The organism is Tardiphaga sp. GW821-FHT12E02 (assembly GCF_058807155.1).
The window spans coordinates 5,073,159-5,130,829 of the sequence record NZ_JBXAQK010000001.1; the positions used below are offsets into that span (position 1 = coordinate 5,073,159).

A 57,671-nucleotide genomic window follows, 5' to 3' on the forward strand; every position below is an offset into this window, starting at 1 on the left:
TCCCCTCGCTCTGGTCGAGCAGACGGCAGATCATGCGCGATGTCGTGCTCTTTCCGGATCCGGATTCACCGACCAGCCCGACGCTCTCGCCAGGCGTGATGGCCATCGAGAAATCTGCGACCCCGACGGTACCGTCATCGAAGCGCTTCACCAGCTTGACGACCTCGAGCAATGGCGGCGTGCCAGCGGGTGATCTGATCTGCGGCGGGACTTGAACCGTCGGCGTCGCGAGCCGGTCATCGTCGGCGACGAGGTCCTCGACCCGTGAACTCGCGGTCGGCGATGCGGCCACCAGACGCTTCGTATAGGGATGCTGCGGCGCATGAAACAGAGCGAGCGCATCGGCCTGCTCGACAAGCTTGCCCTTCTCCATCACCACCACGCGGCGGCAGTAACGCGCAGCGAGGCCCAGATCATGCGTGATCAGGATGATCGCCATGCCCCGCTCTGCAGCAATGCTGGCGAGCAGGTCCATCACCACTTTCTGCGTGGTGACATCGAGGCCGGTCGTCGGCTCGTCGGCGATCAGCAGCGCCGGGTTGCTCGAGATTGCCATCGCGATCATCACGCGCTGGCACATGCCGCCCGAGAGTTCGTGCGGATAAGCGGTCATCCGCTTTTCGGGATCCCTGATCTTGACAGCTTTGAGGAGTTCGAGTGCCTGCGCGCGTGCCTCGCTCGCCGAGATCCTGCGCTGCGCGAGAATGGCATCGGCGATCTGCTGGCCGATGGCACGGATCGGATTCAGCGCCCCGCGCGGGTTCTGGAAGATCATGGCCATCGCGGCGCCATGCATCTCGCGCAGGCCAGAGGCGGTCAGCCGGGTAATGTCGCGATCCCGGAACGTGATCCGCCCCTGCGCAATCCGGCCGGACCGTTCCAGCAGACGCGTGATCGCAAAGCCTGTCACAGACTTGCCGGATCCGCTTTCGCCGACGATGCCCAGCGTCTCACCTTCGGCGAGCGACAGCGAAATGCCCCGCACCGCCTCGACCGGTCCATGACGGGTGGAAAAGGTCACACTGAGATTGTCGATATCCAGCAGCGGCTTGTTCGTCATCATCAGGTACGCTGTCTCGGATCGAGGATATCCCGCAACCCGTCACCGAGCAGGTTGAAGCAGAGCACAGCCAGCATCAGCGCCAGGCCGGGATAAGCGACGAGCCACCATTTGCCGGTGGAAATGAAACGGGCGCCTTCGGCAACCATGATCCCCCATTCCGGGGTCGGCGGTTTAACGCCGAGGCCGATGAACGACAGGCCGGCAGCGTTGATGATCGCCCAGCCGAGATTGAGCGACATCTGCACCACCATGGCTGGCAGCACATTGGGCAGAAGGAAGCGCAGGACAACGGAGACGTGACTGTCACCACAAGCACGCGCGGCTTCCACCCAGCCAAGGTTACGTCGAACATTCACCTCCGCCCGCGCGAAGCGAACATAGAACGGCAGGTTGATGATCGCGGTCGCGATCACGATATTCTCGACCCTGTTACCGAGTGCAGCGACCATGGCCATGGCCAGGACGAAGAGCGGGAATGCCATCAGCACGTCGACGAAGCGTCCGACGAAGCGGTCGAGCCGGCCGCCGATATAGCCACAGAGCGCACCGACAACGGCGCCAATCGCGAAGGAGATGCCGACGGCAGAAACTGCGATCGCAAGATCGAGCTGCGCAGCCACGATGATCCGGCTGAAGACGTCACGCCCAAGCTGGTCCGTGCCGGCCCAATGCGCGGCACTGGGTGGCATCAAGGCGTTCTGGACGTTTGACGCGATGGGATCATAGGGCACGATCCACGGCCCGAAGATGCCGACGAAGATCAGCACCGCCGCGCCGAAGGCCGCGAGGCCGGTGACCGGGTTGCCGCGCAGGATGAAGGCGGCGTGCTGGAGGGTGGCACTGCTCATCCGATGGAAATCCTGGGGTCTGCGATGCCGTAGAGCACGTCAACGACGAGATTGACGATGACAAAAACCGAGGCCATCAGCAGCACGAAGCCCTGCACCGGCGCATAGTCCGACGACAGCAGCGCATCGAGGGCGTAGGACGCGACGCCCGGCCACGAAAACACTTTCTCCACCAGCACATTGGCACCGAGCATGGTCGAGAACACGATGCCGGCGATGGTGATGACGGGCAGGATGGCATTGCGCAGCGCATAGGTGACGATGATGCGCCACCACGACAGGCCGACCGAGCGCGCCGTGCGTACGAAATCGCTGCCCAGCGAGGCCAGCATCGAGGCGCGCGTGATCCGCGCCAACGGGGCGATGACGAAGAGTGCCATGGTGCAGGCTGGCAGGATCAACTGCTTGAATGCTGCCCACCAGCCGCTCCAGTCTCCAGCGATTGCGAAATCGATCAGCAGGAAACTCGAATGCGCGGGCGGCAGGCTCGTGAAGATATCGACGCGCCCGGTGGGGTCCGGAGATACACCGAGAAGGTAGTAGAAAATGTAGATCAGCAGCAGGCCGGAGACAAAGGTTGGCACGCAAACCCCGAGCGCACAGAACAGCCGGACACCATGATCAATCAACGATCCCGGTCGCAACGCCGCGATCACGCCAAGCGGGATGGCAAAGATCAACGCAAGGAGTAGCGCGGAGAATGTGAGTTCGAGCGAGGCCGGCAGGCGCTCGCGCAGGTCCTTGGTGACAGCCTGCCCCGTCATCAGCGAACGGCCGAGATTGCCGCGGCCGACATCATACAGATAGAGCACGAGCTGGGTCGGTACCGGTTTATCGAGCCCCATCTGCTTGCGGATGGTCTCGATCTCCTCCTTGCCCGAATTGGGGCCGGACGCGAAGAAGACTGCGGGATCGCCCGGCAACACCCGCATCAGCAGGAAGGTCAGAACAAGCACGCCAAACAGCGCGGGCAGCGACGACGCAAAGCGCATGATCGCGCGTCTTGCTGTCGAGACCAGCAGCATCATGTCAGGCACCCGCGATCGCCAGGACTGCATCGATGGTTGTCACCACGGCCGCTGTTTGCCGGAATGCGGGCCGCCGTCAGACGGCGGCTCGCGGTGTGCCGAAGCCGGATCACGTTCATTTCCGGCTGAGGTCGCGATAATCGACCTGGCGATGGAATTGATAGGTGTAGCCTGTGATGTTCGACGCCATCACCGCATCCTGGCTGGGCTGCCACAGCGGGATCTGCGGCATGAGATCGAAGTTCATCGCATTGAGCTTCTTGCCATCGTCCTCATATTTCGCCTTGTCGGCTTCAAAACGGGCCTTCTGCGCCAGCGCAGTCAGGTCCGGATTGTCGATGGAGGAGTAATTCCAGCGCTGATTGCCGGTGTAGAAATTCCGGTAAAAATAGTCGGTGGACGGTAGCCACGCGACGATGCCCTCCGCGAAGAACGGCACCTTCTTTTCGGTGATCTGCGTCGACATCTGCGCATCCGGCAGCTTCTGGATATCGACCTTGATGCCGATCTTGCCGAGCGACTCCTTGAGCAGCGCAGCCATCGGCTCGGCCGTCGCCGACTGGCCGACATTGAAGCTGAAGGTCGTCGAGAACCCGTCCGGATAGCCGGCCGCCTTGAGGTAAGCCTTCGCCTTGTCGAGATCGAGCTTGATCGGCTGCGGGATCGGGAATGCGCCGCTCGGCGGCTTGCCGTCGGCCCAGGTCGCGCCGGCCAGCAGCAGGCCGCGTCCGAACAGCGCCGCCTTGAACATATCGTCATACGGCAATGCATAGGCGATCGCACGGCGCACATCCGGCTTGTCGAATGGCGGCATCTGATTGTTCATCGAGATGAAGGTGATCGCATTGTATTGCGGCGTCGAGATCACCTGCAGCTTGCCTTTGGCCTCGAGCGCCTGTGCATCGCTGGCCTGGAGATCGATGACGATATCGGCATCCCCCTTCTCCACCAGGCTTGCGCGGGTCGCAGGCTCCGGCACCGACTGCACGATCAGCCGCTTGAAGAAGGCCTGCTTGCCATCCGGCCCGCGGTTCCAGGCATCGTTACGCTTCAGGATGACCTGCTCGCCCGGCTTGAACTGCTCGATCACATAGGCACCGCTGCCCGCGGTGTTTTCCTTCAGCCACTTTTCTGCCCACGGATCATCCTCCGTGACATGGGCCTTGGCGAGCTTCGAGTTGATGATGATCGGATACACGGTGGCCAGGTTCGGCAATGCCAGCTTGTCCGGCTGCGGCAGCGTGACTTCGATGGTCAGCGGATCGATCACCTTGAACTGGCTCGCATCGGTCATCGACCCCGTCAGCAACTGCGCCTTTCCGAGAACCTTGGCAGTGACCACCCGATCCAGCGACCATTTGACATCCTCCGCAGTCACCGGAGAGCCGTCCTGGAATTTGGCGTCCTTGCGCAGCTTGAACGTGATCTTCAGACCGTCCGGACTGACATCAAAGGATTCCGCGAGTTCGCCGCGAATGGTGTCGAGATCGAACACCCATTTGCCGTTCATCTGCTTGCGACCGAATGACACGAGACGATCGTAGGTCGACAGGCTAACCGCGAACGCTTCGCGGGTCGAGCCTGGAATGTTAGGATCGAGCGTATTGACTGCGGCGCCGGTCAAATACCGCAGCGTTTCAGCACGGGTCTGCGCATGCGCGGATGGGGCGCTACTTGCGACCGCAAAGGCCAGGCACGTTGCCGCGATCCACACACGCTTCGAATGCACAATGCTCATCAACGATGTCCCCGTTTGTTTATATCTCGGCAGCAGCTGCAGTCTCAAATATCGAAGCAATAGACATGCCAACATCCCGACGCATGTCGCAGAAATGCCGTGTATCGCATGCGGCAATCATGCGGATCTCACGCATCGGTCGCACCCGCTTGCCGCACGACCGCCTGAGGAACATCGTAGGCGCTGAACGAGGCCCAGTGCCTGTCGATATCGGCGCGAAACAGGCCGCGTGTCAAACCGTGCACCAGCTTTGGTACCGCTGTGGTCATGGCATTGATCGACGATCCCGACGGCCCGAAGCTCATCGTGGACGCAATCGCGAAGAGGTGGATGTCGCGTATCCACGGCGTCTGGCCCGCCACGCGCTCGCAGAATGCATAGTCGTCGGCGAGATAGGGAAATTGCGCCAACCGTGCGCTCTGCTCATCTCCGGGCGGCTGGTATCGATCTGCCCAGCGCGCAATATTGTGGGCGCAGTGCTGAAGTTCCGCCCGCCCGCGAAAATCCATTTCGATACCGGTGCCACAGACAACGAGATCCGCAACACACTCACCACGCGACGTCTGCAGCACAACGCCGTCCGGCGTCTCGCGTGCGCCCTCGATCTGCACACCCTCCTGCAGATCAAAGGCAGCGTGACGCGCGCAGCGGTCATAGGTCGGCTGCGGAAAAGCCTCGCGCATTTCCAGAATGGCGCGCATGAAGCGCCAGCGCCATGCATCATCGAGATCCGAGAAGTGGCGCAGGAATCCGCGGAATGTCAGCCAGCGATAGGGCTGGACCAGCTGGATGGCGGTGCGGCGACAAAGCAGGTGAACGGCGGCGGCGCCATGTTCGAGCGCAGTCGCGGCATTGTCGAATGCCGAAGCGCCAGCACCGATCACCGCGACGCGCCGGCCGCGCAGGCTTGCGAAGTCGATGGATGCCGCGGAGTGCACGCAGCGCTCGGCCGACAGATGACGCAGCGGCGCCGGAATGCTCCAGTCACCCATGCCTTCCTGACCGGTGGCGAGCACCACCTTGCGTGCATGAATGCGTTCCTCGCCGTGTCCGGTGCGCAACGTCACGGCGAGCAGGCCATGATCGGCCGGCGCGATGTCGATCACCTCGCATCCGTTGCGCACCGGCAGATCGAGCACGCGGCGATACCACAGCAGGTAATCCGCCCAGTGTTCGCGTGGGATCAGATTGAGATCACGCCAGCTGTCGGTGCCGTATTTGGCCTCATGCCATGACTGATAGGTCAGCGAAGGAATATCCAGGTCGGGGCCGGTATAATCCTTCGGGCTGCGCAGCGTCGGCATCCGCGCGTAAGTGAGCCACGGACCTTCACGACCTTCCTCGGCCTTGTCGATGACGCGAATGTTCGTCACCTGCGAACGCCTGAGAGCAAATGCGATGGCAAGCCCCGACTGTCCGGCACCGACGATCAAAACGTCGAGCGCCGTTGTACCGTCCGGCGCGGATACCGGCGTCAGCCACGGCATTGACGGATGAGCCGTCTTGGCGAGGTCGGATCGAACAAGCTCAGAATGTGCAGCGAGACCATCCATCACACACAATCCTCACAGCGAGGACTCCGCACACAGCAAGCGGCGGCTGAGGATTTGTCTTGATGCAGCAGATACCACTGCGCCCGACGGAAACAATCGCTCACGCTTTCTCCACTTCGCTCAAACCGACACGTCGAAGACTAGCAAAGCAAGATCAGAACCAAGTATGCTAATTTGTCCTGCGGCCATAATCAGTCGTTATGGGGGCTGGCAGCAGGTCAGACGCGGGATCTCGCCTCCTTTTCGCACCGGTAAATGCACATGCGCCTAAACTTGCGGCAGATTGAAGTATTTCGCGCCATCATGATGACGGGCTCGATCAGCGGTGCGGCGCGATTGCTGTCCGTATCCCAGCCGGCCATCAGCCGCCTGCTCGCTTACACCGAGGATGGACTGAAACTGCAGTTGTTCGAGCGGGTCCGCGGCCGCATTCAGCCAACGCCGGAGGCGCGACGACTATTCGTCGAAGTGGACGAGGTGCATCGCGGCGTTCTGCGTATCAACGATCTCGCCGATGAATTGCGCGCCCATGGCATCGGCTCGGTCCGGGTCGTGGCAAGCCCGAGCGCCGGCCACAGCATGGTGCCCGATGCGATCGCCAGACTGCGCCGACGCTTCCCCGATCTCAAGGTGGAGTTTGAAACACTGACCCTGCTGGAGATTATCAGTCGGGTCGCCACTGCGCGTGCAGATCTGGGCATCTCGGTGCTCCCGGTCGACGAGCCGACCGTCGATGTCGAGGTCATCGCCGAAGGATCGTTGAATGTGGTCATGCCGTCGGATCATCCGCTCGCCAAACAACGGAGCATTCGCGCCCGCGAGCTTGCGCCCTATCCACTGATCGGCTTCGGTGGCCAGACGCCTTACGGCCACATCGTCACCGAAGCACTGGCGACAAGCACCGAGCCCGTCCGCATCGCGACGGTGGTGCGCTTTACACCCGATGCCTGTGCCATGGTCCGATCCGGTGCAGGCATCGCCGTTGTGGATGAATTCGTGCTGCGTGGCCATGCCTGGCCCGATCTGGTCTCACGGCCTCTCACCCCGCGAACTGCTATGAAGGCCTATCTTCTTACGCCCCGCTTCGAGCCGCTCTCACACAATGCCGCGGCGCTTGCGCAGATCCTGCGCGGAAAAAACGGGCCGGCGCGCGAGCGCAAGCCTGCGCTGTCCTGATCACGCAGCGAGCCAGCCGCCATCGACCGGCAATACAATGCCGGTCACAAAGGACGATCCGTCACCGGCCAGATAGAGCGCCGCCTCGGCCACTTCCTCGGCTTGACCGAAGCGTTTCATGGCATGGCGCAGACGCGAGGTTTCTCGCACAGGTTCGGGATCTGCATGGCGCGCAAAGCTGCGGCGGAGCATTGGCGTATCGATCGCGCCTGGCGCAATCGCATTGACACGGATGCCATCGGGCGCGAAGTCCACTGCCATGGTGCGGGTCAGGCTGACGATGGCGCCCTTTGCGGCGATATAGGCGGTATTGCCCCGGCCCCCCGCGACGGCGAGTTGCGAGGCCAGCGTGATGATTGCCCCCTTCCCCTGACGCTGCATCACCGGCACCGCCCCACGGGCCCAAAGCCAGGTGCCGCCGACATTGGCGCGGAACACCGCGTCCCAATCCGCGGGATCGGTGGTGACTACCGTGCCGCCGCAAGAGAAACCCGCCGCCGTCATCAGGACATCGATGCGCCCATGACCCGCGACGATGGCATCGACAGTCGCCGTCGCAAACCCCGCGTCGCCGACATCGCCGACATAAATCTTGCCACCACCTCCCGCCGCCCGCAATGTCGCGAGCGTCTCCTCGGCGCCGACCGCATCACGATCGACAATGGCGACATAGGCGCCTTCGCCCGCAAACAGCAGCGCACTGGCCCGACCGATACCCGATCCGGCACCGGTGACGATCGCAACCTGCCCAGCCAGTTTCATTTCATGCCACTCCACCATGTTCGCGCAGCCAACGGCTCAGATGATCGGCCGATGCAGCGCAGTCGAAGCTCGCGTGCCAATTAAATTCGTCTTCGAGACGCCGCACCGAGAGCGGCGCACGTATCGGCCCATGCACCATGACCGTTGGTGCTTCGCCCGTCCCCGCGAGCCTGCATGTAAAGCCGGGATTCAGAGTGGCGAATGCCTCACCCCAGGCCTCCGCGGTGTAGGTCATTCCGCTTGAAATATTGTAGAGATCATGACGCGGCCGCTCCGCCTCCAGCAGGAGCTGCACGGCGGCCGCCACATCGAGCGCATAGACCCAGTCTTTTTCGCCCGCATCGCTCAGCAGGGCCGCACGCTGCTCGGCACAGCAAGCCATGATCAGGGCTTGCGGCGATGGCGTGTCGCGCACACCGCCGGCCCGTTCCCACGGCCCGAACACACCGGACAGGCGCACGCTGATGATGTCCATCTGCCAGAGATCGGCAAGCCGGGCCGCAACGCGCTCGGACGCAAATTTGGTGATGGGATAGAGTGCGACCGGATCGCATGGCGTCTCTTCATCCAGCACGGCAAAGCGCTGGCCACTGGCGCCATAGGCCGCCGCGGAAGACAGGTTGATGATCCGCTTCACCCCGGCATCCCGCGCCAGTTCCAGGATCGGCACCTGCGCGGCCAGATTGACCTGCAGGATGCTGCCCGGATCGGAAGCATCACGCGCGGTGCCTGCGGTGATCGCTGCGCCGAGCAACAGCGCATCGACCTGGCTGCTGATCACAGCGGCCACGGCTGCACGATCGGTGACATCCGCTTCGACGACGTGCAATCGTTCCCGATGCGCAGCAAAGGCACGTTGTGCCGCTGCCGGCAACGGAGCGCGGTCGAACAAGGTCACGCTGTGCCCGCCGTCGAGCAATCTGTCCGCAATATTCAGGCCTACGAAGCCCGTGCCGCCAAAGATCAGGACATGCATGGATTTACATCTCCGCAACCAGCGCCGTGCATGAGCATCGACCGTTTCCTTCTTTGATATGCGATGCGGTCACAGCAGTTTGGCGCCGAAATTCAGCTCAGGATTCATATCCGCGACCAGCCGTCCCGTCGGCCTGGCAGCCTCGCCACCACTCCGCGGCAGGAAACGGCCGCAACCCGGCTCTGCCGATCGCTTGCCATCATCAACAATGACGCGGCCACGCGACAGCACGGTCACCGGCCAGCCTTGCAAAGTGCGTCCGGCAAATGGCGTGTAGCCTGTGAGGTCGTGCATCATGTCATCGCTCACGGTGACGCGGCGCTCCGGATCCCAGATTGCAATATCGGCGTCGGCGCCGACCGCAATCGATCCCTTGCGCGGATGCAGGTTGTAGATCTTGGCCGGCGCCGTCGCCGTAAGCTCGACGAACTTCTCCAGTCCGAGCTTACCCTTCGACACCATCGCATCGAACAGCAATGGCAGGCGCAGCTCGAGCCCCGGCAGACCATTCGCGATCTGCTTGAAATTAGGATTGGGCCCGGCGCGCAGCTTGCCTGTGTCATCGAAACGATAGGGCGCATGGTCGGACGAGATCGTCTGCAGATCGCCTAGCGACAAGGCCTGCCACAGTGCTTCCTGATCGGCGGATGTACGCTGTGGCGGGCTGCACATCCATTTCGCGCCCTCGATGCCGGGCTTGTCGAGATCCTCGGCCGTCATGAACAGATATTGCGGGCAGGTTTCAGCGAAGACCTTGAGCCCCTCGCCCCGCGCTTGCCGTATCACCTTTGCGCCCTCGGCAGTCGAGACGTGGAAGATCATGATCGGCTGATCCACCAGTGCCGCGAGGCCGATGAGCCGGTTGATCGCCTCCGCTTCGGAGAACCGGGCATGGCTGGTGGCGTGAAACTTTGGATCGGTGTAGCCGCGTGCCAGCAACCGTTTCACCATCCAGGAGATGATGCCGTGATTCTCCGCATGGGCGCAGAACATCGCACCACCCTCGCGGGCCGCCATCAAAATATCGAGGAGCTGCTCGTCGTCGATCTTCAGCCGGTCATAGGTCATGAAGATCTTGATCGAACCATGCCCCTGCTTGATCAAGGCCGGCAGATCGCGCTCCAGCGTCTCCTTGGTCGGATCCGCAATGATCATGTGAAAGGCATAGTCGATCACTGCACCCTTGCGGGCCAGTGCATGATAGTCCTCGAGCACCTGAGGCAAATGCATGCCAATATGCTGGGCAGCGAAGGAGATCACGGACGTCGTGCCGCCGAAAGCCGCCGAGGTGGTCGCACTTTCGAACGTATCGGCATTGACAATGCCGGCAGCCGAGAGCTGCTCGATATGGCAGTGGGTATCCACGCCGCCCGGCAGCACGAATTTGCCGCGCGCATCGATCTCGCGCTTGGCGCCAGTCAGCCCGCGCCCGATCGCAGCGATTGTTTCGCCTGAAATACCGATATCCGCTTCGAAGACGTCGGTGGTGGTGGCGACACGTCCGCCGCGAATGATGAGGTCAAATACGGGGGCGGTCATGGCTGTCTCCGTGACTATCGATGCTGAGCACATATGGACGACATTTCTCTTGCCGCGTGTCTGTGCGCCGGATGCGTGACATCATCGTCTTCACCCACGGCATAATTTTTGCTCCTTTCTGGGATCCGTCAATACAGGACGCATTGAAATGCCTCGACCGCGCATCCTCGTCATCAACCCGAACTCCAACCGTATCGTGACCGCAGGATTCGCCGATGCGCTGAAACCGCTCGACTTCCCGACCGGGCCCGAGATTATTTGCGAGACCCTGGAAGAAGGACCATTCGGCGTGGAGAGCCAGGCCGATGTCGAGCGCGTCGCGATGCCGCTGCAACAGCTGATCGCGCGCGATACGACTTCCGCCGCCTTCGTGATCGCCTGCTACAGCGATCCCGGGCTGCATGTCTGCCGCGAGGCGACGACGCGCCCGGTATTCGGTATCGCCGAATGCGGCGTGCTCACCGCGCTGACCCGCGCCGATCGTTTTGGTGTCATTGCCATCGCGCAGCGCTCGATCAACCGTCACTTGCGGTACCTGCGGCAGATGGGATTGATGGATCGCCTTGCCGCCGAACGCCCGCTCAACATGACCGTTGCGGAGACCGCATCGGGGGACGGCACGCTGCTCAAGATGATCGCCGTCGGGCGTGCGCTGAAGGACGAGGACGGCGCCGGTGCCATTGTGATGGGTTGCGCCGGCATGGCGCGACATCGCAAGCCGCTGGAAGACGCGCTCGGCATCCCCGTGATCGATCCAACCCAGGCAGCCGTCACCATGGCGGTCGGCGCGGTGCAATTCGCGGCGAGTTGATCGCCGGCCGACGCGATCCCCGGCCGATGTCGTGCATGCCGGAAGCCATTCACATCACGTTTCCGGCGGCAGGATCACGCCGGTCTGGCTGGTGATGCGACCATAGTGCTCGATACGCCGATGACGGGCGAAATCGAAGATCGTCTTTTTCCCGAACACGGTGTCGTCGAGGTCGCATGGATGAACGAGCAACTCATCACCGTCGGTCTTTGCCTCGATGACGACCTCGCCATCCGGATTGACGATCAGGCTGCCGCCGATCAGCGGAAAGCCATCCTCATCGCCGGCCTTGGCCACCGACACCACCCAGCATGAATTCTGATAGGCGCCGGCCTGCACGGCCAGGCGGTTGTGGAACAGCCGCTTCTCCGGCCCCTCGCTGCCCTTCTGCGAGTTGAAAGACGGCGTGTTATAGCCGATCAGCACCATCTCGACGCCCTGCAGGGCCATGACACGATAGGTCTCCGGCCAGCGTCGGTCGTTACAGACCGCCATGCCGAAAATCCCATCCAGCGTGCGCCAGACCGGAAAGCCGAGATCGCCGGGCTCGAAATAGCGCTTTTCCAGATGCTGGAAATCGCGCTCGGGATCGAATTCGGAATGGCCGGGCAGATGGATCTTGCGATATTTGCCGACAATCTTCCCGGTGCGATCGGTGAGAATGCTGGTGTTGAAGTGATGACCATCCGGCGTCAGTTCCGCATAGCCGAAATTCATCGCCATCTGATATTCGGCGGCACGCGCAAACAGTGGCTGAACCGCTTCATTCGGCATGTCGCGTTCGAACCAGAGATCAACCTCCGCCTGATCCTCGACATACCAGCGCGGAAAGAAGGTTGTGAGAGCCAGTTCGGGATAGACGATGAGGTCGGCGCCTTTGCTCTTCGCCTCGTCCATCAGCGCAAGCATGCGCTTCACGACAACCTCGCGCCCCTCGGCACGCTGGATCGGCCCGAGTTGGGCGGCTGCGACATTGATCACGCGCATCGCGCTGCTTCTCCGTGATGATCTTCAAGATGATCGTGACGCATCGGGCACTTTCTACCCACGCACACTCTGCCATGCCTCCAGGCTCGGCACATTCAGTTCGAACCGGTCGCCCATCCGCACATAGACGTTGCCGCCAATGCGACCGATCGGCCAATAGGCCTCATAGTTTGTCCGCAACGTTTCAGGGTCAACCACGCCATCGCGAACATGCAGGCCGAGAATTTCACCAACCAGCAGATCCCGCTCCGCGCCAAAATTCATCATCGTGACCTGGCGACATTCGAGCGCCACGGGCGCTCCGGCAAGATACGGCACCGGTCCGTGAACACCATCGGCCAATGCAAGATTCAACGCGTCCGGTTCGCCGATCTCAGCCGGAAAACCGATCGAACAGTGGGCCATGTCAGCGGAAAATGCTTCATCGACCATGTGGACAACGAAGTGTCCGGTCGCCCGCACATTGCGCGTCGTGTCTTTCACGGCGCCATCGGGCTTCGCCTGCAGCCCGACGACCACCAGCGGCGGATTTTCGGAGAACACGTTGAAGAACGAAAACGGTGCGGCATTGACGACGCCCTCCGGCGACATCGTCGTGATCAATGCGATCGGGCGCGGCACCACCAGACCCGTCAGCAACTTGTAACGTTGCGGCCCGCTGCAGGCCGCGAAGTCAAAACTCAACGTCATGTGATCTTCCCGAAGCACTGTGCATTTGGAAGGCACGTGGGAACGAGGTCAATGCGCTTTAACAGGCAATCACTGCCTCGATTTAAGCCTCGACGCACAAATCCGGTCAGTTTGCATTGGTCATACGGTCTCGGTTCTCCCAGGCACCGTCGCGAATTCGTGCGAGACGGATCGTCTGTCAACGTCAGCTCCATTCGGCGTCCTGCAGAAGCCGCCAACTGATCTTGTTGCTTTCGGAGCGTGGCAGGCTCTCGACGAACGTGATCGCACGTGGCGCCTTGTAGCTCGCCATCGTCTGGCGGCCCCAGGCCACGATATCCTCGGGCGTGACCGAACCTTTTGCACCGTCGTGCAATGCGATCACCGCTTTCACGGTTTCCCCGCGATAGCCGTCCGGCGCGGAGATGACGCAGCATTCCCGGATTGCTGGATGGCCGTACATGGTGGCCTCCACTTCAGCCGGCCAGACCTTGAACCCGCTGACATTGATCATGCGCTTGAGCCGATCGACGGCGAAGAAATAGCCGTCGGCATCGCGATAGCCGAGGTCGCCCGTGCGGAGGAAGCGCCGATGCCCGATCGTGATGAAGGTGGACGCATCGGCCTCCGGCCTGTCCCAGTAGCCGCGCAGCACCTGCGGACCGCTGACGATGATCTCGCCGGTCTCGCCCACACCGAGCTCCACGCATGTATCCGGATCGATCACCCGCGCGTCCGTTTCATGCACGGCGATGCCGAGACACTGCCGTTTTGGCGCGGCCATTGGATTGATATGGGTCGGCGACATGGTTTCGGTCATGCCATAGCCCTCGACGAAATCGAGACCGAAACGCGATTTGAGCCGTTCGGCGACAGCGACGGGCATCGCCGCTCCGCCGCCGGTGATGACCTTCAACCGTGCGAAGCAGTCATCGCGGAAATTCGGGCTCGCCAACACGTCCACGATCATGGTCGGCGCCGCGTTCCAGAACGTGACCCCGTATCGCGCGAACAGCGGCGGGATCATTTCCTTGTCCCATCTCGCCGTGATCACCAGCGAGGCCCCCGCAACGATGGCTGAATTCATCGATCCCTGCATGCCGGCCACATGAAACAGCGGCATGAACGCGGTCATGACATCGTCCTTCCCCATGCCATACCAGCGCGCTTGCAATACGGCCGTGAACAGCACGCTGCGATGCGTGTGCATGCAGGCTTTCGGCTTGCCTGTGGTACCGGACGTATAGGGAAAGAGGCACATATCATCAGGACCTGCCGTCATCGGCGCAGGTTGCTCTCCTGCTGCAATGACATGCGTCCACTCGTGCCAGCCCGGCGCGTTCGGGATGGCAATATCCTGCGTCACGCAGGCCGGCAGCGCATACGGCGTCTGATCCGGCAGGTAGTCACGATAGCGCGCAGCAATCACCACATCGAGATCAACCGCAAGAAGCGGCGTGAAAACCTCGGCAAGTTCGCTGCCGGCGATCGCCACCCTGGCGCCGCTATCGGTCGCCATGTAGCTGACCTCTGCAGCCTTGTTCATCGGATTGATGGGCACGACGATGGCGTCGGCGCGCATCACCGCGTGATAGGCAATCACATATTGCGGCGAGTTCTGCAGCGCGACCAGAACGCGGTCGCCGGCTCGCACGCCGCATCTGTGCTGCAGGTAGCCTGCCAGCGCATCGACCTGCCGCAGCAGTTCCGCATAACCCAGCACGCCGTCATAGAAGACCGTTGCCGGATGATCAGGACGATCCCGCGCCGCGCGCGACAGCGCGTCATACAGGATGCCGTCCGGCATCGGCAATTCACGAGGCTCACCGGAAGGCCAAAACGGCGATGCGTCAGTCATGGCATCCTTTCCAGCAATCTCGTCAATGATGCAGCCTCGATCGTTCATGCTCCCGATCCGCAAGATCGAGGCCATGATCGAGCGCAGCCAAAAGCCGCTCGGCGTCCTGTTCGCTGATGATCAGGGGCGGGGCGAGGAATAGTGAGGTCTGCTCCCCGCTGGTGCCGATCACCGCGCCGGCCTCCATGGCCAATGCAGCGACACGCGAGGCGATCGGAGTTTCCGTGGTATCCCCGGCCCAGTTGCGCCAGTCCGGCCCGTGCAGCTCGACGGTCCAGTGCAGGCCCTGCCCGGCGACGCGGCTGACGCTCGGATGGCTGCGCGCAATCTCGAGCAGGCGCTTGCGGAAGACCCCCTCCATCGTGCGGACACGCGCCAGGATGTCTTCTTCGGTCACCACTTTCAGATAGGCGCTGACGGCCGCCATGCTGATGGGATGACCGCGCAGCGTGCCGTAATTCTGCCAGCTCGATCCCTTGAGCATCTCCACGATCCGTTTCGAGACGACCACCGCGGCCACCGCCGCAGCGCCGCCACCAAGCGACTTGCCGAGGGTCACGATATCCGGCCGGCTCGCCGCTCCCTGAAACGCGAACCAGCGACCGGCACGGCCGGCGCCGGTGACGACCTCGTCAGCGATCCAGATCGACTCCGCCGCCGCCGCATGGCGTGCGACTTCGTCCTGATAGGTGCCGTCGTAATAATTGCCACCCTGGGTGTAGTCGATGATGGTGGCGGCGGTGCCGCTGAGTGTGTCCGTCGCTTCGGCAAGACGCGCCGCGACCGGCCGATTGTCCGGCAACGAGCCATAGATCGCACCATCCGGTGCCGGAAGAATCTTCACCGGCGCCATCGGTGCCGGGAGGCGCGAGCCACCGGCCTGCACCGCAAGGCCGCCATGCCAGTGCGGCTGCACGGTCATGCTGCGCGACAGGCCGACGATGCCGTGATAGGCGCGCTCACGCGTCGCCAGCGCGGACTTTTGCGTCAGCGCCTGGCACAGTGACAGCGCCATGTCATTGGCTTCGCTGCCGGAGATGCAGAAGCGCACGCCGCCGACCCAGTCCTCGCCTGCAAAGGCGGTATCCATCAGATCGTCGGCGGCCTGTTCGCGGCCGATCCATGTCCAGCCTTCGTTGACGACCGGCGTATCGGCGGCATTGCGGATCGCTTCCACCATGCGGGGATGGCGATGGCCGAGGCCGCCGCCGGTATTGCTGCCGTCGATGAGCTTGCGACCATCCTTGAGATGGAAATACACGCCCTCGCCGCCGACCACGGTGAGCGGGGCGCTGTCGCCGGCATTGAGTCCGGTGCGTAGCAGTCTGCTCATGGTTCTCTCCTCAGACCGCCGTACCGAAACCGCCGCCACCGCACATCTCGACGGTGATGACATCGTCCCGTTGCAGGACAAGATTGAGCTTGCCGTCGAGATCGGTGGTGACGCCATCGCGCAGCAGCGTCAGACGACCGCCCTTGCCGGGCTCGCCGCCGCTCAGCCCGAATGGCGGGATCAGCTTGCGCTCGACGCAGCTTGTCAGATGCATGCTCGGCGCCAGCACGCGATAGCTGCGCACGACGCCGTCGCCGCCGTGATATTTGCCGCCGCCGCCGGAACCCCAGCGGATGGCCTGTTTCTCGACGCGGATGTTGTAGTTAGCCTCGATGACCTCGGCCGGGGTGTTCGACGTATTGGTCAGATGCACGCGCGTCGCCGAGCAGCCATGGCGATCATGGCGCGCGCCCTCACCGCCGGCATGGACCTCATAAAGCATCTTCCACGATCCATCGGCGCGCGGCTCGGAGAATGACAGCATCCCCGAGGTGGTTGCGCCGCCCGCAGACAGACGCTCCGGGATGACGTCCTTCATCGCGAGGAAGATCGCATCGACGATGCGCAGCGACGTCTCGTGATTGCCGGCGGCCACGGGTGCAGTGAGGCCAGGATCGAAGATCGAGCCAGGCCGGGTGATGATGGTGAGCGGGCGCAGTGCGCCGCCATTCTGCTGCATGTCACGCCCGCTCATGATGCGGGCCGAATAGGCGACTGCGGAGCGCGCAATGAAGGATGTGGTGTTGCAGAAGTTCGAGACGCGGTCGCAACTGCCCGAGAGATCGAAGGTCGCTTCGTCGCCCTTGATGACGATCTTCACATGGACGCGGGCCGGCTCGTCATGGGGGCCACCGTCATCAAGAAAGTCCTCGCCTTCATAAGTGCCATCGGGCAGCGCGAGGATCGCCTCACGCATCTCGGCTTCGGAGAGATCGTGCAGCCGCGACAGCGTGGCGACGAACATATCCTTGCCGTGCTTGCTGCAGAGCTCGACGATGCGCTTCTCGCCCGCCAGCGTGCAGGCGATCTGGCCGAGCAGGTCGCCTTCGCAGGATTCGGGGTCGCGGACATTGACCTTCAGGAACTGGACGATGTCATCGCTGACGCCCGCCGCCGTGGCAACGCGGATCGGCGGAATGCGCAGCGCTTCCTGGAACGTATCGATCGCCTTGGCGAGATAGCTGCCGGGCCAGGTGCCGCCGATATCGGGCCAATGCGCGAGGCTGACCGCGAAGGCGACGATGTCGCCATCGACGAACACCGGACGCACCACCTTGACGTCATTGAGGTGATTGCCGCCGAGCGCGCCAAGATTGTAGATGAGCACATCGCCCTGCTTCAGCGTCGATGCCGGCACGACCTTGAGCAATTCGCGCACCGTATAGGCCATGGCGCCGAGATGGACCGGAATGTCGCGCCCCTGCCCGACCAGTTCGCCCTGCGCATCGGTGATGGCCGAGGACAGATCGCCGGCCTCGCGCAGCAGCGGCGAGCGCGCCGAACGCGTCATCACCAGACTCATCTCCTCCGCCGCAGCCGAGAGGCCATGACGGATCACTTCGACGGCAAACGGATCCAGCGTCATGATGCCACCTTCGTGAGATAGAGATTGCCGCTGGCATCCGGCGCCGCCTGCCAGCCGGGCGGCACGACGACGGTGGACCAGGCATCCTCGATGATCGCAGGACCGCTGATGGTTGACGCCATGGTGCTGCGGTCGATGATATCGGTCATCACATCGAGCGCACCGTCGAACGAACATGTGCGCGCGACGGGCGTGACGGCCTTGGCGACCGTGCCGGGACGACCGACCGTGGTGGTCGACGGCTGGCGCGCCTGCACGCGGATGGATTCGATGACGCAGCTTTCCTCGGTGGCGTAGCCGTAGAGTTCTCGGTGCTTCTTGAGAAACGCATTGCGCAAATAGGCTGGATCGAGCGGCCGCGTGAACGGCACCGGGATCGCATCGGCCTGCGCGGCGTAACGCATCAGGGCGACGAGATCGACCTCGATAGTGTCGCGCGCGATGCCATTGGCGAGCAGCGGGTCCAGCGCCTGTTCGACCATGCCGTCGATGCGCTCGCCGACTTTCGCGAGATCGATACCATCGAGTGCGACGCGCAGCGTCTGCTGCTGCAGGAAGCTGAAATCCGCAGTGAGGCAGCCGAGCGCCGAGAACGCGCTGGAGGCGGCGGGCACCACGATTTCCGTAATCCCGTAGAGATCGGCGAGCCCCGCGGCATGCATCGGGCCACCGCCGCCGAAGGCGAGCAGCGTGCAGTCGCGGCCATCGATGCCGCGCTCCACAGTGACGCGGCGCAGCGCCCGCGCCATGGTGGCATTGGCGACGCGGATGATGCCGAGGGCGGTTTCCTTCAGGCCGAGACCAAGACCATCCGCGATCGGCATGATGACACGCGCGGCGGCATCGAGGTCGATGCCGATACGGTCGCCGAGTTTGGTCTCGGGATTGAGGTAGCCGAGCAGCGCATTGGCATCCGTGATGGTCGGGCGGGTGCCGCCACGGCCGTAGCAGGCCGGGCCAGGTTCGGAGCCGGCGCTTTCCGGACCGACGCTGAGGCCGCCGGAGCCGAACTTGACGATGGAGCCGCCGCCTGCGCCGATGGAATGCACCGCCAGCATCGGCTGGCGCAACGGACGATCACCGAGCAGCTTGCCGTCCGTCATTTCGGCCTGACCGTCGACGATCAGGCAGACATCGGTGGTGGTGCCGCCCATGTCGAAAGTCAGGACGCGCGGCTTGTCCAACTGGCGCGCGATACTGACCGATGCGGCGACGCCGGCAGCGGGACCGGACATCGCCATCACCAGCGGACGGCGCTTGACCGCGGCGATGGGGATCATCGCGCCGGCGGAGTGAAACACCTGCAGGCCGGAGCCGATCGGGAGGCGCTCCTCGAGCTCGGTCAGATATTCGACGGCAATCGGCATCGCCGCGGCGTTGAATACCGTGGACGACGTCCGCTCATATTCGCGGGCTTCGGGATTGATCTCGTGTGACAGCGAGACGTGCGGCACAAATCGCCGGATGCGCTCGCCGAGCATCTGCTCGTGAACGGGATTGGCATAGGCATGCAGCAGCGAGACGGCGACGCTCTGGACGTCGGCGGCCTTCAGCCACGCGATCAACCGCTCGATCTCGGCGTGGCCCAGCGGTGCCAGAACGTTGCCTTCGTGGTCGAGGCGCTCGTCCAGCGCGAAGCACAGCTCGCGCGGCACGATCGCCTTCGGCTTCGGCACGACATCCAGGCGATAGAGATCGCGGCGGCGATAGCGCGAAATATCCAGCACATCCTCGAAGCCGCGCGTGGCCACCAGCGCCACTTTCGGCAACCGCTCCTCGACGATGGCATTGGTGATGCGCGTGGTGCCGTGAATAAAGCGCTTCACCTCGCTCTTCTGCAGACCCACGGCTTCGATGGCTTCAAGCATGGCCTGCACCGGCGCCTGCGGCCGCGACGGCACTTTGGCAATACGCACTTCCGCCGTATCGCGGCGGATGGCGATGATATCGGTGAACGTGCCGCCGATATCAGTTCCGATTTCCCAGATGTTGGTCAAAAGCCCAGATCTCTCGCTATCTCAACGCCGGCAGCGCATGGCCGCTGGCTGTCGCTTACTTGCGGCGCAGGTCGCGGAAATCGACCTGACGATGGAACCAGTAGGTATAGCCGTCGAGTTGCGGGATCATCACCGCGTCCTGATTGGCCTGCCAGAGCAGTGCCATCGGCGCCTCCTTGACATATTCGGCGATCATCTCCTTGCCCATGGACACGTATTTCGCCTGATCCTGCTCGAAGCGTGCCGCATTGGCCAGTTTGACGATCAGTTCGTCGTTCCAGGAGCTGTAGTTCCAGCGCTGATTGCCGGTGAAGAAGTTGCGGAAGAAGTAGTCGGTGGTCGGCAGCCAGGCTGTCGATCCTTCGGTGAAGAAGGGCAGCTTCTTCTCGGTGATCTGCGTGGACATCTGCGAGTCCGGCAACTTCTGCACCTCGACATCGATATTCAGCTTGGCCAGCGACTCTTTCAGCAGCGCGGCCATCGGCTCGGTGATTGCGGCCGAGCCGACATTGATGCTGAACGTGGTCTTGAAGCCATTGGCGAAGCCGGCTTCGGCGAGCAGCGCCTTGGCCTTTGCCAGATCGGTCTTCACCGGCATCGCCTGCGGAAATTCACCGGTCGGTGGCGCGGTCCAGGATGCGCCGAACAGCGGGAAGCCGCGCTTGAAGATCGCCGCCTTGAACATGTCCTCGTAAGGGAGCGCGGCGACGATGGCCTGGCGAACCTTCAGATTGTCGAATGGCGCCATCTGCGTGTTGAAGGCGATCATGGTAAAGCCGTTGGTCTGCGGCGTCGAATCCACCTTCACCTTGCCACGCTGCTGCAGCGTCGGCACATCGCTGGCCTGCAGGTCGATGGCGATATCGGCATCGCCCTTCTCGATCAGATTGGCGCGGGTGGCGGGGTCGGCGATGGTCTGCTCGATCACGCGCTTGAAATAGGGCAACTGACCGCCCGGACCATTCTTCCAGTTGTCGTTACGGCGCAGGACGATCTGCTCGCCGGGTTTAAACGCTTCGACGGTGTAGGCACCGCCCGCGGCGGTGTTGGTCTTCAGCCATTCCTGCGCCCACGGATCTTCCGCAGTTGCGTGCTGCCTGGCGAGCTTGCTGTTGAAAATCGGCGCCAGCGGCGTCGCGAGATTGGCGAGCGCGAGCCGGTCCGCCTTCGGCAGCGTCACGGTGACGGTCTTGTCGTCCACCACCGCAAACTGGTCAGCCTTGGTCAACGAGCCCGTGCCCATCTGGCCGGCAGCGATGGATTTGGCGGTGACCGCACGGTCGAGCGACCACTTGACGTCCTCCGCGGTGACGGGCGTGCCGTCATGCCACTTGGCATCGCGCAGCTTGAAAGTGATCTTCAGGCCGTCAGGGCTGATCTCATAGCTCTCCGCGAGCTCGCCGCGGATCTTGCTGCGGTCGAATACCCAGACGCCGTTGTCGTCGCGCTTGCGGTCGAAGGCGACGAGGCGATCATAGATGCTCGTGGAGACGCCGAAGGCCTCGCGGGTCGCGCCCGGTGTGGTGGGATCCAGCGTCGGGATATTGTTGCCCGTCACCTGACGCAGCGTGTCCGCCCGCGTCTGCGCCTGTGCCGATACCGGCGCCATCGCCAGCAGCAATGCGCCGCCCATCAGTCCCAACAAACGCCCGCGATCAGCCATCATCTGCCACCGTCCCCTGTCGAACAACGTTCCTGCAAAATCTCGACGCATCAGGCGCATCCGGATAGAGCCAGACTTGTCGGAAAGGACTGGGCCAGATCGCCGGGCGACACGATAGAGCGTCGGCGGAATGTCCGCGTGCCGGGTTGTCGTGCAGGCGCTGCACGCGAATGCAGCAAAGCCCGATGTCAGGCGCTGATCCGAAATATGCTGCAACTGATGTGCGATTGAGGCAGCGACGGCATCGCTGACGAGGCCATGGGACGGCGTAAATGGCCGGACATGATCAATTCGCAGGCGCGCCCGCGATTTCCGTGAATGCGTGAACTGGCGCGATTATTTTTTTGCTGCGCCGAGAATCTTCGCCATTTTCGCGATCAGACGCGGCGCGTCGTCGGCTTTGAGACGGCCATAACCCAGCACCAGACCGGTATAGATCGGCGTCTCGAGATGGTTCTGCGACAGCGGCTGCACGTGCAGGCCTGCGGCTTTCAGCAGGCGCGCCGCTTCGGTGTCGCTCATCCGCGCCTTGAGCCGATCGGTGAACAGTGCGACGAGATGCAGACCCGTGGCACAGGGCGCCACTATGAGGTCCTCCGGCAGATAGGTCGTGATGGCGGTCATCAAGGCCTGCTGCCGCTCGGCATAGATCTTCCGCATCCGGCGAAGATGGCGCAGCAAGTGCCCGTCCCGCATGAATTCGGCCAATGCCCTCTGACCGACGCCCGAACTGTGAACATCGATGCGGGCACGGCCCCTGGTGAAGATATCAACGAAGCGCTCCGGCGCGACGATGTAGCCGAGACGCAAGCTCGGCATCATGATCTTGGAGAAGGTGCCGAGATAGATCACCCGCTGCTCGCGATCGAGCGATTTCAGCGAGGCAGTCATGCTGTCCTGATGCCTGAACTCGGAATTATAGTCGTCCTCGATGATCCAGACATCGTTGCGATTGGCCCAGTCGAGCAGTTCGAGCCGCCGTTCCAGCCCCATGCTGATCCCGAGCGGATATTGGTGCGACGGTGTCACCACGATCAGCTTTGCATGCGGCGCACGCCGGATGCCTTCGGCGACACACAAGCCCCTGCCGTCCACCGGCACCGGCACGAGCTTGGCGCCCGCCGCCGTGAGCGACCACTGGGCCTCGACGAAGCCGGGCTCCTCCACCCACACCGCATCGCCGTGATCGAGGATCATGCGGCTGCACAGATCGAGCGCGCTTGACGTGCCCGACGTGACGACAACCTGCTCGGGCGTGCAGACCAGGCCACGCACCGCGCCGAGAAAATCCGCGATCTGGCGCCGCAATTCCGGCAGCCCGGCTGCCGACAGATCGAGGCACTCCTGCCTGTCGGGCTGCTGCGACGTCTGGCGCAACAGGCGCGCCCATTCCCCGAACGGAAAGGTCGAAATATCGGGCGCACCGGGGCTGAAATCGGACTCCCAGTTGGTGTCGTAGGTGAAACCGATCAGCGACTGCCAGCGCTGCGAAATCGGACCGGCAATCCGCGAGGCATCGGTTGGCGCTGCGGGCGGCAATTCCGCAGCCCGGTGCACGGCACCCACCGATACGCCGCCGCGCGGCATGGAGATCAGATAGCCTTCAGCGTACAGGATATCCCACGCGCTCAACACCACCATACGCGAGCAACCGAGCTCACGCGCGATCTCGCGCGACCCCAGAAATTGCGTGCCGGCCGGCAGCGTCCCGCGGAGAATCCCGTCGCGCATCTGCGCGGCAATCTGTTGCGGCAATGCCACCGGCGACGCACGGTCGAGACGGATGCCGATCAACGAGATCCGTCGTCGTGGTTTGATGGAGTTTCGCATAAACGAGCCCAGGATGCGGTCGGGGTGGACGCCTCCTGACACCTAACAGCCCGGCAAGATGGGCGTCCACATCGCTCTGCAGGGCCGGCCCGCTCTAGACAACGCCCTTCTTCCTAAGCGTGTCGATCCGCTCTACGTCATAGCCGATAGTAGACAGGATCTCGTCCGTATTAGAGCCAAGAAGCGGCGGGGCGCGATATTCGGTGACGGGCGTGCCCAGTAACGTCAGCGGATTACGAACCAGCGAAAGTGCCGGCTCGAAGGGATGCTCCGAGGTCACGCGCATGCCGCGGGCCTGAACATGAGGATCCGCAAAAACCTGATCGAAATCGTTGATCGGACCCGACGGCACGCCGACGGCCTCCAGACGTTCGAGCCAGTACGCAACAGGCTGCTTCAGGAAGAGACCAGCGAAGATCGCCATGATCTCCTTGCCATGCACAACGCGATCATTGTTCTTCACGAAGCGCGGATCTTTCGCCAGGTCCGGATCTCCGAGCACGGCGCATGTCCGCTGGAACTGGCCGTCATTGCCATTGACGATCATAATCTCGCCGTCGGTGCACCGGAAGACACCCGCGGGCATGCCGCCATTGCCCCAGGTGCCGCGACGTGGCGGGACCTTGCCGCTCATGAGATAGGGTTGCAGCCAGTGCGACAGCGAGGCGATCACGGTGTCGAAGAGACAGGCATCGACATGCTGTCCCTCGCCATCGTTGGCATCGCGGTGATAGAGCGCCGACAAAACGCCGATGGTGGAGTTCAGGCCGGTCATGTAGTCCACGATCGACGGGCCGACCTTCATGGGGCCCTCGCCCGGCTCGCCATCGAGATGGCCGGTGACGCTCATGAGGCCGCCCATCGCCTGCAGGATCGCATCGTAGCCGGCACGCGTGGCATAGGGACCTGTCTGTCCGAAGCCCGTCACTGAGCAGTAGACGATGCGCGGATTGATGGCCTTGATTGCATCGTAGTCGAGACCATACCGCTTGAGGTCGCCGACCTTGTAGTTTTCCAGAAACACGTCGGCCGTCCTGGCGAGTTCGCGAATGATCTCCTGGCCTTCAGCCGTCGCCACATTGACCGTCACCGACTTCTTGTTGCGGTTGGCGCAGAGATAGAAGGAATTATCCCGCCGGCTGCCATCCGGACCAGTCAGATAAGGAGGGCCGAAAGCGCGGGAATCGTCGCCGGTTCCAGGGCGTTCGATCTTGATCACTTCGGCGCCGAAATCACCGAGCATCTGCCCGCATATCGGGCCGGCGAGCACCCGCGTCATGTCGATAACCTTGATGCCCGAGAGCGGGAGAGCCGGCATGCATTCCTCCTGTTATGTTGTTCGTCCCGTCGGCCACGGCGAACATGTAAAGCGAGCGCTTACAGGAAAATCACCCCGAGTGCACTGCTTTCTGAGCATGAGGGCTATCCCATTCAAGCAGGCACGGGATCGCGCTCCCGGTTGATGATGCCGAGAATGTCGCAGGACGTCAGCGTCTCTCGGCGATGGTTGCCGCAACGCTCGTGCGGCAGTGAACGCATAGAGGATAGAACGACAGCTCTACGCCATAAGCGGCCATTCTCGAGAACGGCAATCAGTTTCGTGCGAAACGTGACATGCGTTTAGGACGCGCGATTGAGGAAGCCGGATCATATAGGCAGCCAGGCCGGGCGGATGAAAATCATGCGCGGCCAAGATAGGCAGCTATGACGCGGGGATCGCTGGCCAGACCCCCGGCTCGCCCCCTCGATGACGATTTCGCCGCGCTCGAGAACATAGCCATAGTCCGCCAACGCCATACGCAGGTTCTGTTCGACAATGAGCAGGGTGATGCCGCCCTCGCGCAGCTTGCGGATGGCGGCGAAGATCTCGCCGACGACGCCTGGCGCAAGGCCAAGAGAGGGCTCGTCGAGCATCAGCAGCGCCGGCTCGCTCATCAGCGCCCGGCCGCGCGTTCCCACAGATCGAGCTTGTTGCGATAGCCGGCATCGAGACTCGGCACGCCTTTCAGTCTGCGATCATTGGACCAGCGCCCGACCAAACGGGACATGGCTCCTGTGCCGATCGGCCTCAACCTCGATCTCGCCCGACAGTGAAAAGTGAACCAGCGAGAAATCATCATAGAGATCGGGGAAGATGCCGACTTCGGCCCCGTAGCGCAGCGAATAGAGCGACAGGCTCGCGGTGCTGATCTTGCACATGCGCGTGTCGATGCGGTCTCCATGCCATTGCAGGCGATGATCAGCCAGTTCATTGGCGACCAGCACATGCGTCTCCAGGCGTTGATCCGACCGGAATATACATCGTCGGGAAAGTGCGGCAAAATTCTCCACTGTCCGCTCCTGTGGTCAATGCACCGAGCGGACATAACTTTCGCGAAGGAACCGCGCGCGTCAAGCCTGTTACGCGTTTCGCCCGAAAGCGTTGCAAATTTCCAGCCCTGGTTTCGTGAGGGAGCATCGACGCTTGGATTGCTCGGCATGAAAAGCTATTCTGCCGATTACCCACCGCTGCGAGATTTCCGATTTATCGCCGCCCGCCGAAATATGACGAGGAGGCAGCGACAACAAAGCCGCTGCCTCCTACGAACTCTTGCAATTGCCTGAAATGCTGGAAATATTCTTAGGTGACTTTACCCATCTCCTTCAGCACTTCGTTCGCGCCCTTGAAGGCGTCCAGGCCAGCCGGAATTCCGCAATAAACTGTGGCATGCAGCAGAACTTCTTTGATTTCCTCAACAGTCACGCCGTTGTTGATTGCGCCACGCGTATGCAGCTTGATCTCCGGCGATCGGTTCAGTGCCGTTAACATGGCAAGGTTCAGCATGCTGCGGGTTTTCTTGTCGAGGCCTGAGCGGTTCCAGGCATAGCCCCAGCACCATTCAGTGGTGATGTGCTGGAACGCCATCATGAAGTCATTGGCGGCTTCGACCGACTTATCGACATAAGCCGCGCCGAGAACTTCACGGCGGGTCTTCAGGCCTTCGTCGAACAGGCCGCGGAGGGTGATAGTCTGATTGTAGCTCATGGTGTGGATCCTTATTGTTGGAGTGGGTTGCCCTCGCCTGCCCCGCCGGTCAAATACCGAGATAGGCTGCACGAACGGCCGGGTTTTCGTTCAACTCTGCGGAAGTGCCGCGGAGCGTGACACACCCGCTTTCCAGGACGTATCCGCGTGCGGCAACATCTAGAGCGAGGTTGACATTCTGCTCCACGAGCAGGATGGAAGTCCCGCTTTCATGGATTTTCACGAATGCATCATGCATCTCCTCGACCACTTTTGGTGCAAGTCCGTGGCTGGGTTCATCTAGCAGCAACAGCTTTGGCTGCAGCATCAGCGCACGGCCGACTGCCACCATCTGTTGCTCACCACCCGATAGCGTGCCAGCGAGTTGGGAACGTCGCTCACGCGTACGTGGGAATAGCTCGAAGATGCGTTCCATCCGCTGCTGCAAGTCAGTCGCTTGGCGCGCAGTAAATGCACCGAGCATCAGGTTTTCCTCGACGCTCATATCCGGGAAGACGTGACGTCCTTCCGGAACATGCGCGATACCGAGCGATGGGATGTCGTGCGCGGTACGCATGGCCAGATCTGTGCCGCTAAAGCGCAAGGTACCACGGACATTGGGAACAAGGCGGGAGATCGTGCGCAGGATCGTGCTTTTGCCTGCGGTGTTTGCACCGATGATGCAGACAAATTCTCCTTCGTGCATTTCAATATCGATATCGTGCAGAACATCAATGCCGCCGTAACCGGCATTAAGTCCCTTGATCTCGAGAAGTGGCCGAGAAGTGCTCATGCGTGCCCCTCCGCCGAGCGGCCGAGATAGGCTTCGACCACCACCGGATCGTTGGCGACGTCACGCGGCGAGCCATCGGCGAGCAAGCGGCCGAAGTTGAGTACGAGAATGCGGTCGCAGATCGCCATGATAGCCCGCATGTGATGCTCGACGACGAGCAGCGTAATGCCGTCATTGCGTAACTGTCTGATCAAATCCATGATCTCCTGCATCTCGACGTGATTGAGCGCCGCCATAACCTCGTCGAGCAGCAGAACCTTGGGATCGGTGCACAGCGCGCGCGCAAGTTCGACACGCGCACGTTCCGGAAACGAGAGGTTGCCGGCCATCTTGTCCGCGACGGATTTCAGGCCGACGCGATCGAGACAGACCAGCGCCCGCTCTCGTGCAGTTTCGACATCATGGCGCAGCAAGCCCGCCGTCAGCACATTGTCGAGCACCGAGCTTTCGGCAAACAGCGCCACGTTCTGGAACGTCTTCGTCATGCCAAGGCTCGCTACCTTGTGCGGCTTCTGGCCGACGATGCTGGTGCCATCGAGCGTGATGGCGCCGGAATCTGGCTTGATCAGTCCGCATAGCGTGCTGAAGAACGTCGTCTTGCCGGCACCATTCGGCCCGATCAGGCCGACGATCTGCCCTTTCGGAACCGAGAAGGTCACGTCGGACAGCGCCTGTAATCCGCCGAAGCGTCGCGAGATGCCGCGCACATCAAGGATCGTCATGATTGCGCTCCCTTGCCCTGAAGACGAGCGCGCAGCGCCTCGAAGATGGTCACAAGTCCGCGGGGTCGCCAGAGAATTACCACGATAAGAATGACGCCAAAGATCAGTTGCGACAGACCTGCTGCGCCGGACGAGAACAGATCGTTCATGAGTTCTTCGATCGGCACGATAAAGAACGCGCCGAGGATCGGACCAACGGCGGTGCCGACACCGCCGATGATGGCGATCAAGGCAACGCGGATCGAAATCGACGCTGCACTGAACGCAGTATCGGGATCGAAGAACACGGCGACCTGGGCAAACAGTGTGCCTAACATCGCCGTCAGCACACCGGAGAGCACGGCGGTCTGCAGCTTGACCTTGGTGGTGTCGATGCCGACGACTTCCGCCGCCGCCGCATTCTCGCGGATGGCACGCAGTCGATAGCCCATCGCGCCGCGCCGGATGACCTCGAAGATCACGGTGACGATGATGAGCGCGACCAGCGCGATGTAAGCATGCGGAAGCAGTTGCTTGAACGAATAGGCCGCCAAGCTCGGCGGGACGAACGGCACCGAGAGTCCGCCCGGACCACCCGTCAGCGAGGTCCAGACATTGGCAATCACACGCGCCACCTCACCGAAGGCCAGTGTCGCCAGCGCGAAATAATGCCCCTGCAGCCGCATTGTCGGGATCGCGATGATGAGCGCGGCAAGACCGCCGAGCGCACCGGCCGCGAACATGCCGATCCACGGACTGATGCCGAATTTTAGCAGCAAGATTGTCGAGGTATAGGCACCGATGCCGAAGAAGGCCGCGTGTCCGAGCGATAGCTGATTGGCGAGACCGCCGATCAGATTCCACGCCTGCGCCATGGCGGCGAACAACAGCGTGAAGGTGAAGACCCGCATCCAGTAGCCGGTGGGATTCAGGAGTTGCGGCACGGCAGCCAAAACAAGAACAACGAGTGCAATCGCAATCCAGCGTTTCATCGGCTTGCTCCCACGAGACCCTGCGGCCGAATGGCGAGCACGAGAATGAAGACGAGGAAAAGAACGAGGTTTTGCAACTGGATCGGGAAGAACAGCGCCGACAGCGCCTGAATGACGCCAACGGCCAGACCACCGACCACAGCGCCGGCAACACTACCAAGACCCCCCAGGACGACGACCGTGAACATCAACACGACGAACTGACCGCCGACCTGAGGGAACACGGTGACATAGGGAAGAATGACAGCGCCACCAAAGGCGGTGAGACCGACGCCGAGGGCGAAGGCGATCTTGTACATCAGCGCTGTGTCAATCCCCATCAGCTGAGCTGCCATGGGGTTTTGGGCAGTCGCGCGCATTGCACGGCCGAACCAGCTTGTTTTCATAAACCACCACAAAGCCAGGCCGCAAGCCAGCGACATGGTGAAGGCAATCAGATAGGGCACGCTAATGAACAACGAGCCCAGAGACAGCGACATGGTCTGATAGGACGTCGTTACCGAGCGGAATTGCGAGCCGAACGCGAGGAGCGCTCCGTTTTCCATCACGATCAGCAGTCCGACGGTCAGAAAGATCTGAGCAACGGACGGTGCTTTCAGCACGCGCGAGATCAATTGCCCCTGCACTAGCCACCCCAGTGCGAACGCCACTGCGAATGACAGCGGTGCCGCAAGCACTGGATCGAGCCCGAGATAGGCCCAGGCAAACCATGATACAAACATGCCGATCATCAGGAATTCGGCTTGCGCAAAATTCACGATGCCCATCACGCCGTAGACGAGTGTCAGGCCGATCGAGATGACGGCGTAAACGCCGCCAACCAGAAGGCCGTCCAATATCGCTTGAATGAACGACACGATTTTCTTTCGCTAACTGATCAGGACTTCCACTCGGCAGCGCCCTTGGCCACGTCTTTCGGCCAGACGGTCACGAGCTCTTTCTTGCGCCACTGCACCATGACGGGGATCGATGCGGTGTTGAGGCCGGTGCTGTCGAACTGCACGGCGCCGCCGGTCATCGCATTGGTCCAGCCGCCGGTGAATTTTCCACCGCGCAAGGCCATGGTGACATCTTCTGCCTTGGCTGACTTCGCCTTCTCGATGGCCTGCACCAGCACATCCAGCGCGACCGCATGCTCGAGCGCTTCATGCACCATGAAATAACCGAAGCGCTTGCGGAAGCGATCGGTAAGGCCGGTGTCGAGATCGTAATTCGCCGGAGCGATCGAGAGCACGCCTTCAGCGAATTCGCCGAGCCCCTTTTCGAAATCCGGGATCACGTAACCGGCGGCGCCACCAATGGCGGGAATGGTGATGCGCTGCTGGCGCATGGTGCGGATGAGTAGCAAACTGTCATTGAGGTAAGAGACCGGGAAGACGGCCTGGGCGCCGGAGGCGCGGAGCTTGTTGATCAGCGGGGTCGTGTCGGTGATCCCTAGCGGATAGGCATCATCCATCACCAGTTCGATATTGGCCGCCTTGGCAGCCGCACGAAGGCCGCCAGCCTGGGCGGTGCCGTAGGCGGTGTCCTCGTACATGATTGCAATTTTGTCGATCTTGGTGCCGGCGGCCTGCGCGATTGCGACGGTGTAATCAAGCTGCGCCTTGCCGAGCGCCGACGCCTTGGCGACGACCTGGAAGATGTTCTTGTAGCCGCGCCCGGTGATCTGGTCGGCGAACGACATCGTCAACAGCGGGATATCGCGACGCTCGGTGACTTCGGAGATCGCGATGGTCAGCGACGACGCGAAAGCGCCGAGAATCGCGGTGACGTCGTTCTGGCTGATCATGCGCTGAGCGACGGTGCCAGCCGTTGTCGGGGTCGAGGTGGCGTCGGCCACGATCAGATTGATCTTGGCACCGCCGAGCGCCTTGATGCCGCCGGCTGCGTTGATTTCGTCCGCAACCAGCTCGATGCCATTGCGGGAATTGATGCCGAACTGCGCGTTGGCGCCCGATAGCGGCATGATCACGCCGATATTCACCTGCTTGGCCTGAGCCTGCGCCGTTGAAGAAATCCATGGCGCGGCGATCAGCGAAGCAGTTCCGGCCAGAACCGTGCGGCGACTGATGACCCCGCGCGTAGATGACGTCTTCGACATGTCAGTTTCCTCCGATGGGTGCCTTAAGGCTTGCCTCATGGGGAACACAAATCAGACAGGCGGTCAAGCTGCTTGACAGATTGTCTGATAGGCGGTCAATTGACGCATGGCAGAAACTGACTCGGATCTAAACGTCACGCGCGAAACGACAAGCTTGCGCCAGCTGGTGGAAAATCGGCTGCGGTCGGCGATCGGCAGCGGTCGCTTCAAGCCGGGGCAGCGGCTGATCGAGCGCGAACTCTGCGAACAAACCGGAGTCGGCCGCACGTCGATTCGCGAAGCGCTGCGGCAGCTGGAAGCCGAAGGCCTGGTCACGACGATCCCGCACCGGGGCCCTGTCGTCAGCACGATCACCGCCGAGGAAGCCGCTCAGCTCTATGATCTTCGTGGACTGCTCGAAGGCTATGCCGGCCGCGAATGCGCACGACGTCGCGATCCCGCAATCATCGCGCGGCTGCGAGAGCAGTTCGTGCGGATGGGCGAAGTCGCAGGTCAGGAAGATCGCAGCGACCTGCTCGCGGCCAAGACCGAATTCTACGCCGCCCTGCTCGAAGGCTGCGGCAATGGTTTCGTCGAGCGCTTCCTGAAAATGTTGCTCAACCGTGTCACCGTCCTGCGCATGACGTCCATGACCCAGGCCAACCGGATCGGCACCAGCCTGAGCGAGATCGAGACGATCCTGACCGCCATTGAAAATGGCGACGAGGAAGGCGCCGAGCGCGCCTGCGTTCTTCATATTCAGAACGCAGCCAAGGTCGCGCTCGATGCCTTGCGCCGCAGCGACTGACGATCAAACAAAACACGACACAAACAAAAGCAGAGGAACGCCCGTGACGACTTCAGCCGCAATCAATCCGCCCGCCAAGGTGACCGTGATCGGACTTGGCAATATGGGCCGTCCGATGGCCGCCTGTATCGCCCGTGCGGGCTTCCAAGTGGTGGGCTTCGACCTGTCGGCAGATGCGCGCAGCGCCTTCGCCAAGGAAGGCGGCACCGCCACTGCAACGATCGATGAAGCGATCGATGGCGCCGCAGCGATCGTCACGCTGCTTCCCGATGGCAAGATCGTGCGTGCAGCCATTGAAGGTTTCAAGGCCAAGCTCGCCAAGAGCACCGTGATCATCGATATGAGCTCGTCCGCCCCCCTCGGCACCCGCGCCCTCGGCGAAGAATTGATCGCTGACGGTTTTGAATTCATCGATGCGCCCGTCTCCGGCGGGGTGAAGCGCGCCGTCAGTGGCACGCTGGCGATCATGGCCGGCGGCGCACACGCGACCATCGATCGGGCCGACAAGATCCTGCTGTCCATGGGCCCGGCTGCCTTCCGCACCGGTCCACTCGGCTCCGGCCATGCCGCAAAGGCGCTCAACAATTACGTGTCGGCCGCAGGCCTCGCTGCAGCAGCAGAAGCGCTCGCTATCGGCAGTAAGTTCGGCATCGAGCCAAACACGCTGGTGGACGTGCTCAACGCCTCGACCGGCCGCAACAATTCTACCGAGAACAAGCTCAAGCAGTTCATCATCTCGGAGAGCTTCGCATCCGGCTTCGCCATGGCGCTGATGGCCAAGGACATCCAGACCGCCGACGAACTTGCGCATCAGATCGGCATCAAGGCGCCGCTTGCCGACGAGATCACGGCGATGTGGAACAATGCGCTCAAGCAGCTCGGTCCCAAGTCGGACCACACGGAGATCGGCCGTTACCTCACTGCGGACAAGTGAGCCGCATCAATGTCCGTCTTCGAACGGCTCGTCGATCATCTGACGATAGCACTCGCCAAGCCGGAAGTGAACGTATTCACGCGCGGTCTTTCGCTGCGCGTACGCTTCTGCGTCGGTGATCGCATCCATGACGTCATGATCGGCACGTCACCAGCTCAATCGGACGCTGCAAGCGAAATCGAGATTTCAGCCGGCGCCGATGATTGGGCGCTAGTGCTTGCTGATCCGGCACCACCGACCTACCATTCCTTCTCATCAATTCAACTGCGTAATCAGCGCTTCACGATCACCGGGGATCCCCTCGCGATCGCGCAGGCCCGCGCCTGTTTCGAGGCGATCTTCGCCAATCTCACGCCCTATGAAGTCGAAGCACCGCAAGCGGATCTCAGTCGTCTGCGCGGCAGCTATCACAGCATCACAAGTTCAACAGGCCGGGGCGCGCATATCTATAGCGAGGAAGCTGGCACCGGCACACCTGTGCTTTGCCTGCACACGGCGGGGGCTGATACCCGCCAGTTTCACGGCGTGATGTGCGACGCAGGCCTTGGCGCCAATTGGCGCCTGATTGGTTTCGACATGCCCTTTCACGGGCGTTCGATGCCACCGGCAGACTGGAGCGGCGACACGTATCTACTCAATCAGCAGACCTATCTCGATTGGTGCGTTAGCTTCATCGAGCAGGTGATTCGCGAACCCGTCGTGGTGATGGGATGCTCGATGGGCGCCGGCATCGCCATGGTACTCGCTGCAGAACGTCCGGATCTCATCCGGGCAGTTATCGCTCTGGAAGCACCGCTGCGGCCGCGCGGTCGCCGCAACGACTATCTCACCCATGCCAAGGTCAATGGCGGCTGGCACTCGGCGGCCTATGTCCGCGGCCTGCTTGGACCACGCAGCCCGGCAGATCTTCGCCGCCGCGCCGCCTATATCTATTCGCAAGGTGCACCCGGAATCTACGACGGCGACCTCGCCTTCTATTCCGACGAATTCGATGGCGAGCAGATCGCCAAGCGAATCGATGGCAAGACGATCCCGGTGGCGCTGCTGATCGGCCACTACGACTTCTCCGCAACAGTCGAAGACGCACATCAGTTGGCTGGATGGATCGAGAATGCGCGTGTGATCGAAATGCCCAAACTCGGACATTTCCCGATGACGGAGCATCCGGCGGAGATGGTGCGATATCTGCGGCCGGTATTCGCTTCGCTTCAACAATAAAAAAAGCTACGCATCGATCGAGATGCGCAGCTTTTTGGTTCGCCCATTATTGCGCGTCGAGCTTCGCTTCCTTTACGATCGTCGTCCAGCGCTCGACGTCCGACTTGATCAGCTTCTCCAAAGCGACGCCGCCGAGCTCCGACTTTGGCGGAGCCCGTGCCGCCAACTCCGCAAAGCGCGCTTTGACGTCCTCATTCTCAAGCGACCTGGCAAGGGCGGCTTCCAGAGTCGCGATGACGGCAGGCGGCGTTCCAGCAGGCGCTGCCAACGCATTCCAGACCTGAAGATCGAACTTCGGCACATTGCCTTCAGCAAAGGTCGGCACGTCCGGCACCTGAGACAATCGCTGCGTTCCAGTCAGCCCGATCGACCGCACCAGACCATTCTGGTGAGCAGGGATCATGGTCACGGTCTGATCGATCACCGCATCGATATTGCCGGCGATGAGATCCTGAATGGCGGGACCCGATCCACGATAAGGGACCAGCGTTGCTTTGGTCTCCGTCAGATAGAGCAGCATGGCCGCGGCGAGCTGTGCGGTCGAACTAGCCCCCGAGTGCCCGAATGTAACCCGCCCGCTCTGTTCCTTCAGACGAGTGATGAGTTCAGCAAGGCTTGTGATCCCGCTTTTCTTGCTGACCGAGATCATCATCGGCACATTGGCGAATACGCCGATCCCAACCAGATCCTTGCGCGTATCAAAACCGAGAGTCGGATAAAGCGGTACGCTCGCCGCCATCGATCCCATATTGCCGAAATTCAACGTGTAGCCATCCGGTTTCGCCCGCACGACGCGCTGAGTACCAAGTGTGCCGCCCGCGCCGCCGACATTCTCGACAATCACGGTTTGCTTGAGCTCGGCGCCCAGCGCCTTTGCGAGTATCCTACCCAAAACATCCGTAGTGCCGCCCGCCGCGTAGGGGACGACGATCGTCACCGGACGATCCGGGTAGCCATCGGCTCGCGCCGAGGTCAGCGAAACAGCGAGTAATGCAAGACCGATGATTAGATGGCGCAAGAATGCCTCCCCCTCGATTGTTAGTTCATTGGGCGTCGAACGCGCCCTGTTGTGTGCTTTTGTGACATACTCGCTATCCGGCGTCCCATAGGCTGATGCTCTGAGGGGTATAGGGCAGCGCGTTGGCTCAATCTGCCGCAGGACGCTGTGGCAGACCACCTGTGGTTCGGTGTAAGTAATTGATTATCAACGATTGATCGCGAGGCCGATGCTTTGGAATTGAGACATCTGAGATACTTCGTCAGCGTCGTCGACATGGGAAGCCTGTCAAAGGCCTCCGCCTTGCTGTCGGTCTCTCAGCCATCTCTAAGCCAGCAGATTGCGGCGATGGAGTATGAGCTCGGCGTACCACTTCTGCTGCGTAGTGCCACCGGTGTGAAGCCCACAGACGCAGGAACCAAACTCTACCGTCACGCTCGTATCGTCCTCCGTCAGTTGCAGGAACTTGAAGCAGACATAGCGGACGAAAGCAGCGGCGCAGTCGGCCCGGTCGCCGTCGGTCTCCCGACCAGCATCGCCTCCGTGCTCGCCGTGCCGCTGGTGGAGCGGTTGCGGAAAGATCACCCGGGTGTGAAGCTGCAGCTTTTCGAGAGCTTCAGCGGCTATCTGAACGAGCTGCTCGCCAACGGGCGCCTTGATATGGCGATCCTGTTTCGCAGCTCCGATGCACCCGGCATCGCGGTGCGCCCCCTCTTTACCGAGGAGCTTTCCGTATTCGGCGCGCCGGATATCGGCGACATCAATGCATCGACCTGCGACCTCGCTCTGCTCGCCGACGTCCCGATGCTGCTGCCGGAAAGGACGAACGGCCTCCGCCTTCTGGTCGAGCGCGCTTTTTCCGAAGCCAGAGTGGCGCTCAATGTGACATGCGACATCGACTCCCTGCCCGTCATGATGAAGCTGGTGCGCAATGGAGATTTCGCGACGATCAACTCATCCGGAGTCGCGCGCGCAGCGGAAATTCCCATTCTCGCACGGCGACTGATCAATCCGACCGTCAAGCGCACGGTCAGCCTTTGCCAGCCAACTGGCATTCCGCAATCGGCCGCGGCCTTGGCTGCTGAGGAAACCATCCGTACCCTCGCCCGTGAACATGCGGCAATTTGGGACCAGGCCACCGACTGACTTCCTATTGGTTCGGCCTATACGGGCGATGGCGAACCATTATGGTTCATTCCCGCAGATTGACAGTAAGAGTGCTCGCGATACCTGCAGGAGCGCGAGATGACCAAGAACAGAAACGGATTGCCGCTATCCGGAATTACCGTTGTATCGCTCGAACAGGCGATCGCAGCGCCGCTGGCCAGCCGTCATCTGGCAGACTGGGGCGCGCGGGTGATCAAGGTCGAGCGCCCAAGCAATGGCGACTTCTGCCGCGATTACGACTATGTGCTGAACGGCCTATCGAGCCAGTTCGTCTGGGCCAATCGCTCGAAGGAAAGCCTGGCGCTCGATATCAAGGCCACCGACGATCGACAGACACTCGAAGCCCTGCTTGGCGATGCCGATGTGTTTCTGCAGAACCTTGCTCCTGGCGCCGCACAACGGCTTGGTCTTGATGCGAAGGCACTCGTCGAGCGCTTTCCGCGTCTTATCGCCTGCGACATCTCCGGCTATGGATCGGGCGGACCGTATAGCGAGAAGAAGGCCTATGATCTGCTGGTGCAGTGCGAAACGGGCTTTCTGTCCATCAATGGCACCGAAGAACACCCTGCAAAAGGCGCGATCGCCATCGCCGACATCGCCACCGGAATGTATGTTCTGAACGGTGTCCTGATGGCGCTCTATGCGCGCGAACGCACGGGACGCGGCACCGCTTTCGAGGTATCGCTGTTCGACGCGATGACCGAGTGGATGAGCTATCCGTCGCTTTACACCGAAGGCGCAGGCAAGCCGTTGAAGCGCACGGGCATGCGCCATGCGACAATCGCACCTTACGGTCCGTTCAAGACCGGAGACGGCAAGACCGTGTTCTTTGGAATCCAGAACCAGCGTGAATGGCTCTCGCTATGTACGAACGTATTCGGCGCCCCCCATTTCGCAACCAATCCGTTATTCGCGACAAATCCCGACCGGATGATGAACCGGGATCAACTCGAGAAGGCCATCGAAGACCATTTCTCCAGCATGACCAGTGACGAAGTGCAGGCGAAGCTGGAGAGTGCGTCGATCGCCAATGCCCGGTTGAATACGGTCGAAGAATTTCTCGAGCACCCGCAGCTCTCCAGTCGCAACCGCGTGACAACCGTCGACACGCCGAACGGCGCGGTTACGAGTTATCTTCCAGCGATCACGATTCCGAATGTCCAACCGCATATGGGCCCCGTGCCGGCGATCGGACAGCATACACAATCCATCCTTGCCCAACTCAGCGAGCGGAAGCTTTCCCGATGACCGACACCAGAATGACGCGCACTTATCTCGCTGTCCCCGCGCATCGCGCCCGCATGGTCGAGCGCGCGGCAGATTCAAGCGCAGATGCCGTCTTTCTCGATCTGGAGGATGCCGTCCCGGTCGGTGAAAAGAAGCAGGCTCTACTCGCGGCCATCGATGCGATCGCGCACTTGGATTGGGGGCGCAAGACCCTTACCGTCCGCATCAATGCGATCGGCAGTCCATTTATCCAAGACGAAGTTCATCGCCTTGCCGGCCTTTCGCGTCTTGATGCGGTGCTGCTTCCCAAAGCAGAGCGTGTCGCCGATGTCTCGGCATTGGGCGAGACGCTCTCCGCCCAACGCGGACGCCGGAGCGAGGCGCTGGACATCGAATTGCTGATCGAGACGGCACTTGGCGTCGTGAATGTCGATGCACTCGCCGCCGCGCATCCAAGCGTGTCGGCGCTGCATTTCGGCGTCGGTGATTTCAGTGCGTCGATCGGCGCACGCAGCGACGAGATCGGGCTATCGCCGCGGGCCTACAGCCATACGGGCGCCGCTGCCGACAATCATGCGGAAACGCCGCAGGATCTCTTTGCCTATCCTATGATGCGCATCCTCATCGCGGCACGCGCTTTCAATCTACGGGCCATCGATGGCCCGTTCGGCGCTTTCCGCGATTCGAAGGGTACTATCAGCTCCGCTGTGAAGGCAGCGGCGATGGGATATGACGGTAAACAGGTCATTCACCCCGAACAGATCGACCCCACACGATTGGCCTTTCGTCCATCTGACAACGAGATCGCCTCGGCGAGGCGAGTAATCGAAGCGATGCAGACAGCGGAAAACGAAGGGCATGGCGCGGCAAATTTAGACGGCCGAATGATCGATCTCGCAAATATCCGTATGGCTAGGCGCCTCTTGCAATTCGCTGACTAAATCAGGGTCGTGGGAGTATCCGCTTTGCGCCAGGAGCGGCCGTTCCCAAGCGCATCGGCTCGATATAGTCGCGTGCGGGTCTCTTTCAAAATATTGATTCCTAATCAATCGATGGCGGGGATCAGCGAGCCGAAGTAGCACGGTCGATTGCAGAGCAGATCGGCCCAAACGGGTGGCTGACGATGTTCCCGCCCTGGACGCCGCCGATCAACGCGCCTCCTGTCACCGCCAGTGCCAGGCCGCAAGCGATCGTGACCTGCCTTGTCGTCGCATGACCCATCGCCATATGGCCGCAACGCACGGCACACTGACCACGGGCAGTATACAAGCGGCGCAGCATCGATACGCCGGGAAGCGCCACGAGCAGTGCCAGCAGACAGCAGATCATGGTGCAAGCCTTTCGATCACGACGGTCAGGATTTTCCGCAACATGACGACGCCGCCGCAGCCCCGGCGCCATTCGCACTCAAAACACTGCGCCCATTGCGCTCCGGCGCAATGTCATTGGCGGGATTGGCCGCGAAGAAGCCGTTCGGTTTCAGCATGAAGCCTGCATACTCCACCGGCATCACGGGAAAATCCTCGGGCTTGCAGACGTGGGTGTGGCCAAACGAGTGCCACAACACGATGTCGGTGTTCTCGATACTGCGGTTTTGCTCGATATAATGCGGCAGCCCGTCGCCGCCGGCATGCACATTGGGATAGTCACCGCTGGCATATTTTTCGGCGGGATCGTAGGGGGTGACCCAGACATGCTTGGTGGCGAACCCGCCGCGCTTGCGCACGAAGCTGCCTTCCTGTGCCAGCATCACCGGGCTTGGCGTCACGATCAGCTTGTAACCGACTGGATTGCCGACGCTGTTCTTGCTGTTTGGATTGGTGACTTTCCAGTAACGGCCACTCTGCCCATCCGCGATGGCCGCGGCATCGCGTTCCCGCGACAACGTCTTGCTCTTGAGATCGAAAGCATTTCCATAAGGGTTGTCCGTGCCCCATGGACGCTGCGCGAATTCATGTTCAGTGACAGTGTTGCCGCCACCATCGAGGTCCATATGCATGCGCACATTGAAGAAGTGCTGGTGCGTCGGGCCGCCGAGATTGTCGTCTACCATACCGCCCCAGGCATATTTCTCGCCGGGCATGACGGCCGCGGTCTGGATGATGCCGGTGAGCTTGGCTTCAAGCTGGATCGTGCCGTCCTGGTAGAGATACCAGTAGAAGCCGTAATCGTAGTTTCCGACAGTCGCGAAGAAGCTGATCACCAAGCGACGCGAACGGCGTACCTCGAAAAGGCCGTTGCGGAACTCATAATGCTTCCAGAGGATGCCGTAATCCTCCTCGTGCATGCAAACCGCATTCTTCATCTCGAACGGCTGGCCCTGCTCGTCGGCTGCGGGGATGTTGAAATAATGGATGTTGCCGAGGCAGTCGCAGCCGAGCTCGAGCGCATTGGCAAGCATGCCAAGGCCATATTCGCCAGCATCGAAGGCCGATTTCCAGTAGTGATTCGCTGTCGGGTCAGCATAGGGCACCACCATCTCGGTGACGCTGGCACGATGGATGATCGAACGCTTGTGCTCGCCATCCTGATAGGCGAGCTGATGCAATACGAGCCCTTCGCGCGGCGTGAAGCCAACACGAAAGCTCCACTTCTGCCAATCCACCTTCCAGCCATCGACCTTGAAGCTTGGCCCTTCCGGCTGTTCGATATTCAACGGCTTGATGTCAGTGCGCGGATTGGTGTTTTCATGGGCACCGTAATTGCGCTTCTTCTTCGGGATCGGAATGACTTTGTCGTCATCGAGCAGGTCGACGACCTTCTGATGGACGAGATCGACGACGGCGACGACGCCCTCGACCGGATGCGCGTAGGCATTGTCCTTGCTATCTTCGCGGAAGAAGGTCACTGCGCGCAAGATCCGGCGCCCCCGTTCGAAGTCGCGATCGAAAAACCCAGAAGAAAACGGATCGACCTGCGCCATTTCCATGTCCCTGTCGGACATGCCGCGGCGGCGCATGGCATTGCGCCAGCCCTCGTCTGCCTTGACGATCTGCTCGCACAGCATGAATTCGGCGATCATCACCGGCGGCTGACCATAGGGCGCATCGGCATTAGGCAGCAGCTTGGTGTCAACGATGCGCGACGCCGTCAAATCGACGATGAACTCCGTCGCAGCGCCGGTCTCGGATTCCAGCGCCACCACAAAGGCCAGCCGCGGCAGCGGCGTACCTGTCGCGTAACTGCGCAGCTCGGCCTTGCTTGGCTCTTCCAGCCGTACGATCGGGAAGCGGCACCGCGGCGTAACCTTGCCATTCGCCTTGACAAGATCGCAGGCGGCGCCGATCTCCTCCAACGTCAACGGATCGAGCGGATGAATGGCGGCGACCACGGCATCGTTCTGGATTTTCTGCATCACCGTCATGACGACACTCCTGAAGGCGCATCGCGCCAGTACATTGAGGATTACTGAAGACGTTCGCGGCCGGGCGCAGCAGCGAACAGCGCGCGGGTATAGGCATGTTGCGGATTGGCAAAGATCTCCGCAGTCGGACCGCTCTCGACGATCTCGCCGGATTTCATCACCATGATGCGATCGCAAAGTTCACCGGCAACGCGCAGGTCATGGGTGATGAACAGCATCGCCAGGCCAAGCCGGCTGCGCAGGTCAGCGAACAGCTTCAACACCTGTGCCTGTACGGTGACGTCGAGCGCCGACACCGCTTCGTCGGCGACCAATATCTGCGGCTCCGAGGCCAGGGCACGCGCAATGCAAATGCGCTGGCGCTGGCCGCCGGAGAATTCGTGTGGGAAGCGATGCATCACCTGCGGATCCATCCCGACCAGTTCGAGCAGCGCCGACACCTTTTCGCGAGCGACCTGCGGTGATGCACCAAAATTGACCACGCCCTCGATCATCGACTGGCCAACCGACAGGCGCGGATTGAGCGAGCGATAGGGATCCTGAAACACGACCTGGATGTAGCGGCGATGCGGCCGCAGGGTTTCATTAGAGACCGCCGCGATGTCGGTCCCGAGCAGGTTGATCTCGCCCGATGTCGGCCTCATCAGCCGAGCCACGCAGCGCGCCAGCGTCGACTTGCCGGAGCCGGATTCGCCGACCACACCGAGGATCTCGCCGCGGCCGAGCGTGAAGCCGGCATCGCGGACCGCATGGGTGACACGACCACGCCCGAACAAGCCACGATGACCATAGGTCATCTTCAGCCCCTTCACCGCGAGCACATCGGGCGCCGGCTCGCGCGCGGTCGTCGGGATATTGATGCCCTTCGGTACGGATTCGATCAGCAGACGCGTATAGGCCTGGGCAGGATGCCCGAGCACCGCGTCGGCGCTGCCGCTCTCGACCACAGCGCCCTTTTGCATCACCACAACCTGATCGGCGATGTCGGCAACCACACCAAAATCATGCGTGATAAAGAGCACACCGATGTTCTTGCGCTTCACCAGATCTTTGATGAGCATCAGGATCTGCTTCTGCGTGGTCACATCGAGCGCCGTGGTCGGCTCGTCCGCGATCAGCAACACCGGCTCCAGCAGCATCGCCATGGCGATCATCACGCGCTGGCGCTGGCCGCCCGACAGCTGGTGCGGATAGGCCTGCATCATCTGCGGAGCATTGGGCAGCAGCATGTCTTCCAGCGCCGCCAGCACGCGTCTGTTGACCTCGGCCTTGCTCGGCCGCACCTCCGAATGCCATTCGATTAGCTCGGCAAGTTGCTCGCGCACGGTCATCACCGGATTGAGCGCCGTCATCGGCTCCTGGAAGATCATGCCGATGCGGCTGCCGCGCAACGCGCGCATGCGCTCGGCCGATGCGCCCAACAGCTCCTCGCCGAGCAATGTGATCGATCCACCCGCCGGTCTCAGCCCGTCTGGCAACAGCCCCATGACGCTGAAGGCCGTGACCGATTTGCCGGAACCGGACTCGCCAACGACGCAGACAATGCCGCCCGATGGCACCGTGATGTCGATGTCCTTGACGATACAACGACCATCGGCCTCGCTGCTCAGGCCGACTGTCAAGCCGCGGATGTCGAGCAATGCGTCGCTCATTTCGGGCCTCCCACCGATCGGGCCAGCCGCGGATCGAGCATGTCACGCAGGCCATCGCCGAGCCGGTTGATGCCGAGCACCGTCAGCGCGATGCAGATGCCGGGAAACAACATCAGCCCCGGCCGCACCTGAAAATAAAGCCGCGCGTCGGACATCATGTTGCCCCAGCTTGGAATCTCGTCGGGCATGCCGATGCCGAGGAACGAGAGCGACGCTTCGATCAGGATTGCGGATGAGGCGATATAGGTCGCCTGCACGATCAGCGGCGCCATGATGTTTGGCACGATATGCCGAGCCATCAGCACCGGCAGCCGTGTCCCCATGCTGACGGCCGCTTCGACATACGCCTCTTCGCGCACCGTGAGCACCACGCTACGCACCATGCGGGCGACGCGCGGAATCTCCGGGATCGCGATGGCGATGCAGATCGTGGTGATGGATGGGCCGAGACCGCCGATCAGCGCGATCGCCAGCAGGATGGCCGGAATCGCCATCATCCCGTCCATCATGCGCATCAGCACATTGTCGATCCAGCGCACCATGCCCGCGATCAAGCCAAGCAGGCTACCCAAGACGATGGCGATAAAGGCGACCGAGGCGCCAACGACCAGCGAGACGCGGCTGCCATAAACCAGCCGGCTCCAGATATCGCGACCGAGATTATCGGTGCCGAGCCAGTTGACAGCACTGGGCGGACGCAGCCGCAGGCGCGGCTTGATGGCCGCAGGATCCACCGTCCACAGCCAGCTGGCAAAGATGGCGATCAACGCCAACAGCACGAGGATGCAAAGGCCGAACAGCACTGTCCTGTTGCTCAGGAGTCGGCCGGCGAAGGCACGAATATTGATTGATGAGGTGGGTGCAGAGACCGCGATCGTGCTCATTGCTGGCTAATCCTCGGATCGAAGAAGGAATAGCTGAGATCAACCAGCAGATTGATCGCCACGTAGGCGCCACCGAACACGATAATTACGCCCTGGATCACCGGGTAGTCACGCGCCAGCACCGAGTCCACGACGAGACGGCCGAGGCCGGGAAGATTGAACACGCTTTCGGTGACCACGACGCCGCCAATCAGCAACGCGATGCCAATGCCGACGATGGAGACGATCGGCACCGCCGCATTGCGCAGCGCATGCTTGAACACCACGATCCGCTCCGGCAAGCCCTTGGCCCGCGCGGTACGGACAAAATCCTCCGACAGAACTTCGAGCATGCTCGTGCGCGCCACACGCGCGATCAGCGCGATATAGACGAGGCTCAGCGTCAGCGTCGGCAATGTCAGGTGCCAGAGGAAAAGACCGAGCCCGTCGCTCAGCGGCACGTAACCCTGCACAGGGAACAGCCCGAGTTGCATCGATAGCAGATAGATCCAGAAATAGCCGATGGCGAAGGTCGGTACCGCAAAGCCGGTTACCGACGTCCACATAGCGAAGCGATCGAGCCAGCCGCCACGCCGCCATGCAGCGAGCACGCCGATTGGCACACCGACGACCACCGAGAACACAATCGTGGTGATCGACACGGCGACCGTCGGGCCGACGCGTTGGGTGATCAGTGCCGTGACCGGCTGGCCGGACACGATCGAAGTGCCGAGATCGCCATGCAACATGCGCCATAGCCAGTTCAGAAACTGCATCGCCAGCGGCTGATCAAGGCCGAGACGCGCTCGGATGGCAGCGATGGCCGAGGGATCGGCATTGTCGCCGGCGAGTTGCGCCACCGGATCGCCCGAGGCGAAGCGCAGCAGCATGAATGCGATCAGCGCCACCACCCCCAGCACGGGGATGACCGAGACTGACCGCTTCAGGAGAACGCCGGCGATTGCCATGCTCAGGCCGTCTTCTCGACGTTCCAGAACAGCGGTGCCGGCGCCTTGACGATATCCTTGAGCGCCTTGCTGTGCGACACGGGCTGCTTGAACTGGCCGCCCGGAATGTGGGTCATCACCTCATAAGCGCGCTTCTGGATCGCTTCGGCCACTGTTTTCTGCGCAACCGCATCCGGCTCCAGCGCGAACTTGCTGCGCAAGCTTTCGATCTCCGTATCCTCCGGCCAGCCAAAGAAGCCGCCGGTCTTGCCGCGGGTGTCGAGCACCGTGCTGGCCAGTGGATTCATCAGCTCCGTCGTGGTGGTGACCCAGTGGGTCATCGACCAGCCGCCATTGGCCGTGGAATCCTGCTTGACACGGCGCGCCAGCAGCGAGCCCCAATCCATGGTCTGCACCTCGACATTCATGCCGATGGCACGCAGTTTTTGTGCGGTGACCGTGCTGGAGCCGGACAGCAGCGGCGAGTCGGTGCCCTGCAGCATCACGACCTTCTCACCCTTGTAGCCGCCCTTCTTGAGCAGTTCCTTGGCGCGGGCGATATCAGGCTTGGTGTTCCAGCCGACTTCGCTGGCCAGTGGTGTGGTGACGCCAAACATCGCTGCAGAGGCCTGGTAATAGTCGGGATTCCCTACCTGTGCGTCGAGCCAGTCGGCCTGGTCGCTCGCATACATGACCGCCTGGCGGATTTCCTGCTTGTTGAACGGCTCGCTGAGCCAATTCATGCGCACCACCGACATGAAGCCGAGCGGATTGTAATCGGCGACGGTTACGTCCTTGGCCGCGATCAGCGACGGCAACATGTCGTGCGGTGCCGCTTCGAGGAAGTCGATCTCCTTGTTGATCAGCGCATTCGCCGCGGTTTGGAAGTCCGGCATGCTGATCCACTCATAGCGGTCGATCTTGACGATCTTGCCGCCGGCGAGGCCGTCCGACGGCTCGTCGCGCGAGACATAGTCCGCATTACGCTCATAGACCGCGCGGCTGCCGGGCCGAAACTCCGACGTGACAAATTTGAACGGGCCGGAGCCGACGAATTCGGTGACCGGCTGTTCCGGCGGCTGCGCAGCAAGACGCGCTGGCATGATGAAGGGCATGATGCTCGATGGCTTCGCGAGTGTCTGCAGCACCTGGCCATAGGGCGATTTCAGCACGAATTGGAACGTGCGCTCGTCCACCGGCTTCAGCTCGGCGACGAAACTCATCATCCGCGCGCCCATCGTGTCCCGTTTGGCCCAGCGCTGTAGTGACGGAATGACGTCGGCGGATGTCACCGGCGCGCCGTCGTGAAACTTGAGACCAGAGCGCAGCTTGAACGTATAGGTCAGCTTGTCGGCGGACACCTCATACGTATCGACCATCTGCGGACGGATCTGGAATTTGGAGTCGGTCGAGAACAGCGTGTCATAGATGTTCAGGCCGTGATTGCGCCCGGTCCAGGCCGTGTTGATGACCGGATCGGTAGCACGCAACGGCGCATGCATCACTGCACGTATGACCTTGCCAGACTGCGCGCGCGCGATGCGCGGCATCATCCCGGCAGCAAGCCCTGCGGCACCGGCCTTGAGCAACGAGCGACGGCTGAAATCATTGAGCATGACGATCTCCGGGGCAATGGGAATTGAAATCGGAAAAAACGATATCGAACAACTACGCGGCCAGATGCGCACCGATGGCTCGGAAAGCAGCAAGCCAACGATGATCGATTGCGATATCCATCGGACTGGGCTGCGCGGCGACCTTCACGATCACGGTATCAGTCGATGGATCGACATGGATCCACTGACCGTGAATACCCACGGCCGCGAGATCGTTGCGCGCGGGATCGATCGTGTACCAGCAGGCGCGGTAGCGGCCGTCCGGAAACACGAAGGCCAGATCGCCGTCTTTCCAGGCCTGTTTGTCGCCGTTGGCATGGATGTCATCGATCCATGCCCCCGGCACCACTTGCGCGCCATTAGCGATGCCGCGTTGACGGATCATCTCGCCGAACCGTGCGAGATCGCGCACCGTGGCACAGATGCCACCGGCCGAGCGCGACGCACCATGAGTGTCGAGCGTGATATAGGCGTCGTCCGCGGCACCCATCGGCACCCAGATATGGTCCGACAGAATCTGCGCATAGGGCTTGCCGCAGGCCTTTTCATAGACCCAGCCAAGCACGTCCGTATTGGTCGAGACGTAATGAAAGACCTTGCCGTGCGGCCCGCCATTCGGCCGCAGCGTGGCGAGGAAGCTGCGCTGATCGCCCTGCGCCGTCCCGTTCGGCAGCACGTCCCAACCATTGCAGAGCCGATATTTGACCACGTCCCCTTCGGGGTCGTCATAATCTTCGTCGAACTTGATCGCCACGGTCATATCGAGCAGGTCGCGGACCGTGCAGCCGCCATAGACCGACGACGCGACTTCCGGGACATAATGCGTGACCGGCTTATCGGGATCGAGCAGGCCGCGCTCGACCAGCACGCCGCCGAGCGTGCCACAGATCGATTTGCTCACCGAGCAGACCAGATGCGGCGTGTGCGGAGTCATGCCCTCGCCGTACCACTCGGTGACGATCTCGCCGCGATGCAGCACGATGAGGCCATCGGCATAGGTCTGGGCCAATGTCTCTGCGAGCGTTGTTGAGACGCCCTCGCCATAGGTGAATGCCAGGGCGCCGAGATCGCGGAATGCAGTCTTGAGCGGCGTTGGCGCCGCACCGCGCCGTATATCGGCGGTCGGCAACACCTGACGGACATTGCGAAAACTCCACTGGCTGTAGGGATATTTGCGCCAGTTGAACCGGGTCACGAGCGCCTCAGCGGCGGGCGGAGCGCCTTTCATGACATCGCTTGGCTTCATCGCATCCTCGCAGAACATGTCCGTCGCCCGGCATCAGCATTGATCCGGACGAGCGATCATTGGCGAGCATGCGAATTGACCGTTATCAAAAATCGGCAATTCTTCGCCCAGACCGACCGGAGCCCACTGGCACATCGCTTGCAAAACGAAGCCCGGACGTTTCATTATTCAACCGGCGCGGCTCCAGAGCGGCCATCCGGGAGGCCTGCATGACGCTAAATGCCTCAGATCATTGGCTGTTTGCCGCATCGAGCGACGATGTCGATGCGCATTGCGCCAATCTTGGGCGCTGGCGGCTTGACTATGATCAGATCAGTGCCGGCGCATTTCGCGGCAGCTTCACGGAATTGCGGCTGCCGGGTATCCAGGTCTTCCGCGAGATCACCAGCCAGCGCGTGCGCCAATACGGACGTCTAGGCGTCGACAGTTTCGGTATCGCGCTTCCGTGGCGAGGCGGCGATATCAACTTCAACGGCACCTGCATGTCCTCAGGTAATGTGATCGCGTGCTTCGACGCCGAAGTGGATATGTGTACACCACCCGAATTCGAACTGCGCGGGGTGGTGATGGATGCCCGTCTGCTTGAGGATACGCTAAAGGATCTGGAGATCGAGCTTCCTGACGGCATCTGGCACCAGTTGCGGGAGCTGCGCACGGATCCGGGCGCCGCACAGCGCCTGCGTCTGTTGCTGGAATATGTGCAGGAGGTCGTCGACGATAATCCGACGATCCTCGACAATCCCGCAGCGCGGCAACAACTCGAGGATAACCTGCTCACCGAAGTCATCGATCTGCTGCCCAGCCTGAAGCCGTGCGACGATCTGCGCGGCGGCAGCGCCCGCAAGCGGCTCGTTGACCGCGCTTGCGCCCTGATGCTTTCCACACCCGAACAGCCGATGACCATCCTCGACATCTGCAAAGGCGTCGGCGCCAGCCGCCGCAAGTTGAACTACTGTTTCCAGGATGTGCTTGGTAGCAACCCGATCCACTATCTACGCGCCGTACGCCTCAATCGTGTCCGGCGCGAACTCAAGCAATGTGTCGATGAACGGATCGGCGTCTATGATGTCGCCGTCAAATGGGGCTTCTGGCATTTTAGCCAATTCTCCCTCGACTACAAACGTCACTTCACGGAATTGCCCTCAGAAACATTGCGACGCGGGCGGTTGGATGCTCAACCGGGACGCTGGTGAATGACCGCGCGACGCTTCTCTATTTGACCCAGCAAGCGGGACCGCGATACCTAGGAGCTCAAGCCCCCCGGTGTTGTCCGAAGATGCCGTCCCGTAGAGTACCCGTTCGATTTACGAGAGTGCCCGGGACATGGCGCGCCGCATCGCCAGGACGGAGCCCTATGTAACCTCGCGCCGTGAACGCAAGACAATCAAGATGTTATCGCCCATGTGAAGCGTATCCTGCGCCTTGATCGGCTCAGGCTGAGAGGCCCTTGCGGTGCGCGAGACGAGTTCCTGCTCGCCGCCACAGCCCAGAATCTTCGGAAGCTGGCCAAGCTGATCCCGGTGCCCGCTCCAATGCCTGCTTGAGCAGGGCACACTCATGCGCAAGATCCCGGTGCCATGCCAGCGATCAGTTTGCTGACTTATTCAACACAATCCGCCAGAAGCGGACATTCCTCCTCAAGCCGCTATTGTCCAGCTTGCTGCATCAGCGCTCGCTTTTCCGCTTCGGTCAGCAGCGTCTCGCCGATCGCGTTCAGTTTGCCGGCGCCAACGATCTGAAATCTGCTGTCCACATCATAAGCGCGTCGTTCGCGCCGGCGCGGCTCGGTCTCACTGGGCATTGCATCCTCGCCTCCATAGCCCAGCACTTCGACGATAATCATGGACGGGCCCTGGTTCGGCGCGGACGCCTGCATGGCGTCCTTGGCCGAACTTGCTGCCTGAGCCGCGGTGGTGTCAGCAGTGAGCGGGACCACCGTCGGCGTTGTCGCCTGTGGAATGCCCGTCGCCGTGCCGCCAATTACCTGGATGTTGTTGAGCCCGACCACGCGCAATGCGGCGATGTTGATATCACCGAGCACACGGATGCCCGCGTCGCCGGCATTGACCTCACCGCGGAAGGCGAGCAGATCGATCCGGCTCTTTCGGCGCGTCGGCGTGACGCCCATGCTTCCCTTGGCGGCCCCGACGGAGTCCAGCACGCCGATGCCGGCACCGGTCTGCAGACCGAATACATTGAGATCGATGACACCGTCATTGCTCATCGTGTAGCTCAGCGGCACCTGGAACACCGACGTCTTGGTGCCCGAGCCCGCGGTGATGTCGCCATTCGACGTCCACATGGTGATATCGCCGCCCTGCAAGGTGAAGACGCGTGAGGTAAACAGGTCGATGTTCTGATCGGCCATGATGCGGACGTCCCCCCCGCGCCGGGTCACTGCACCGCCCGAATTGGGCGAATAATTCTCCGGCGGGAATGCGGTGCCGATCTCGACTCGCCCGTAAGGCGCCACAATGGTGATGTCAGCCTGCACCATTGTTTCCACTGGCTTCGAATTGAGCAGGATGTTGCCCACAGCAGCCTTATTGCTACTCACCGGAAAGAGTGTGGCCACCGCTTGATAGCCGCGGTCATAGTTTTGATAGCGGGCGCCTGCGCTGTTGTTGTAGTCGATACCTGTCTCTTTCAGTTCGGTGAAATACACCTTTAGCAGGAACGCTTCGCGATGCGCGCTGGGCAGCGCCTTGAAGGCGGCGACCAGATCGGCGCCGGACAGGCCTGTGACGCCCATGCCGCGCATGTAATCCGCAAGCTCGGCAAGATACGTGCGCACCACACCCCGACTGTTGGCGGGATCAAGATAGGTATCGGCAAAGCGGTCATAATCGGTGGCATTGGCCGCCCCGGCCCTCATCACGATATTGGCAGCGGCATCCCGCGGCAGAGCCAGATTGCCGGTCCCGCCACCACCGGCGCTTGTGACGGCCGCGCCGTTATTGCCGGCGCCGAAATCGATGCTTTGCCCCGCCTCGATAAGCAGCGTGCCCGGTCCGGCCGCTGCAATTGCCGGGTTGCGGACATCGTGGCCCGCAATAACGCTGGACCAGGCATCCGCCTGATTGTGCTGCAGGCTGAGCTTCGGCGAGAGGATGTCGCGGCCGGCATAGAATGCAGCGGCCTTCGGCAGCGTCAGATAGAATTGCGCAAGGCCGGTTGCGGTGGCGCTGCAGGCAATGTTGATGGCCACATTGCAGACCGAACCGTCAAGCGCATAGATCCGCGCATTGTCGCGGTCGCCAGCGTGAAGCAGCGTGAAGCCGCGCAGCATGTTATTCGCGGCGGACGCGCTGAATATCGGACGCGTATTGGCATATTCGGTCCGGTCAGTGCCGGCTGCACCGCGCGTAGTGGAAAACGCCACCAGCGGGCCGCGGTCGTAAGCAGCCGCGACATCTTCCATCACGATCGCGGTCGATGGCGCCGTATAGCCGATCCGAACATCCTGCTGCGCCAGCAATTCCAGTGTGCCGCGCGGGGTCGAGGCTATTTTCAGCGCGCTTGAAAATCGTGGTGTCATCAGCACGCTGGATTCGAGCGAGGCGAATTTGAGCGTGCCGGGCGCACGGCCGAGCAGTTCAAGCAGCACCGGCCGCGGAGCGGTTCCACCTTCGATCGCTGCACTTGCATTGACCGCATAGGCGTAGCCACGGCTCACATCGACCGAGGCCCACGGATCGTTGCGATAATTCACCGCGCCGCCAACGGCGGTGATATCGAGCGCCGTGCGCGCGGAATATCCGTAGAAGCCCGAACCGGTCAGAGCCGGCGTACCCGTGAGATTCTCGGTGATTTGCGATTGCAGCATCGGATCGAACGCCGCATGGATGGTTGCGGTCGAGAGCGCAGTCACCCGTGCCGTCGCGTCCATCAGGCCGAACATCGCATTCACCGAGCCGTCGACAAAGGTCGACGAGACGAGTGCGCTGCGCAGCTTTGCGGTATCGGCGCTGGCCGCAAGGTTGCGGCCGGCCATCACCTCGACTTTACCCTTGCCGAGCACAAACAGCCCGCCCAGAACATCCCGGCCCGCAAGCAAGTCGAGATCGCCGCCACCACGGACGTAAAGCTGCGATGCATCTGCGACAGCGCCGATGCTCGTGGTCATATGTCCCGTAGTAGGGATCGCCACCGCGAGGTCCTTGATGTCGCGGCCCGCATTGACCTTAACATTGCCGCCACCAAGAGCGCCGACGCCCTGTTCGAAATTCTTGTAGACCACCGACCAGCTCGTCTGCTGCGTGACCTTCGACGTGGACGCGTTGCCATTCCACTCGCTGTCGCCATAGCGGAACAACCAGGCCGAACTGGTCTGCTGGGTCAGCGGTGCCGTGATATCGCGACCGGCGCTGACGCGGATATTGCCGCCTTCGGTGGCAAAGTCGCCAACCCTGGCGGTGCCGAGCAAGGCCGGATTGAAGCCGGCCTCGGTGACGGTCTTCCGGCCGGCGCTGTAGATCACCGAATTCTGCGCAACAAGCTTGAGATCGCGTCCGGCCGCGATGGTGATACCGCCGGTGCCGGTGCGGATCATGGTATTTGCAGCGAGCGCGATGTCGCCGGCGCTGTCGAGGCCGTAGGTGAAGGAGCGGCCGGCAAGCAGCGCTGCGCTGCGGCTGGCATTGGCGAAACCATCGCTGATGGTGGCGTTGACGGCGATACTGCCGCCAGCGGTGAGGCCGAGATAACCGGCACCGCCAAGACCGGCGAGGTCGATATCGGCGTTGACGGCAAGATCGCCGGCGCTCGCCATCAGCATGCCAGGCCGCACCTCGAAGTCAGGACGACCGAGACGGGCCTGAATCGTTCCCGCATTGCCGAGCCACGCTGCTGCATCGTTCAACATCGTATTGACGATTGCCGCATCGACGCTGCTGCTATTGTAGACCTCGACGCCATCGATCTCGCGCAGTCGCGCGCCGATGAACGTACCCGCAAGGCGATCAATCGCAATGTCATTTCCGCTCCGACGGGCACGGATAACGATCGTGCCACCGCTACGGCTACCGCCTGACACGTTGATCACGGCGCCGGGCGCTACATCCATACGCCCGTCCAACGCGTTGATCTCAACCTTGCCGCTGGCGGGATCAAAGCCGCCCGGCTCGGCTGCACCAGCCTGGGCGTCGATCAAGGCTGTTGCCTGGAGCGTTACGCCGGTGCCGCCCGTCAGACGCACGCTGCCGCCGTCGGGCGAGCCCGCGGTGCCCGCGGCATCGATGGTGCCGGCAATATCCACCACGCCGGCGTCGGAACGCAAAGACACATCATGCGCGATGATGGTTTCGCCGGCGCCGAGAGAGATCCCCTGCTGACGGAGGCGGAGGTCGCGGGCATGATTGAAGCCGCCGCGGTTGAGCGCCGTATTCAGTGTCGAGAAGCTATCGATACGCGCGGCGTCGAGGGTGAAATCGCCGCCTCTGGAATCCGGCTGCGCTTGGCCGCGCAGGGTTGCAGCAACGTTTGCCGCGTCACCCGCCTTGAGCCCGATGGTGCCGGCATCGCCGCCGCCTGCCGGGGCCGAAACGTCGAGCACCGCGCGCTGTGACAGATCGAGCACATTGGCCGCCGTGAGGCGGATCATGCCGCCCGGGGCATATTTCACGACATCCCGCATCGCCAAAGCCTGGCCGGCAACATCGATCAGCGCCCAAGGCGCGACCACGACAGAGTCACCCGCCGTGGCCTCAAACACGCCGGACGGCAGGATCACTTTGCTCGCAAGCAGGACTGTGCCAGCCGCATTGACTGCGAGCCGTCCGCCCATGGCGGTCGGCCGCGCGAAGGCGCGCGCGGATTGCGTGAGCGCGAGATGGCCGCCCACTTTGAGCGTGTAGTCGACGCCCGAGCCAGCAGTGGCGACGCCTGTGCCCAGGGTCGCATCACCCGAGAATTCAAGCGCGCCGCTGCCGGCCGCCTGGAGCATGCCCATCGTACCCTGCAGCAACGCATAGCCGCCGATCCGGACGGACCCCGACAAGAGCAGCGTATCAACATCGAGCGCCAATGTGCCCGCGCCCGCATTGGCCGCCGCCGCTGTCGGCGCGGCGCTGTTCATCAGCCTCAATTCGCCGACCGCGATGGTGGTGGTGACACCGCCATCGGCATGGCCCTGCAGCAGGCCGGTATCGAGCGTCAGCCTGCCCAGGGTCGCATCGCCGGACGGAGCACGGCCGCCGAGAACAATATCGCCGTAAAGATGGATCGACTCCTGGCCGCGCAGCAGGAGATCACTGGCGGAAGCCAGGCGGGCGACGGTGTCGAGACCCAGCGTCGTGCCCGTCTCTCCAGCAGGCACATTGCCGATATTGATACGGCGCGACGCCAGATCGAGCTGGCGGGCGGCGAAGATCGAATCCGGTGCGATCGCCAGCGTGCGGCTCGCATCGAGCAGCATCGATCCCGCGGCCGTCAGCATGGCGTGCCGGCCGATGGTCAATTCGCCCGCGACACCGGCCGTGCCGGTGCGCGTGACATTGATGCGGCTGCCGGTCGACAGCCGCAACAACGCGCTGTCACCGGTCAGGAGCAGGTCGCTGCGGTCGTTCACCGGTTCGCCGGTGGCCGTGATGACCGCATTGTCGGCGATCGTGAGACTGGTCGTGGCCGCCAGAATGATCTCCGGCCCGCTCAGCGGTGACGCTGCGGTATCGACGATGACGTCGGTCGCGATCACTTTGACGCTGGTGCCCGCCGCGGTGCTGGTACGCGTGCCGCCGATCAGCAGGCTGCCGGCACCGAACGCGCTGACCGCGCGCGCATCCAGCCGGAGAAAGCCGGCCGGCGCCGTCGCGCCATCACCGACCACCGCGAGCCTGGCCGCGGCGATATCGAGATTGCCCTGCAATCCGCCGTCCGGCGCGCCGAAGCGGCCGCTGCCGTTCAGGGTCAATGTCTGGGTGGCGGCGAGAATGACGGTGCCGGCGTCGAATGGCGTCCGCACGGCTGCGCCGGCCGCAGCAGCGAGGTCTTCGGCCACGGCGTTGAAGAAATAGGCCTTGGTCTCGGTATATTGACCAAAGGTCGCCTGATCCATGACCAGGAAACGCGTGTAGCTCTGATCGTGAATCGGTGTCCCCGCCACAGCGTAATAGCCGGTCGCGATCACCGCGCCGTCGGGCCGCACCAGCGGCGCCTGGGCCGACCGATAACTGCCGCCGATCGGTTCAACCAGGCGGCCACCGGGCAGCAATGCATAGGCCGATGGCAGCAATGTGTAGTACCCCGGCGCGAGGCCCGGCACGCCGTCGAGCCAGACCCTGTCGCCGACTTTCAGCCGCGGATCCTGCAGGACATTGATGTTCGAACGGTTGTTGCCGGGAACGCCGCTTGCCGCATAAGGCTGCCGCGGCAGCGGTGTGGTGCTCATGCCGGGCACGATGGCAAACCGGAACGTGCTGGCGTCATAGGCCAGGATGTCGGTCCTGCCGCCATTGCCGGGCACGAAACGCCAGGCCAGCAGGTCGCCGCCGCCGGACACATCGATCACGGCGCCTGCCTGCACGTTCACATTCGGCCCGTCGAGGCGCACCGCCTTGACCGGCGCGTCACCGGGATTTCGATAGTCACCGAACACGAGAGTCGGCTCGATGACGCCATAGGGCACGACGAGGCCTTCGAGCGACGCCGAGGTCAGGCTGCCCGGCGCAAGCGTCAACGATTGCGACGCCTCCAGCCGGATCTCGCCTTGCGGTGCGCGCAGCACGCCGCCCTGCACGATGTTCGGCGCGCGCACCGTCAGCCGCTCGCCAAAGGAATACGGGACCGGCGCGGCGCCACCATTGCCGGTGAAGGTGACCGAGCGGTTCGAGCTCACCAGGAAGCCCGGATCGCTGCTCTGCCGCACGACGCCGGCGCGCGCGGTCACATAGGTTTGTGCCGCGTTGAATGTGAGCGCGCCTGCAGAGAACAGGCCGGCCGGCTGGTTCGGATCGTTGGCCTCGCTGCCATGCAGACGGATATCGCCTGTCGCAATGAAGCGCGCGGTATCGAAGCCGCCGACACCGGCACAGCCGCCGAGGCCACAGCCGAGATACACCCGTGTTGCGATATCGATCAGGTCCGCACGCACGGTGAGATCGCCGTTCAGCACGGTTGCCGCGACGAGCGGGGCTGTGGTGCTGGTCGCGCCGGAGCCGAGGCTGACATAGGACGCGCCCAGCTGGACCCGGGCCGGGCGGCTGGTGATGGTGCCCAGCAGATGGGTGACCAGCGACATCGACCGGCGCGCGTTCAGTGTCACGTGGCCGTCAAAGCGAATGCCGAGATTGGTGCGATCGGCATAAGTGGCGGTGCCGAGAACGAGATCGTCGAGATCGGACTCATTGATGCGATCCGCGACGACGATGAGGCCCGGCAGCGATGGGACCGCGCTGTTGCGCAGCACCGGGCTGAAACCGGGCAGCATGTCCTGGCGGACGATAATGCCCGGATCGCCTGGCGTTCCTGCGATGGTGGTCCGGATCTCCAGCGTGCCACCTCTCCCGGCCGCGCCGCCCGGCGCCAGTTCGAACTGACCGCCAAGCACCCCACGCGTCGCATAGATGCTGATCGCGCCGGCATTGCCGTCGATCATTGTCGGCGTATGGGGCGCGCGCGACATCACCGGGTTTGAACCGGTACCGGCGAGGTCAGCGATGTCGCGAATGCCTGACACGTCGAGCACCGCGCCCGGATCCATCAGCATGGTCACGGCCGATGCCCATGGCGCGGACGCGAGACTTGAGCGACCACCGGCGATCAGGATCGTGCCACCCGCCGCCACGCGCCGTTGCATCTGCCGGCCATCGCGCACGACATCCACATAACCCGGCGCCGCCAGCCGCGCATGCGCGCCCAAGCGAACGACCGGCGACAACACCTGTATCGTTCCACCGGGCGTCGCGGCTGTGCCATCAACGAAAAGATTGTTGAGCGAGGCAAGCCGCACCAGGGAGCCCGGCTCCATCCGGATCGTCGCGCCGGTTTCGATGTTGAGAACGCCCGGATAACGGACGCTGCCGGCGCTGAGCAGCCCGGTCCCGTCCACGACCTCGACACGGTTGACGGCGACGCCGGTATCGATATCGACCGGCACGGTCGACAGGCTGAGCGTCATCGGGCTACGCAATTCGCCCGGCAGCACGACGCGCCCGGCCACCTCGGGCAATTTCGTGCCCGTGGCGACCAGCCGCGCATCGCCGAGCTGCAGTGTCTCGACCGACGGCGCAATCACGGTCCCTGCCGCCACCGTCACACCGCGCGCGCCGCTGATGGCAAAGCCCGAAAAACCGCCGCGGGTGAAGAGATCGGCGTCGATCGCCCGCGTGGTCACGAACTGCACCTGCTGGTCGAAGATGGCGCCGGTCGGGATGAGCGTGGACGCCGCGATGGTGACGTCGCGGGTGGCGATCCCCGCCGGATGGGTGATCGTCTTCGCGGCGATCGCGATTCCACGCGGGAACGCATTGGCGGGAACGACGTAATTGGCCGGCAGGGTGCCGGTCCAGGTCATCAGCTGCGTGCCGGCAGGAACGACGGCGCCGGCGCGATATTGCGTATTTGCCACCGAGCGCACTGTCACGCCGGCCGGTACGGTCCAGTCGGCGGCGATAGACAGAGGTGTCGCTGACGAGACGCCGGTGACTGTCACGGCCACAGGCAAGGCGCGGCCGGCTTCTGCCCGGGTCGCCACATAGAAGCCGGCAACCGGCAGTCGCGCCCCTGCCGGAACGATGACGGATGTCGCGAGACGCAAGTCGCGGGGGGCACGCTGCCCCGCCGCCAGGATGTCGTTTGGCGTCACGGCATGATTGCTGATGACAATCTCCTCGCCGGTATCGATACTCAGCGTACCGCCGCGGCCGAGCGCGTAGCCGCGCAGCGTCTCGTCAAGGACGAGCCGGCCATTGCTCGGCTCGAGGTCGGCAGCCGGCGACGCATAAGTGTAGCGAGCGCTGGTATCGATGACGATCGATCCGCCATTTCCGGCGGTTATTCTGGAGCCGCTGCTGTCGAGATGACCGCCGCCGCTGACATCGATCAGCGAGCCTTTGTCTGCGACAAGATTATAGCTGACGATCCTGACTTTGCCGCCATCGATCGCGCGCGGCGATCGCTCGCCGCTTAGATATTCATTGAGCCACAATCCGGCGACATCGATCACGCCGGTGCTGCGCAGCAAGGTGCCGGGCCGTTCGGAATCGGGAAGTTGCGCCCAGTTCTCGGTCGAACTGCCCGCATTAGTGGACGGTGCCTGCACGGTCTGGATCGATACGGAGCCACCGGGCGCACGCACCGTGCCGGCGATATCGGCCTGGCGGCCGAAGAAATTGAACGCCCCGAACAGGCCGAGATCGACCGTCACGCCCGCGCCGATCACAAGATGACCTGCGGTCGGATAAGGCCCCGGCCCGGAGATGACGCCGGTGTCGGGATCGGCGGCGCCTTGTGACGTATAGCCGCTTCGGAGCGTGACATTGCCGAAGCCACTTCCGTCGAACCAGTGGGCCGGCAGGATGTGACGATAGGCATTGGCGTAATCGAGCGCGGTGTCGAATTTGAAGCCGCTCGCCAGCCGTGGGCCGACATCGGCAATCGTGATGTCGCCGCCGAGATAGGTCGGGTCCGAGCCGGCGAAAGAAAGGATG

At 62.3% G+C, this 57,671-nt stretch carries 42 protein-coding genes and 1 pseudogene (2 of these 43 cut by a window edge); 10 read left to right on the forward strand and 33 right to left on the reverse strand.

The window, feature by feature from the left end:
• The 5 genes from nikE to AC1RQ5_RS24075 all read right to left on the reverse strand — a co-directional run.
• Positions 1-1,063, reverse strand: the 5' portion of a protein-coding gene (gene nikE, locus AC1RQ5_RS24055; RefSeq protein WP_493202317.1) for a nickel ABC transporter ATP-binding protein NikE. 611 nt of this gene lie to the left of the window's left edge; the window shows 1,063 of its 1,674 coding nt (coding positions 1-1,063); its start codon is at positions 1,061-1,063; its stop codon lies beyond the left edge, outside the window.
• On the reverse strand, positions 1,063-1,911 hold the full coding sequence (locus tag AC1RQ5_RS24060) for an ABC transporter permease (RefSeq protein WP_493202319.1): 849 nt from the start codon (positions 1,909-1,911) through the stop codon (positions 1,063-1,065). Before AC1RQ5_RS24060 ends, nikE begins: the two co-directional genes overlap by 1 nt.
• Positions 1,908-2,939 (reverse strand): ABC transporter permease, encoded by a 1,032-nt coding sequence (locus tag AC1RQ5_RS24065; RefSeq protein WP_398479303.1) that lies wholly within the window; start codon positions 2,937-2,939, stop codon positions 1,908-1,910. The genes AC1RQ5_RS24060 and AC1RQ5_RS24065 overlap by 4 nt, the downstream gene beginning before the upstream one ends.
• Before the next feature lie 115 nt (positions 2,940-3,054).
• Positions 3,055-4,677, reverse strand: coding sequence for an ABC transporter substrate-binding protein (locus AC1RQ5_RS24070; protein ID WP_493202321.1), 1,623 nt, complete (start codon positions 4,675-4,677; stop codon positions 3,055-3,057).
• A gap of 128 nt (positions 4,678-4,805) precedes the next feature.
• A complete protein-coding gene (locus AC1RQ5_RS24075; RefSeq protein WP_493202323.1) occupies positions 4,806-6,230 on the reverse strand; it encodes an NAD(P)-binding domain-containing protein in 1,425 nt (474 codons plus the stop codon).
• A gap of 261 nt (positions 6,231-6,491) precedes the next feature.
• Here AC1RQ5_RS24075 and AC1RQ5_RS24080 point away from each other — a divergent pair, with 261 nt between their 5' ends.
• Entirely contained in the window at positions 6,492-7,406 is a 915-nt protein-coding gene (locus AC1RQ5_RS24080) for a LysR family transcriptional regulator (protein WP_493202324.1), read from the forward strand.
• Here AC1RQ5_RS24080 and AC1RQ5_RS24085 read toward each other — a convergent pair whose 3' ends face one another.
• The 3 genes from AC1RQ5_RS24085 to hydA all read right to left on the reverse strand — a co-directional run bounded on the left by AC1RQ5_RS24085 (position 7,407) and on the right by hydA (position 10,683).
• Complete coding sequence (locus AC1RQ5_RS24085) at positions 7,407-8,168, reverse strand: SDR family oxidoreductase (RefSeq protein ID WP_493202326.1); 762 nt, start codon at positions 8,166-8,168, stop codon at positions 7,407-7,409.
• Between the two features lies 1 nt (position 8,169).
• A complete protein-coding gene (locus tag AC1RQ5_RS24090) occupies positions 8,170-9,144 on the reverse strand; it encodes an NAD-dependent epimerase/dehydratase family protein (protein WP_493202327.1) in 975 nt (324 codons plus the stop codon).
• Positions 9,145-9,213: 69 nt separating this feature from the next.
• Positions 9,214-10,683 carry a dihydropyrimidinase gene (hydA, locus tag AC1RQ5_RS24095; protein WP_493202329.1) on the reverse strand — a complete coding sequence of 490 codons (1,470 nt, stop codon included), beginning with the start codon at positions 10,681-10,683 and terminating at the stop codon, positions 9,214-9,216.
• 148 nt (positions 10,684-10,831) lie between these two features.
• Here hydA and AC1RQ5_RS24100 point away from each other — a divergent pair, with 148 nt between their 5' ends.
• A complete protein-coding gene (locus AC1RQ5_RS24100) occupies positions 10,832-11,494 on the forward strand; it encodes an aspartate/glutamate racemase family protein (protein ID WP_493202330.1) in 663 nt (220 codons plus the stop codon).
• 54 nt (positions 11,495-11,548) lie between these two features.
• Here the strand turns inward: AC1RQ5_RS24100 and AC1RQ5_RS24105 are convergent, their stop codons facing one another.
• The 17 genes from AC1RQ5_RS24105 to AC1RQ5_RS24185 all read right to left on the reverse strand — a co-directional run bounded on the left by AC1RQ5_RS24105 (position 11,549) and on the right by AC1RQ5_RS24185 (position 31,007).
• Positions 11,549-12,481, reverse strand: coding sequence for an N-carbamoyl-D-amino-acid hydrolase (locus tag AC1RQ5_RS24105; protein WP_398479287.1), 933 nt, complete (start codon positions 12,479-12,481; stop codon positions 11,549-11,551).
• A gap of 54 nt (positions 12,482-12,535) precedes the next feature.
• Positions 12,536-13,171 carry a flavin reductase family protein gene (locus tag AC1RQ5_RS24110; protein ID WP_493202332.1) on the reverse strand — a complete coding sequence of 212 codons (636 nt, stop codon included), beginning with the start codon at positions 13,169-13,171 and terminating at the stop codon, positions 12,536-12,538.
• A gap of 184 nt (positions 13,172-13,355) precedes the next feature.
• Positions 13,356-15,008 (reverse strand): long-chain-fatty-acid--CoA ligase, encoded by a 1,653-nt coding sequence (locus tag AC1RQ5_RS24115; protein WP_493202334.1) that lies wholly within the window; start codon positions 15,006-15,008, stop codon positions 13,356-13,358.
• A 22-nt stretch (positions 15,009-15,030) separates the two neighbouring features.
• Positions 15,031-16,341 carry an aminotransferase class III-fold pyridoxal phosphate-dependent enzyme gene (locus tag AC1RQ5_RS24120; protein WP_493202335.1) on the reverse strand — a complete coding sequence of 437 codons (1,311 nt, stop codon included), beginning with the start codon at positions 16,339-16,341 and terminating at the stop codon, positions 15,031-15,033.
• A 10-nt stretch (positions 16,342-16,351) separates the two neighbouring features.
• The gene (locus AC1RQ5_RS24125) at positions 16,352-17,926 is read right to left on the reverse strand and encodes a hydantoinase B/oxoprolinase family protein (protein WP_493202337.1); all 1,575 of its coding nucleotides are present in this window, start codon (positions 17,924-17,926) and stop codon (positions 16,352-16,354) included.
• Positions 17,923-19,923, reverse strand: a complete 2,001-nt coding sequence (locus AC1RQ5_RS24130) for a hydantoinase/oxoprolinase family protein (protein WP_493202338.1) — start codon at positions 19,921-19,923, stop codon at positions 17,923-17,925. The genes AC1RQ5_RS24125 and AC1RQ5_RS24130 overlap by 4 nt, the downstream gene beginning before the upstream one ends.
• A gap of 55 nt (positions 19,924-19,978) precedes the next feature.
• Positions 19,979-21,589, reverse strand: a complete 1,611-nt coding sequence (locus AC1RQ5_RS24135) for an ABC transporter substrate-binding protein (protein ID WP_493202340.1) — start codon at positions 21,587-21,589, stop codon at positions 19,979-19,981.
• Between the two features lie 333 nt (positions 21,590-21,922).
• Positions 21,923-23,416 carry a MocR-like pyridoxine biosynthesis transcription factor PdxR gene (pdxR, locus tag AC1RQ5_RS24140; protein WP_493202341.1) on the reverse strand — a complete coding sequence of 498 codons (1,494 nt, stop codon included), beginning with the start codon at positions 23,414-23,416 and terminating at the stop codon, positions 21,923-21,925.
• Positions 23,417-23,510: 94 nt separating this feature from the next.
• Positions 23,511-24,734 carry a CaiB/BaiF CoA transferase family protein gene (locus tag AC1RQ5_RS24145; protein ID WP_493202343.1) on the reverse strand — a complete coding sequence of 408 codons (1,224 nt, stop codon included), beginning with the start codon at positions 24,732-24,734 and terminating at the stop codon, positions 23,511-23,513.
• Positions 24,735-25,063: 329 nt separating this feature from the next.
• Entirely contained in the window at positions 25,064-25,351 is a 288-nt protein-coding gene (locus AC1RQ5_RS24150; protein WP_493202345.1) for a hypothetical protein, read from the reverse strand.
• 81 nt (positions 25,352-25,432) lie between these two features.
• Positions 25,433-25,681, reverse strand: a complete 249-nt coding sequence (locus AC1RQ5_RS24155) for an AraC-like ligand-binding domain-containing protein (protein WP_493202347.1) — start codon at positions 25,679-25,681, stop codon at positions 25,433-25,435.
• A 355-nt stretch (positions 25,682-26,036) separates the two neighbouring features.
• Positions 26,037-26,441: a carboxymuconolactone decarboxylase family protein gene (locus AC1RQ5_RS24160; protein ID WP_493202349.1), complete on the reverse strand. Its 405-nt coding sequence runs from the start codon at positions 26,439-26,441 to the stop codon at positions 26,037-26,039.
• Positions 26,442-26,490: 49 nt separating this feature from the next.
• The gene (locus AC1RQ5_RS24165; protein ID WP_493202351.1) at positions 26,491-27,213 is read right to left on the reverse strand and encodes an ABC transporter ATP-binding protein; all 723 of its coding nucleotides are present in this window, start codon (positions 27,211-27,213) and stop codon (positions 26,491-26,493) included.
• Positions 27,210-27,935, reverse strand: coding sequence for an ABC transporter ATP-binding protein (locus AC1RQ5_RS24170; RefSeq protein WP_493202353.1), 726 nt, complete (start codon positions 27,933-27,935; stop codon positions 27,210-27,212). Before AC1RQ5_RS24170 ends, AC1RQ5_RS24165 begins: the two co-directional genes overlap by 4 nt.
• Positions 27,932-28,906, reverse strand: a complete 975-nt coding sequence (locus tag AC1RQ5_RS24175; RefSeq protein ID WP_493202355.1) for a branched-chain amino acid ABC transporter permease — start codon at positions 28,904-28,906, stop codon at positions 27,932-27,934. Before AC1RQ5_RS24175 ends, AC1RQ5_RS24170 begins: the two co-directional genes overlap by 4 nt.
• Complete coding sequence (locus tag AC1RQ5_RS24180) at positions 28,903-29,763, reverse strand: branched-chain amino acid ABC transporter permease (protein ID WP_493202357.1); 861 nt, start codon at positions 29,761-29,763, stop codon at positions 28,903-28,905. Before AC1RQ5_RS24180 ends, AC1RQ5_RS24175 begins: the two co-directional genes overlap by 4 nt.
• Before the next feature lie 20 nt (positions 29,764-29,783).
• On the reverse strand, positions 29,784-31,007 hold the full coding sequence (locus tag AC1RQ5_RS24185; protein WP_493202359.1) for an ABC transporter substrate-binding protein: 1,224 nt from the start codon (positions 31,005-31,007) through the stop codon (positions 29,784-29,786).
• Positions 31,008-31,113: 106 nt separating this feature from the next.
• Here AC1RQ5_RS24185 and AC1RQ5_RS24190 point away from each other — a divergent pair, with 106 nt between their 5' ends.
• Genes AC1RQ5_RS24190 through AC1RQ5_RS24200 form a run of 3 tightly spaced genes read left to right on the forward strand, consistent with a single transcriptional unit; the run spans position 31,114 to position 33,946 of the window.
• On the forward strand, positions 31,114-31,794 hold the full coding sequence (locus AC1RQ5_RS24190; protein ID WP_493202360.1) for a GntR family transcriptional regulator: 681 nt from the start codon (positions 31,114-31,116) through the stop codon (positions 31,792-31,794).
• 43 nt (positions 31,795-31,837) lie between these two features.
• A complete protein-coding gene (locus AC1RQ5_RS24195) occupies positions 31,838-32,728 on the forward strand; it encodes an NAD(P)-dependent oxidoreductase (RefSeq protein ID WP_493202361.1) in 891 nt (296 codons plus the stop codon).
• Positions 32,729-32,737: 9 nt separating this feature from the next.
• Complete coding sequence (locus tag AC1RQ5_RS24200; RefSeq protein WP_493202362.1) at positions 32,738-33,946, forward strand: alpha/beta fold hydrolase; 1,209 nt, start codon at positions 32,738-32,740, stop codon at positions 33,944-33,946.
• 46 nt (positions 33,947-33,992) lie between these two features.
• Here AC1RQ5_RS24200 and AC1RQ5_RS24205 read toward each other — a convergent pair whose 3' ends face one another.
• Positions 33,993-35,123 (reverse strand): Bug family tripartite tricarboxylate transporter substrate binding protein, encoded by a 1,131-nt coding sequence (locus tag AC1RQ5_RS24205; RefSeq protein WP_493202363.1) that lies wholly within the window; start codon positions 35,121-35,123, stop codon positions 33,993-33,995.
• 60 nt (positions 35,124-35,183) lie between these two features.
• Here AC1RQ5_RS24205 and AC1RQ5_RS24210 point away from each other — a divergent pair, with 60 nt between their 5' ends.
• The 3 genes from AC1RQ5_RS24210 to AC1RQ5_RS24220 all read left to right on the forward strand — a co-directional run bounded on the left by AC1RQ5_RS24210 (position 35,184) and on the right by AC1RQ5_RS24220 (position 38,278).
• Entirely contained in the window at positions 35,184-36,089 is a 906-nt protein-coding gene (locus tag AC1RQ5_RS24210) for a LysR substrate-binding domain-containing protein (RefSeq protein ID WP_493203544.1), read from the forward strand.
• Between the two features lie 99 nt (positions 36,090-36,188).
• Complete coding sequence (locus AC1RQ5_RS24215; RefSeq protein WP_493202364.1) at positions 36,189-37,358, forward strand: CaiB/BaiF CoA transferase family protein; 1,170 nt, start codon at positions 36,189-36,191, stop codon at positions 37,356-37,358.
• Between the two features lie 11 nt (positions 37,359-37,369).
• Positions 37,370-38,278 (forward strand): HpcH/HpaI aldolase/citrate lyase family protein, encoded by a 909-nt coding sequence (locus AC1RQ5_RS24220; RefSeq protein ID WP_493203546.1) that lies wholly within the window; start codon positions 37,370-37,372, stop codon positions 38,276-38,278.
• A gap of 413 nt (positions 38,279-38,691) precedes the next feature.
• On the opposite strand, the gene AC1RQ5_RS24225 is transcribed toward AC1RQ5_RS24220, so the two are convergent.
• From AC1RQ5_RS24225 to AC1RQ5_RS24250, 6 genes are read right to left on the reverse strand one after another with little or no spacing between them, the layout of a single operon-like run.
• Positions 38,692-40,701, reverse strand: coding sequence for a primary-amine oxidase (locus tag AC1RQ5_RS24225; protein ID WP_493202366.1), 2,010 nt, complete (start codon positions 40,699-40,701; stop codon positions 38,692-38,694).
• Between the two features lie 41 nt (positions 40,702-40,742).
• Positions 40,743-42,353 carry an ABC transporter ATP-binding protein gene (locus tag AC1RQ5_RS24230; RefSeq protein ID WP_493202367.1) on the reverse strand — a complete coding sequence of 537 codons (1,611 nt, stop codon included), beginning with the start codon at positions 42,351-42,353 and terminating at the stop codon, positions 40,743-40,745.
• Positions 42,350-43,237: an ABC transporter permease gene (locus AC1RQ5_RS24235; protein ID WP_493202369.1), complete on the reverse strand. Its 888-nt coding sequence runs from the start codon at positions 43,235-43,237 to the stop codon at positions 42,350-42,352. The genes AC1RQ5_RS24230 and AC1RQ5_RS24235 overlap by 4 nt, the downstream gene beginning before the upstream one ends.
• Positions 43,234-44,178: an ABC transporter permease gene (locus AC1RQ5_RS24240; protein ID WP_493203547.1), complete on the reverse strand. Its 945-nt coding sequence runs from the start codon at positions 44,176-44,178 to the stop codon at positions 43,234-43,236. The genes AC1RQ5_RS24235 and AC1RQ5_RS24240 overlap by 4 nt, the downstream gene beginning before the upstream one ends.
• A gap of 8 nt (positions 44,179-44,186) precedes the next feature.
• Positions 44,187-45,779, reverse strand: a complete 1,593-nt coding sequence (locus AC1RQ5_RS24245) for an ABC transporter substrate-binding protein (RefSeq protein ID WP_493202371.1) — start codon at positions 45,777-45,779, stop codon at positions 44,187-44,189.
• Between the two features lie 52 nt (positions 45,780-45,831).
• Complete coding sequence (locus AC1RQ5_RS24250) at positions 45,832-47,025, reverse strand: serine hydrolase domain-containing protein (RefSeq protein ID WP_493202372.1); 1,194 nt, start codon at positions 47,023-47,025, stop codon at positions 45,832-45,834.
• A 209-nt stretch (positions 47,026-47,234) separates the two neighbouring features.
• Here AC1RQ5_RS24250 and AC1RQ5_RS24255 point away from each other — a divergent pair, with 209 nt between their 5' ends.
• Entirely contained in the window at positions 47,235-48,218 is a 984-nt protein-coding gene (locus tag AC1RQ5_RS24255; RefSeq protein WP_493202374.1) for a helix-turn-helix domain-containing protein, read from the forward strand.
• Positions 48,219-48,283: 65 nt separating this feature from the next.
• Positions 48,284-48,569 (forward strand): annotated as a pseudogene (locus AC1RQ5_RS24260) (transposase); the annotation flags it as partial.
• Positions 48,570-48,670: 101 nt separating this feature from the next.
• Here AC1RQ5_RS24260 and AC1RQ5_RS24265 read toward each other — a convergent pair.
• Positions 48,671-57,671 carry the 3' portion of a filamentous hemagglutinin family protein gene (locus tag AC1RQ5_RS24265; RefSeq protein WP_493202375.1) on the reverse strand. It continues 2,282 nt past the right edge of the window, so only the last 9,001 of its 11,283 coding nucleotides appear in the window; the start codon falls outside the window, past its right edge; it ends in the stop codon at positions 48,671-48,673.

Bases quoted from the DNA above. Each gene is read 5' to 3' on its own strand.
- AC1RQ5_RS24060 (WP_493202319.1), bottom strand. From the start codon at position 1,911: ATGAGCAGTGCCACCCTCCAGCACGCCGCCTTCATCCTGCGCGGCAAC.
- hydA (WP_493202329.1), bottom strand. From the start codon at position 10,683: ATGACCGCCCCCGTATTTGACCTCATCATTCGCGGCGGACGTGTCGCC.
- AC1RQ5_RS24065 (WP_398479303.1), bottom strand. From the start codon at position 2,939: ATGATGCTGCTGGTCTCGACAGCAAGACGCGCGATCATGCGCTTTGCG.
- AC1RQ5_RS24150 (WP_493202345.1), bottom strand. From the start codon at position 25,351: ATGAGCGAGCCGGCGCTGCTGATGCTCGACGAGCCCTCTCTTGGCCTT.
- AC1RQ5_RS24175 (WP_493202355.1), bottom strand. From the start codon at position 28,906: ATGAAACGCTGGATTGCGATTGCACTCGTTGTTCTTGTTTTGGCTGCC.
- AC1RQ5_RS24225 (WP_493202366.1), bottom strand. From the start codon at position 40,701: ATGACGGTGATGCAGAAAATCCAGAACGATGCCGTGGTCGCCGCCATT.
- AC1RQ5_RS24255 (WP_493202374.1), top strand. From the start codon at position 47,235: ATGACGCTAAATGCCTCAGATCATTGGCTGTTTGCCGCATCGAGCGAC.
- AC1RQ5_RS24190 (WP_493202360.1), top strand. From the start codon at position 31,114: ATGGCAGAAACTGACTCGGATCTAAACGTCACGCGCGAAACGACAAGC.
- AC1RQ5_RS24100 (WP_493202330.1), top strand. From the start codon at position 10,832: ATGCCTCGACCGCGCATCCTCGTCATCAACCCGAACTCCAACCGTATC.
- pdxR (WP_493202341.1), bottom strand. From the start codon at position 23,416: ATGCGAAACTCCATCAAACCACGACGACGGATCTCGTTGATCGGCATC.
- AC1RQ5_RS24245 (WP_493202371.1), bottom strand. From the start codon at position 45,779: ATGCTCAATGATTTCAGCCGTCGCTCGTTGCTCAAGGCCGGTGCCGCA.
- AC1RQ5_RS24185 (WP_493202359.1), bottom strand. From the start codon at position 31,007: ATGTCGAAGACGTCATCTACGCGCGGGGTCATCAGTCGCCGCACGGTT.
- AC1RQ5_RS24125 (WP_493202337.1), bottom strand. From the start codon at position 17,926: ATGACGCTGGATCCGTTTGCCGTCGAAGTGATCCGTCATGGCCTCTCG.
- AC1RQ5_RS24200 (WP_493202362.1), top strand. From the start codon at position 32,738: ATGTCCGTCTTCGAACGGCTCGTCGATCATCTGACGATAGCACTCGCC.
- AC1RQ5_RS24080 (WP_493202324.1), top strand. From the start codon at position 6,492: ATGCGCCTAAACTTGCGGCAGATTGAAGTATTTCGCGCCATCATGATG.
- AC1RQ5_RS24070 (WP_493202321.1), bottom strand. From the start codon at position 4,677: ATGAGCATTGTGCATTCGAAGCGTGTGTGGATCGCGGCAACGTGCCTG.
- AC1RQ5_RS24215 (WP_493202364.1), top strand. From the start codon at position 36,189: ATGACCAAGAACAGAAACGGATTGCCGCTATCCGGAATTACCGTTGTA.
- AC1RQ5_RS24170 (WP_493202353.1), bottom strand. From the start codon at position 27,935: ATGACGATCCTTGATGTGCGCGGCATCTCGCGACGCTTCGGCGGATTA.
- AC1RQ5_RS24250 (WP_493202372.1), bottom strand. From the start codon at position 47,025: ATGAAGCCAAGCGATGTCATGAAAGGCGCTCCGCCCGCCGCTGAGGCG.
- AC1RQ5_RS24115 (WP_493202334.1), bottom strand. From the start codon at position 15,008: ATGACTGACGCATCGCCGTTTTGGCCTTCCGGTGAGCCTCGTGAATTG.
- AC1RQ5_RS24220 (WP_493203546.1), top strand. From the start codon at position 37,370: ATGACGCGCACTTATCTCGCTGTCCCCGCGCATCGCGCCCGCATGGTC.
- AC1RQ5_RS24145 (WP_493202343.1), bottom strand. From the start codon at position 24,734: ATGCCGGCTCTCCCGCTCTCGGGCATCAAGGTTATCGACATGACGCGG.
- AC1RQ5_RS24105 (WP_398479287.1), bottom strand. From the start codon at position 12,481: ATGCGCGTGATCAATGTCGCAGCCGCCCAACTCGGGCCGATCCAGCGT.
- AC1RQ5_RS24075 (WP_493202323.1), bottom strand. From the start codon at position 6,230: ATGGATGGTCTCGCTGCACATTCTGAGCTTGTTCGATCCGACCTCGCC.
- AC1RQ5_RS24135 (WP_493202340.1), bottom strand. From the start codon at position 21,589: ATGATGGCTGATCGCGGGCGTTTGTTGGGACTGATGGGCGGCGCATTG.
- AC1RQ5_RS24085 (WP_493202326.1), bottom strand. From the start codon at position 8,168: ATGAAACTGGCTGGGCAGGTTGCGATCGTCACCGGTGCCGGATCGGGT.
- AC1RQ5_RS24230 (WP_493202367.1), bottom strand. From the start codon at position 42,353: ATGAGCGACGCATTGCTCGACATCCGCGGCTTGACAGTCGGCCTGAGC.
- AC1RQ5_RS24235 (WP_493202369.1), bottom strand. From the start codon at position 43,237: ATGAGCACGATCGCGGTCTCTGCACCCACCTCATCAATCAATATTCGT.
- AC1RQ5_RS24165 (WP_493202351.1), bottom strand. From the start codon at position 27,213: ATGAGCACTTCTCGGCCACTTCTCGAGATCAAGGGACTTAATGCCGGT.
- AC1RQ5_RS24160 (WP_493202349.1), bottom strand. From the start codon at position 26,441: ATGAGCTACAATCAGACTATCACCCTCCGCGGCCTGTTCGACGAAGGC.
- AC1RQ5_RS24110 (WP_493202332.1), bottom strand. From the start codon at position 13,171: ATGACGTTGAGTTTTGACTTCGCGGCCTGCAGCGGGCCGCAACGTTAC.
- AC1RQ5_RS24120 (WP_493202335.1), bottom strand. From the start codon at position 16,341: ATGAGCAGACTGCTACGCACCGGACTCAATGCCGGCGACAGCGCCCCG.
- AC1RQ5_RS24090 (WP_493202327.1), bottom strand. From the start codon at position 9,144: ATGCATGTCCTGATCTTTGGCGGCACGGGCTTCGTAGGCCTGAATATT.